The sequence below is a fragment of the Streptomyces kaniharaensis genome, assembly GCF_009569385.1.
Taxonomy (GTDB): domain Bacteria; phylum Actinomycetota; class Actinomycetes; order Streptomycetales; family Streptomycetaceae; genus Kitasatospora; species Kitasatospora kaniharaensis.
Genome location: NZ_WBOF01000002.1, coordinates 112,183 through 168,921, shown reverse-complemented (window position 1 = coordinate 168,921; position 56,739 = coordinate 112,183). Strand labels below are relative to the sequence as shown.

51 protein-coding genes and 5 pseudogenes (1 of these 56 only partly in view) are annotated in these 56,739 nt (G+C 70.9%); 25 read left to right on the top strand and 31 right to left on the bottom strand.

All coding sequences use genetic code 11. The features are described from left to right. Positions 1-348 precede the first annotated feature (348 nt). Both F7Q99_RS28295 and F7Q99_RS43875 read left to right on the top strand, forming a co-directional pair. Complete coding sequence (locus F7Q99_RS28295; RefSeq protein WP_153466799.1) at positions 349-1,293, top strand: ribosome-inactivating family protein; 945 nt, start codon at positions 349-351, stop codon at positions 1,291-1,293. Between the two features lie 25 nt (positions 1,294-1,318). Continuing rightward, positions 1,319-1,699: pseudogene (locus F7Q99_RS43875) on the top strand (helicase associated domain-containing protein); the annotation flags it as partial. 269 nt (positions 1,700-1,968) lie between these two features. Here F7Q99_RS43875 and F7Q99_RS28285 read toward each other — a convergent pair. The 5 genes and pseudogenes from F7Q99_RS28285 to F7Q99_RS28265 all read right to left on the bottom strand — a co-directional run bounded on the left by F7Q99_RS28285 (position 1,969) and on the right by F7Q99_RS28265 (position 6,924). Further along, a complete protein-coding gene (locus F7Q99_RS28285) occupies positions 1,969-3,699 on the bottom strand; it encodes an IS4 family transposase (RefSeq protein ID WP_407697889.1) in 1,731 nt (576 codons plus the stop codon). A gap of 72 nt (positions 3,700-3,771) precedes the next feature. Then, a pseudogene (locus F7Q99_RS28280) lies at positions 3,772-4,509 on the bottom strand (IS256 family transposase); the annotation flags it as partial. 470 nt (positions 4,510-4,979) lie between these two features. Continuing rightward, a complete protein-coding gene (locus F7Q99_RS28275) occupies positions 4,980-5,582 on the bottom strand; it encodes a TetR/AcrR family transcriptional regulator (RefSeq protein ID WP_153466796.1) in 603 nt (200 codons plus the stop codon). Positions 5,583-5,661: 79 nt separating this feature from the next. Further along, positions 5,662-6,624 (bottom strand): quinone oxidoreductase family protein, encoded by a 963-nt coding sequence (locus F7Q99_RS28270; protein ID WP_153466795.1) that lies wholly within the window; start codon positions 6,622-6,624, stop codon positions 5,662-5,664. Positions 6,625-6,663: 39 nt separating this feature from the next. Then, a complete protein-coding gene (locus F7Q99_RS28265; protein WP_153466794.1) occupies positions 6,664-6,924 on the bottom strand; it encodes a replication-relaxation family protein in 261 nt (86 codons plus the stop codon). A gap of 238 nt (positions 6,925-7,162) precedes the next feature. Between F7Q99_RS28265 and F7Q99_RS43755 the strand changes: the two are divergent. The 5 genes and pseudogenes from F7Q99_RS43755 to F7Q99_RS28240 form a co-directional block, all read left to right on the top strand. Further along, a pseudogene (locus F7Q99_RS43755) lies at positions 7,163-7,291 on the top strand (HNH endonuclease); the annotation flags it as partial. 56 nt (positions 7,292-7,347) lie between these two features. Beyond that, positions 7,348-7,692: pseudogene (locus F7Q99_RS28255) on the top strand (transposase); the annotation flags it as partial. A 451-nt stretch (positions 7,693-8,143) separates the two neighbouring features. Beyond that, complete coding sequence (locus F7Q99_RS28250; RefSeq protein WP_153466793.1) at positions 8,144-9,502, top strand: cytochrome P450; 1,359 nt, start codon at positions 8,144-8,146, stop codon at positions 9,500-9,502. A gap of 61 nt (positions 9,503-9,563) precedes the next feature. Continuing rightward, a complete protein-coding gene (locus F7Q99_RS28245) occupies positions 9,564-10,535 on the top strand; it encodes a terpene synthase family protein (RefSeq protein WP_195911283.1) in 972 nt (323 codons plus the stop codon). A 63-nt stretch (positions 10,536-10,598) separates the two neighbouring features. Next, on the top strand, positions 10,599-11,798 hold the full coding sequence (locus tag F7Q99_RS28240) for a cytochrome P450 (RefSeq protein WP_153466791.1): 1,200 nt from the start codon (positions 10,599-10,601) through the stop codon (positions 11,796-11,798). 25 nt (positions 11,799-11,823) lie between these two features. On the opposite strand, the gene F7Q99_RS28235 is transcribed toward F7Q99_RS28240, so the two are convergent. Beyond that, a complete protein-coding gene (locus tag F7Q99_RS28235; protein WP_153466790.1) occupies positions 11,824-12,465 on the bottom strand; it encodes a hypothetical protein in 642 nt (213 codons plus the stop codon). Between the two features lie 473 nt (positions 12,466-12,938). Between F7Q99_RS28235 and F7Q99_RS28230 the strand changes: the two genes are divergently transcribed. Then, entirely contained in the window at positions 12,939-15,686 is a 2,748-nt protein-coding gene (locus tag F7Q99_RS28230; RefSeq protein ID WP_153466789.1) for a helix-turn-helix transcriptional regulator, read from the top strand. Between the two features lie 341 nt (positions 15,687-16,027). Here F7Q99_RS28230 and F7Q99_RS28225 read toward each other — a convergent pair whose 3' ends face one another. From F7Q99_RS28225 to F7Q99_RS40535, 3 genes are all read right to left on the bottom strand, one after another. After that, positions 16,028-16,168, bottom strand: a complete 141-nt coding sequence (locus tag F7Q99_RS28225) for a hypothetical protein (protein ID WP_153466788.1) — start codon at positions 16,166-16,168, stop codon at positions 16,028-16,030. A gap of 222 nt (positions 16,169-16,390) precedes the next feature. Further along, positions 16,391-16,999 (bottom strand): hypothetical protein, encoded by a 609-nt coding sequence (locus F7Q99_RS28220; protein ID WP_153466787.1) that lies wholly within the window; start codon positions 16,997-16,999, stop codon positions 16,391-16,393. Between the two features lie 439 nt (positions 17,000-17,438). Continuing rightward, positions 17,439-17,585, bottom strand: a complete 147-nt coding sequence (locus F7Q99_RS40535; RefSeq protein ID WP_195911329.1) for a hypothetical protein — start codon at positions 17,583-17,585, stop codon at positions 17,439-17,441. A gap of 108 nt (positions 17,586-17,693) precedes the next feature. Here F7Q99_RS40535 and F7Q99_RS40530 point away from each other — a divergent pair, with 108 nt between their 5' ends. Both F7Q99_RS40530 and F7Q99_RS28210 read left to right on the top strand, forming a co-directional pair. After that, positions 17,694-18,017 (top strand): hypothetical protein, encoded by a 324-nt coding sequence (locus F7Q99_RS40530; protein ID WP_195911328.1) that lies wholly within the window; start codon positions 17,694-17,696, stop codon positions 18,015-18,017. Between the two features lie 910 nt (positions 18,018-18,927). Then, on the top strand, positions 18,928-19,941 hold the full coding sequence (locus F7Q99_RS28210; RefSeq protein ID WP_153466785.1) for a hypothetical protein: 1,014 nt from the start codon (positions 18,928-18,930) through the stop codon (positions 19,939-19,941). A gap of 292 nt (positions 19,942-20,233) precedes the next feature. Here F7Q99_RS28210 and F7Q99_RS28205 read toward each other — a convergent pair whose 3' ends face one another. Both F7Q99_RS28205 and F7Q99_RS42750 read right to left on the bottom strand, forming a co-directional pair. After that, entirely contained in the window at positions 20,234-20,770 is a 537-nt protein-coding gene (locus tag F7Q99_RS28205; RefSeq protein WP_153466784.1) for an AAA family ATPase, read from the bottom strand. Between the two features lie 136 nt (positions 20,771-20,906). Further along, a complete protein-coding gene (locus tag F7Q99_RS42750; RefSeq protein WP_195911282.1) occupies positions 20,907-21,926 on the bottom strand; it encodes a hypothetical protein in 1,020 nt (339 codons plus the stop codon). Positions 21,927-22,312: 386 nt separating this feature from the next. On the opposite strand from F7Q99_RS42750, the gene F7Q99_RS28195 reads away from it, so the two are divergent. Next, a complete protein-coding gene (locus tag F7Q99_RS28195) occupies positions 22,313-23,647 on the top strand; it encodes a cytochrome P450 (protein WP_326847282.1) in 1,335 nt (444 codons plus the stop codon). 489 nt (positions 23,648-24,136) lie between these two features. Further along, the gene (locus F7Q99_RS28190; protein ID WP_153466781.1) at positions 24,137-24,862 is read left to right on the top strand and encodes a hypothetical protein; all 726 of its coding nucleotides are present in this window, start codon (positions 24,137-24,139) and stop codon (positions 24,860-24,862) included. Between the two features lie 885 nt (positions 24,863-25,747). Here the strand turns inward: F7Q99_RS28190 and F7Q99_RS28185 are convergent. From F7Q99_RS28185 to F7Q99_RS28155, 8 genes are all read right to left on the bottom strand, one after another. Continuing rightward, entirely contained in the window at positions 25,748-26,356 is a 609-nt protein-coding gene (locus F7Q99_RS28185) for a response regulator transcription factor (RefSeq protein ID WP_153466780.1), read from the bottom strand. Continuing rightward, entirely contained in the window at positions 26,353-27,528 is a 1,176-nt protein-coding gene (locus tag F7Q99_RS28180) for a sensor histidine kinase (protein WP_153466779.1), read from the bottom strand. The genes F7Q99_RS28185 and F7Q99_RS28180 overlap by 4 nt, the downstream gene beginning before the upstream one ends. Positions 27,529-27,606: 78 nt before the next feature. After that, the gene (locus tag F7Q99_RS28175) at positions 27,607-28,422 is read right to left on the bottom strand and encodes an ABC transporter permease (RefSeq protein ID WP_153466778.1); all 816 of its coding nucleotides are present in this window, start codon (positions 28,420-28,422) and stop codon (positions 27,607-27,609) included. Further along, complete coding sequence (locus F7Q99_RS28170) at positions 28,419-29,339, bottom strand: ABC transporter ATP-binding protein (RefSeq protein WP_153466777.1); 921 nt, start codon at positions 29,337-29,339, stop codon at positions 28,419-28,421. Before F7Q99_RS28170 ends, F7Q99_RS28175 begins: the two co-directional genes overlap by 4 nt. Next, positions 29,308-29,727 carry an NUDIX domain-containing protein gene (locus tag F7Q99_RS40525; protein WP_195911281.1) on the bottom strand — a complete coding sequence of 140 codons (420 nt, stop codon included), beginning with the start codon at positions 29,725-29,727 and terminating at the stop codon, positions 29,308-29,310. The genes F7Q99_RS28170 and F7Q99_RS40525 overlap by 32 nt, the downstream gene beginning before the upstream one ends. A gap of 91 nt (positions 29,728-29,818) precedes the next feature. Beyond that, on the bottom strand, positions 29,819-30,421 hold the full coding sequence (locus F7Q99_RS40520; protein WP_195911280.1) for a hypothetical protein: 603 nt from the start codon (positions 30,419-30,421) through the stop codon (positions 29,819-29,821). Between the two features lie 765 nt (positions 30,422-31,186). After that, positions 31,187-31,540 carry a hypothetical protein gene (locus F7Q99_RS28160; RefSeq protein ID WP_153466775.1) on the bottom strand — a complete coding sequence of 118 codons (354 nt, stop codon included), beginning with the start codon at positions 31,538-31,540 and terminating at the stop codon, positions 31,187-31,189. A gap of 465 nt (positions 31,541-32,005) precedes the next feature. Further along, complete coding sequence (locus F7Q99_RS28155) at positions 32,006-32,746, bottom strand: hypothetical protein (RefSeq protein WP_153466774.1); 741 nt, start codon at positions 32,744-32,746, stop codon at positions 32,006-32,008. 714 nt (positions 32,747-33,460) lie between these two features. On the opposite strand from F7Q99_RS28155, the gene F7Q99_RS28150 reads away from it, so the two are divergent. From F7Q99_RS28150 to F7Q99_RS28125, 6 genes and pseudogenes are all read left to right on the top strand, one after another. Beyond that, positions 33,461-33,898, top strand: coding sequence for a replication-relaxation family protein (locus F7Q99_RS28150; RefSeq protein ID WP_153466773.1), 438 nt, complete (start codon positions 33,461-33,463; stop codon positions 33,896-33,898). 138 nt (positions 33,899-34,036) lie between these two features. Continuing rightward, the gene (locus tag F7Q99_RS28145; RefSeq protein ID WP_153466772.1) at positions 34,037-36,232 is read left to right on the top strand and encodes a protein kinase domain-containing protein; all 2,196 of its coding nucleotides are present in this window, start codon (positions 34,037-34,039) and stop codon (positions 36,230-36,232) included. Then, complete coding sequence (locus tag F7Q99_RS28140) at positions 36,229-38,355, top strand: protein kinase domain-containing protein (RefSeq protein ID WP_153466771.1); 2,127 nt, start codon at positions 36,229-36,231, stop codon at positions 38,353-38,355. The genes F7Q99_RS28145 and F7Q99_RS28140 overlap by 4 nt, the downstream gene beginning before the upstream one ends. A 25-nt stretch (positions 38,356-38,380) precedes the next feature. Next, positions 38,381-39,163 (top strand): hypothetical protein, encoded by a 783-nt coding sequence (locus F7Q99_RS28135; protein ID WP_153466770.1) that lies wholly within the window; start codon positions 38,381-38,383, stop codon positions 39,161-39,163. A gap of 168 nt (positions 39,164-39,331) precedes the next feature. Beyond that, positions 39,332-39,952 (top strand): annotated as a pseudogene (locus F7Q99_RS28130) (helix-turn-helix domain-containing protein); the annotation flags it as partial. Between the two features lie 69 nt (positions 39,953-40,021). Continuing rightward, positions 40,022-41,560, top strand: coding sequence for an ISL3 family transposase (locus tag F7Q99_RS28125; RefSeq protein WP_456114939.1), 1,539 nt, complete (start codon positions 40,022-40,024; stop codon positions 41,558-41,560). 74 nt (positions 41,561-41,634) lie between these two features. On the opposite strand, the gene F7Q99_RS28120 is transcribed toward F7Q99_RS28125, so the two are convergent. The 3 genes from F7Q99_RS28120 to F7Q99_RS28110 form a co-directional block, all read right to left on the bottom strand. Further along, a complete protein-coding gene (locus F7Q99_RS28120) occupies positions 41,635-41,973 on the bottom strand; it encodes a cyclic-phosphate processing receiver domain-containing protein (protein ID WP_326847281.1) in 339 nt (112 codons plus the stop codon). Positions 41,974-42,144: 171 nt separating this feature from the next. Further along, positions 42,145-42,543, bottom strand: coding sequence for a hypothetical protein (locus F7Q99_RS28115; protein WP_326847280.1), 399 nt, complete (start codon positions 42,541-42,543; stop codon positions 42,145-42,147). Continuing rightward, a complete protein-coding gene (locus F7Q99_RS28110) occupies positions 42,540-43,394 on the bottom strand; it encodes an IS5 family transposase (RefSeq protein ID WP_153466769.1) in 855 nt (284 codons plus the stop codon). Before F7Q99_RS28110 ends, F7Q99_RS28115 begins: the two co-directional genes overlap by 4 nt. Before the next feature lie 197 nt (positions 43,395-43,591). On the opposite strand from F7Q99_RS28110, the gene F7Q99_RS28105 reads away from it, so the two are divergent. Next, positions 43,592-44,338 carry a phosphotransferase family protein gene (locus F7Q99_RS28105; protein WP_153466768.1) on the top strand — a complete coding sequence of 249 codons (747 nt, stop codon included), beginning with the start codon at positions 43,592-43,594 and terminating at the stop codon, positions 44,336-44,338. Between the two features lie 601 nt (positions 44,339-44,939). Beyond that, positions 44,940-45,332 carry a hypothetical protein gene (locus F7Q99_RS28100; protein ID WP_153466767.1) on the top strand — a complete coding sequence of 131 codons (393 nt, stop codon included), beginning with the start codon at positions 44,940-44,942 and terminating at the stop codon, positions 45,330-45,332. Positions 45,333-45,460: 128 nt separating this feature from the next. On the opposite strand, the gene F7Q99_RS28095 is transcribed toward F7Q99_RS28100, so the two are convergent. Together F7Q99_RS28095 and F7Q99_RS28090 are read right to left on the bottom strand one after the other, a co-directional pair. Then, the gene (locus tag F7Q99_RS28095) at positions 45,461-45,616 is read right to left on the bottom strand and encodes a hypothetical protein (protein WP_153466766.1); all 156 of its coding nucleotides are present in this window, start codon (positions 45,614-45,616) and stop codon (positions 45,461-45,463) included. 52 nt (positions 45,617-45,668) lie between these two features. Then, positions 45,669-45,917 carry a hypothetical protein gene (locus tag F7Q99_RS28090; RefSeq protein WP_153466765.1) on the bottom strand — a complete coding sequence of 83 codons (249 nt, stop codon included), beginning with the start codon at positions 45,915-45,917 and terminating at the stop codon, positions 45,669-45,671. Positions 45,918-45,957: 40 nt separating this feature from the next. Here F7Q99_RS28090 and F7Q99_RS28085 point away from each other — a divergent pair, with 40 nt between their 5' ends. Together F7Q99_RS28085 and F7Q99_RS28080 are read left to right on the top strand one after the other, a co-directional pair. Next, the gene (locus F7Q99_RS28085) at positions 45,958-46,695 is read left to right on the top strand and encodes a dTMP kinase (protein ID WP_153466764.1); all 738 of its coding nucleotides are present in this window, start codon (positions 45,958-45,960) and stop codon (positions 46,693-46,695) included. Beyond that, complete coding sequence (locus tag F7Q99_RS28080) at positions 46,692-47,582, top strand: glycosyltransferase family 2 protein (RefSeq protein WP_153466763.1); 891 nt, start codon at positions 46,692-46,694, stop codon at positions 47,580-47,582. The genes F7Q99_RS28085 and F7Q99_RS28080 overlap by 4 nt, the downstream gene beginning before the upstream one ends. Positions 47,583-47,621: 39 nt before the next feature. On the opposite strand, the gene F7Q99_RS28075 is transcribed toward F7Q99_RS28080, so the two are convergent. The 5 genes from F7Q99_RS28075 to F7Q99_RS28055 form a co-directional block, all read right to left on the bottom strand. Then, positions 47,622-48,977 carry a hypothetical protein gene (locus F7Q99_RS28075; protein ID WP_153466762.1) on the bottom strand — a complete coding sequence of 452 codons (1,356 nt, stop codon included), beginning with the start codon at positions 48,975-48,977 and terminating at the stop codon, positions 47,622-47,624. 8 nt (positions 48,978-48,985) lie between these two features. Beyond that, entirely contained in the window at positions 48,986-49,327 is a 342-nt protein-coding gene (locus F7Q99_RS41650; protein ID WP_230210963.1) for a hypothetical protein, read from the bottom strand. Between the two features lie 452 nt (positions 49,328-49,779). After that, a complete protein-coding gene (locus tag F7Q99_RS28065) occupies positions 49,780-50,943 on the bottom strand; it encodes a DegT/DnrJ/EryC1/StrS family aminotransferase (RefSeq protein ID WP_230210962.1) in 1,164 nt (387 codons plus the stop codon). Next, positions 50,940-51,995: an NAD-dependent epimerase/dehydratase family protein gene (locus F7Q99_RS28060; RefSeq protein ID WP_153466761.1), complete on the bottom strand. Its 1,056-nt coding sequence runs from the start codon at positions 51,993-51,995 to the stop codon at positions 50,940-50,942. Before F7Q99_RS28060 ends, F7Q99_RS28065 begins: the two co-directional genes overlap by 4 nt. An 18-nt stretch (positions 51,996-52,013) precedes the next feature. Continuing rightward, positions 52,014-53,081 carry an NAD-dependent epimerase/dehydratase family protein gene (locus F7Q99_RS28055; protein WP_230210961.1) on the bottom strand — a complete coding sequence of 356 codons (1,068 nt, stop codon included), beginning with the start codon at positions 53,079-53,081 and terminating at the stop codon, positions 52,014-52,016. Between the two features lie 128 nt (positions 53,082-53,209). On the opposite strand from F7Q99_RS28055, the gene F7Q99_RS28050 reads away from it, so the two are divergent. After that, positions 53,210-54,568 (top strand): tetratricopeptide repeat protein, encoded by a 1,359-nt coding sequence (locus F7Q99_RS28050; protein ID WP_153466760.1) that lies wholly within the window; start codon positions 53,210-53,212, stop codon positions 54,566-54,568. A 29-nt stretch (positions 54,569-54,597) separates the two neighbouring features. Then, a complete protein-coding gene (locus tag F7Q99_RS28045) occupies positions 54,598-54,855 on the top strand; it encodes an NUDIX hydrolase (protein ID WP_153466759.1) in 258 nt (85 codons plus the stop codon). A 28-nt stretch (positions 54,856-54,883) separates the two neighbouring features. Here the strand turns inward: F7Q99_RS28045 and F7Q99_RS28040 are convergent, their stop codons facing one another. Both F7Q99_RS28040 and F7Q99_RS41645 read right to left on the bottom strand, forming a co-directional pair. After that, positions 54,884-55,135: a hypothetical protein gene (locus F7Q99_RS28040; protein WP_153466758.1), complete on the bottom strand. Its 252-nt coding sequence runs from the start codon at positions 55,133-55,135 to the stop codon at positions 54,884-54,886. Between the two features lie 528 nt (positions 55,136-55,663). Further along, positions 55,664-56,053 (bottom strand): hypothetical protein, encoded by a 390-nt coding sequence (locus F7Q99_RS41645; protein WP_230210960.1) that lies wholly within the window; start codon positions 56,051-56,053, stop codon positions 55,664-55,666. Positions 56,054-56,141: 88 nt separating this feature from the next. On the opposite strand from F7Q99_RS41645, the gene F7Q99_RS28035 reads away from it, so the two are divergent. Then, on the top strand, positions 56,142-56,739 hold the beginning of the coding sequence (locus F7Q99_RS28035; protein ID WP_326847279.1) for a protein kinase domain-containing protein. 782 nt of this gene lie beyond the right edge of the window; 598 of the gene's 1,380 nt are visible here — the first part of the coding sequence; it begins with the start codon at positions 56,142-56,144; its stop codon lies beyond the right edge, outside the window.

The following is a 56,739-nucleotide window of genomic DNA, read 5'->3' as shown; positions in this document are numbered from 1 at the left end:
GTGGGAGTGGTACAGGCGCTCGCGGCGCAGGACCGCGCCCCTTCTCGCCCTCGGGCGCGGCGTCGTACTCGGCGACGATCCGCAGTTTGTACTCGGGACTGAAAGTGCGGCGCTTCGGCTTGGGAGCCGGGTCGGCTGCGGACGGATTGGTGCTGGTCATCAGGGGTGGAACTCCTACTCGGGCCCTCTCAGGCTAACCCGACAAAGCGGGACGTCTCACCCAAGGCTGACAGAGAGGGGTCCGCGGCGGTTGAGTCAAATGACCGATGCGCGGTTCGGGGCCCGTGGGTCACTGTGGTGAACGCCCCGTCGGCAGGCGGGTCCCCGTAGTGGCGTTGGAGGTTTGTGATGGCTGTTTCAAGGGTGGGACGACTGGCGGGAGCCGCCGCGCTCGCACTGTCGATCTCCATGGGCGGCGTGGTCGCCGCAGGCGGCACGGCGGTGGCGGCGATCCCCGAGGGGACACAAGACGCCGGACGGTGGCCCATCCCGATCAACTCGCTGGGCCCGACGCTGGCCGACGACTACGACACGACCATCCGGGACCTGCGCAACGTGGTGGCGGTCCCGGCCAGCGACGGAGGCCAGCAGACCCAGAGCCAGCGCGCGCTGTACAAGCTCACGCTGAGGATCCCCGACCACCGCGGTGTGGATCAGCACGTCTCGCTGTTCTTCCAGGCGACCGACCTGTACCTGGTCGGGTTCAGCCCTGGTTTCTCCCGCAACGCCTACATGTTCAACGACTGGCAGGAGGACACCTACGGCTCCTTCCTGCCGTCCGGCTACACCGCCCGCAACCTGCGCTTCGGCGGCAACTACCAGTCCCTGACCAACGTCGCCGGCGCCGACACCCGCTACACCATGCGCATCGGCTACGACAACATCTGGGATCAGATCCTCCACCTGGCCACCACCCCCGAGGACTCCTTTGTCGGAACCAACGCCCAGATCAACGCCCGCACCGCCTCGGCGCTCCTGCAGATGATCAACATGTTCTCGGAGGCGGCCCGCTTCCCTGGTATCCAGCGCCACTACCACAACGCCTTCGCCGACCGGAACGCTGTCACCCAGGGCCTCACCCCCTTCGAACAGGAAGCCGAGAACAGCTGGGGCGGCCTGTCGAACGCCTTCTTCCGGATGAACCAGGACCCCACCGTCTCCTACACCGTGCACGTGGGACTCACCAACGTCGTCTACAACAACCGCGCGCAGATCCGCGCCCTGCTCGCCCTCCTCGCCGGCTCCACCAGGATCATCGGCACCGACTTCCGCTCCAACTGGAACCAGGTCTGACCCATCCCTGAACGGCACCACGGTGATGAGGGTCAGCGGGATTCCGAAGATCCTCATCACCGTCATCGCCTGGCGGCGCCGGCGCGGGCCTCCATCGGCGGCTACGCGATCGGGACGTGGCTCTCGGAGCTGCGCGCCACGGGCCAGCAGCCAGCTGCCGGGCGCGCTCGTACCGGAGCGGCGGCGGGCGCTGGAGGAGATCGACCTGTTCTGGTGCCCGGCCTGGCCGATCACCTGGCAGCGCGCATACACCACCGCCCGGCAGTGGTGGCTGGAGTCCGACGGCCTGGTCGACTGGACCACCCTGCCCCAGGACCCGGTGTACGAAGGCGAGCAACTCGGCCGCTGGGTCAAGGCACAGCGGGCCGCCTGGCCAGACCTGGCCGAGGACCAGCAGGACCTGCTCGCGGCGATCGGCATCGGGGCCGACGCCAAGCTGGTGGCTGCGAAGGCCGCGGCCGAGGCGAAGCCGGCGGTGTCCCGCGCGGACCGGTTTGCCCAGGGCCTGGCCGCGCTCGCCCAGTTCGTGGAGCGGGAGCGTCATCCCCGGGTGCCCCGCCCGCACAAGGAGCCGGTGGAGGCCGTCGAGGCCGGCGACGGCGGCGAGGGAGCCAAGTACTGGCTCCAAGTCCTGACCGAGATCAAGAACCGCGGCGTCGAGGCAAGGCCGCGGAGTTAAGCCCCGCCCGGGTCCGTCAACGTCGTCTTCTTCCATGCATCGGCGAGGGTGTAGGCCCCGTACGCGATCTTCTTGAGGAGGCCTTCGGTGGCCCACTGGGTCATCTGGGTCGCGAAACTCGCGTAGTTGTGGATGCCCAGGGCAATGGCGACTTCGCGGGGTCGCCAGGATCGTTCGGGCTCGGCGGCCATGAGGTGGAAGGCCCGGTTTCGGTTGCCGGCGCCCATGGGCCGAATCCCAGTGACAGTCTTGCGCCGGTCCCCGCTGCCGTCTGATGGTCGGGGTGGGGCCTCGGGAGCCGCGCGGAGCTTGACGACGAGGCCGGTGATCGCCCTGCTCTTGCGAGGACGGGGCTCTGCGGGGTTGGTGGGGTATCGCGTGCGTCCAGCTTTGACTGAGCGGGCACTGGTGCGAGGCCGTCTCGGTGGCAGAAGGCCGTCCAGCACGGCCAGGCCGATGGCACCGACCAGCTCATCGTGAACGCTTCGTCCGGCGGTTGCGTCAGCGAGGATGATCCGGTCGCGTGCGGTCTCCAAGGCGATGGTGAAGCTGGCGCGGTCCGGGTCGGTGCCCGGACATGATTCCACGGCGTCGACCATCGCCGTCCGCAGGAGCTGGTAGACGATCAGTTGTGCCCACAGTTCCTGCTCTAGGCCGGCGCGGTCCTGTGACCGGAGCACGAGACCCTCCTGCAGAGTGTGTCGCAGCGCGTAGTAGGCGGACTCGACCTCCCAGCGCTCGTGATAGAGCCGGACCAGCGCTTCGGCGGGGTCACTGCGATGGTCGAGCAGGGTGGTGGCGATGCGGTAGTGCTCGCAGAGCGTCTGGCCGCTGTCCGTGGTCATGGTGATCGTCGCGTCGATGACGCGGACTTTGAGCCTGCCCAGCCGGGTGAGATACGAGCCGTCGGGCAGCACAGCGAGAATCGCAGGACGGCGGCGAGCGGTGATGCCGATGACGAACTGAGCTCCGGTGGCCGCGGTGTCCGCCAGGAAGTCGTCCGCATCGAAGCCCCGGTCGGCGAGCACGAGCATGCTGGCGTTCACCAACCGCAGAAGGCGGCGCGCATAGGTGGTCTCGTAGTCGCTCGTCGGCCCGAACACCGCGCCGAGCAGGCCGCGGGATCCGGTCTCACAGAGCGTCATCAGCCGGAGGAGCGGGTAGCCTGCCCATCCCAACCGAGCTTGGATCTTGCCGAGCCAGGCCCGGTTCCGCTCGCAGTCGGGCACCTTCAGCGAACTGCACCCATCGAAAGCCACGGTCCGCCAACGTCGGTAGCGGACGCCGACCGTGGTGGGTTGCGCGAGTGGCCCGGCCAGTACCTCGAACAGCGCTTTGAGCGGAGCCGGGCCCACGCGCCGCCGAAGGTAGCGAAGGGCCTTCTCGCTCGGCCGCGCAATCCGTGACCGGGTGAGTCCGACTGTCAGCTTGTCCCAGACACGCAGGTAGCCCAGGGCGGGGAACAGCGCCAGGGCCAGGACGAAGTACACCCCGACGCGAGAAGGCAGGAGCCGTCGGCGACGCTCCACGGCGCGGTTCTCCTCGAGCACCGCGTCCACGAGTTCGACGGGAAGGTAACGGGTGAGATCGCCCAAGTGACCCGGAGCCAGAACGGAACCTCCGTCTCCTCCAAGGCAATCGGGCCGAGTGATGGCAGACTGGTCAGTCAACGGGACCTCTTCAGCAAGCAGATCTTGGTCGATCCCTTGCTCTACCGGAGGTCCCATCCCCATGCCTGCAGTCCAGGCCGAGATCACTCTCTTGACGGACCCGGGCGGGGCTTAACTCCGCGGCCTTGCCTCGACGCCGCGGTTCTTGATCTCGGTCAGGACCTGGAGCCAGTACTTGGCTCCCTCGCCGCCGTCGCCGGCCCACAGCCCGAGGATGTCGCGGGTGCCGTCCACGGTCACCGCGAGGGCGACGTAGATCGGCCGGTTGGCGACCTGCCCGTCGCGGACCTTCACGTGGATGCAGTCGATGAAGATCACCGGGTAGATCGCGTCGAGCGGGCGGTTCTGCCACTCAGCCATCCCGTCCATGACCTTGTCGGTAATGGTGGAGATGGTCGACTTGGACACGCTCGCCCCGTAGACCTCGGCCAGATGCGCGGAGATGTCACCGTGCGTCAGACCCCGGGCGGACAGTGACAGCACCATCTCATCGACGCCGGTCAGCCGCCGCTGGCGCTTCTTAACGATCTGCGGATCGAAGCTGCCCTCGCGGTCTCGGGGCACCTCGATCTCGATCGGCCCGACGTCGGTCAGCACCGTCTTCGCCCGGACACCGTTGCGACTGTTGCCGCTACCCGCACCGGCCCGGTCGTGCTTCTCATAGCCGAGGTGGTCGGTGATCTCGCCCTCCAGGGCGGACTCCAGCACCCGCTTGGTCAGCTGCTGCAGCAGCCCGCCCTCGCCGGTCAACTGGAGCCCGCTGGCCCGGGCCCGGTCGACCAACTGCCCGATCAACTGCTCGTCCAGCACGTCCGCCGACAGCTCAGTCGGCCGAACCTCTTCAACCGCCTCAACCGAGACGATCACGTCGCTTATCAGGTGCTCTTCCTTGATCGGGAGATACACCGGTCACCGTACAGACCCGAAGCCGGCGGGCATTGAGCGGAGCCGCCGGCTCAACTGTGCTTCGCTGCGGCATGCTGGCCCATCTGTCATGTGACCGTGGAGAAGGTGGTCCTGCTGGCGGATCCGCCGGACCACCAGATTCTGGCTTCCTGCCGCGCGGCCGGGATCCACACCGTCGTTCTGGAAGGACATCGCGGCGAGGGTGTCGGGCCGGCCTTGGTCGCGCATGCGCAGCAGTACATAGTGCACCCGGTGATTCCGGTCGCCGGGGTGTCCGGATGCGTGCCGGCCGTGCTGTGGACGCGCTGGGTCCATGGGGTCTTGCTGCTGCCTGCACCCACTTTGCCGGGAAGCAGTTTCGGCGGTCCGTCCGTGGCAGCCCGGCCGTCGGCCCTGGGAGGGTTGCGCGTTCTCGTCCTGTCGCAGAGTTCTCAGTGGTCACGACGGGCGGAGGCGCGGAGGTGGGCGATGCCCGCGTCGAGGGCGGCTTGCAGGTGGGTGGAGCCGCCCGTGGTCATGAGGATCAGCACGCCGCCCTGGATGCCGGCCAACAGGGATGCGGCCTCTCGCTCGGCGTCCAGGTCGGGGGCGATCTCGCCGCTGCCCTGCATGTGGCGGATTCCCGCGGCGAGTTGGTGCTGCCACCGGCCGAGCAGTTCGCCCGCCACGATCCTGGTGGCGTCGCTCGTCCCGCCCAGCTGGTTGAAGGCAGCATGGAGGGGGCAGTCGCTGCCCTGCGTGCGGTAGCGGGCGAGGACCTTGTCGCGCCACTGGTCCCAGGCGGCCCAGGAGGTGAGGGAGCCGAGCTCCGGCTGCTGGTCGTCGATCGCCCGGGCCGCCTCATGGCGGGCCACGGCCAGCAGCAGTTCGTCCTTCCCACCGGGAAAGTAGTGGAAGAGCTGGCTCTTGCTGGTCGCGGTGCGGGCCATGACGTCCTCCAGCCGCACCGCGAATACCCCCTGTTCGCGGATCTGGTCGGCGGCGCCCTCGACGATGCGCTGCCTGGTCGCAGTGCCCTTGCGGGTCAGCGGCATGGATCCTCCCGGTACGAGCTGTCGGGTCCCATTCAAGCGGATCGGGCGCGGCGGGCGGAGCCGACCGGGTGACGGCGGGTCAGGGCAGGAGCAGCAGTTTGCCGGTGGTGCGGCGCGACTCGAGGTCGGCGTGGGCGCGGGCCGCCTCGGCGAGCGGGTAGCGGCCGGTGACGTGCGAGGTGATTCGCCCGTCCAGGACCAGGTCGAACACCTCGCCGGTCCGCTGCAGCAGGGTCTCGCGGGTGGCGACGTGGTGGTGCACCACGGGATAGGTCAGCAGGATGCTGTTGGGCAGGTCGGTGGGCCGCAGCGCCGGTACGCCCATGAAGGGGCCGTAGTACGCGTGCACCCCGTGCGGGCGCAGGGCCAGCTGCGAGGAGCGGAACGTGCCCGTGCCTCCGCCGTCGTAGACGACGTCGGCGCCGCGGCCGCCGGTCAGCTCCCGGATCCGCTCCTCGAAGCCGCCGCCGGAGTGGACCAGCACGTGGTCGGCGCCGGCTTCCTTCGCTACGAGGGCCTTCTCCTCGCGGGAGACCAGGCCGATCACCCGGCCGCCGCGCGTCCTGATCATCTGCGTGAGCAGCCTGCCGACGCCGCCCGCCGCCGCGTGCACCACGGCGGTGTCGCCCGGCCCGATCGGGTAGGTCTCGGTGCTCAGGTGGCTGGCGGTCAGGCCCTGCATCATCACGGCGGCAGCCGTCTCGTCACCGATGCCGTCGGGAACCTTGACCAGCGAGTGGGCCGGGACGGCCAGCAGCTCCGCGTAGCTGCCTGGGTGGTAGAACCAGGCCACCCGGTCGCCGACCGCGAGGTCGTTGACTCCTTCGCCGAGGGCGGTGACGTACCCCATCCCCTCGGCGCCGAGGATCGCTGGAGCCGCCCAGCCCGGGCCGCCCTCAGCGCGGGCTCCGACGTCCATGTAGTTCACGCCGGCGGCGCCCAGCCGCACCAGCGCCTCGCCGGGGCGTGGGATCGGGTCCGGCAGCTCGGTCCAGCGCATGACCTCGGGACCACCGTGCTCCTCGATGCGGATCGCGTGCATGATGACACCTTCCTGTGCGGGTTCGTCACGGGGGAACGGTCAGCACGCTAGGCAGCTGAAAATGGACCAGCAAGTCCAAAACGATGCGCGGCCGACGTCGCTGTCGCAGACCTTGGTCCGGAACAGCTCGCGGTAGGAGGTGAACTTCGCGGCCACCCGGGCCCGGGCCATGCCGAAGCGGTCGACCTCCACCATCAACACCGGCACCCCGGTCTCCGGAGCCTGCCACACGCCGTCCGGGCGCACCTTGCGCTTCCCGCCGGCCAGCAGGAACTCAGTCTCCGTCGACCAGGAGCGCACCGCGCCCGCCCGCCCGCGGCCCCCGGGGCCTGTGGCAGCCGAGCGGTTGCCGGTCCTGAGGTCGCCTCTGGTTCCTGGTGAGCCGTCCCGGTTGTTGGCTCGGGGCGCCCGGAGGAATGGTAGGTGTGGCGACTGGCAGGACTGATGTGCCCATCTACGTTGCGGGGTAGGTGGGACCCAGGGTGACGCACGCGGAGAAGGAGCGCCGCAACCTCGCCGCCGCTCCTACCGCAGCAAGGGTGGCAGCGACCACCCGAGCAACCTGGAACTGATTCACACGACCTGTCATCGCCAGGTACACGCTGGCGACCGGAAGCATGACACCCACCGGCAGCCACAGGCCAGCTTGAGCCGGATGCGGGGATGACTCGCACGTCCGGTACTGAGGGGGCCGGGACGCAGCAATGCGTCCCGGCTACCCGACTGCTCAGCGTAGTCACCGACGACGGCTCCACCCAGTCCGGCTCCCTGATCGACGAGATCGTCCGCGAAGGCGCCCGCCGGATGATCGCCGCCGCACTGGAGGCGGAAGTCAACCAGTACATAGCCGAGTTGGCCGCGGAGACCGACGAGCACGGACGGCGCCTGGTGGTCCGCAACGGCCACCACCGACCCCGCGCCGTCGTCACCGCCGCCGGCCCGGTCGAGGTCAGCGCCCCACGAGTGAACGACCGACGCGTCGACGACGCCACCGGCGAGCACAAGCGGTTCCCCTCGAAGATCCTCGCGCCGTGGTGCCGCAAGTCGCCGAAGATCTCCGAGGTGCTGTTGCCTGGTGAGTCCGGACGGGCACGACCACGCTCATGCAGCAGTGGAGCACAGTGATGCCTGCGGCTCCGCTCCACGCGTCGGCCGACGTCGAGCTGCCGAAGACACGCGCGGGCGGGTTGCCGGCACGTGAAATTCCGGAAAGGAGGAGAGCAGGTCGCCCACAGGCGGTGGTCGCCAACTCGCCGACGCCGCAAGCGCCTTGGACTTGCAGGTCCAAATTTCATTGCCTACGGTGCTGCCTGCCGCCCATAGCAGCACGGCCGATAGTTTCGGGCTGAATTCAGAAGGAATTCACATCCTTCGGCTCCCAATCCTCCGGCCGCGCATTTTCAGCCGCACCCTTGACCTCTCCGGAGGCGACGGGCGATGATCACGGTGCGCCGCGGACGAGTGAACTTTCCAAAGACGAGCAACTTTTCGAGCTTACACTTCAGGGAGGTGCAGGGCCGTGCGTTCCATCACTGCTCCAGTGGCGGCGCCCATCGCGCCGGGCCGTTTTCCCTTACTCGGCCACCTGCCACAGCTGGCCGTCAAGCGAGTGGACTTCCTGCAATCGGTCAGGGTTCAGGGCGGCATCATCAGGATATTCCTCGGGAATCGGCCGGTGTTCGTCCTGAACTCGCCGGAGGCCGTCCACGACGTTCTCGTGACGCAGAGCAGGAAGTTCGAAAAAGGGCTGCTGTTCGACATCGCGCGGCCTTTCATCGGGAACGGCATCATCACGTCTGAGCGGGATTTCCACCGACGTCAGCGGCGTGCGCTCCAGCCCGCTTTCCGCCGTGACAGCATCGCCGCGTGCATCGGCACGATGACCGACATCGCCGAGGAGCAGGTGTCGGCCTGGCGCCCGGGCGAGGTGATCGCCATGGATTTGGTGATGCGTCGGATGATGACGGCCATGCTCGTCGCGACCCTTTTCAGCACTGAACGACCGGACGGCGCCGCAGCCGTGGCCGAGCTTGGGGAGCAGGTCGCCGAGCACCTGACCACGGTGATGCGTGGGGTCTTCGTGGGCACCGTCCTGCCCGCGCCGATCGCGTCCTCGCCCGCGCTGGGACATCGCAAATACCTGTCCGCAGCCGCGGCGCTGCGCGAACTCGCGGACAACGCCGTCCGGCAGGCTCGGCAGGATCCCACCGACCGCGGCGACCTGCTGTCGATCATGTTCGCCGGCACCCCCGGGAATCCGCAGGGGATGACCGACGTGGAGGCCCGCGACGAACTGCTGTCCCTGCTCATGGCCGGTGCCGAAACCACGTCGACCACCCTGTCCTGGGCGCTTTACGAACTTGGCCGGCGCCCGGAGATCACCGATCAGATCAGGGCCGAGTGCGATGCGCTGCCCGCAGGCGTCCTGCCCAGCGCAGCGACGCTTCCCTTCACCGACCGGTTCCTCCAAGAAGTGCTCCGCCTGCACCAGCCCAACTGGCTGCTCATGCGGCGTGTCCTGGAGCCGGTGCGGGTCTGCAGTGTCGAGCTCCCGCAGGGGGCCGAGCTGATCTACAGCGCGGTGACGATGCACCGGGACCCGGCGTACTTCCCGGACCCCCTGCGATTCGACCCGGACCGGTGGCTCAGCCGTACCGAGAGGGACCTTCCACCGGGCGCCTATGTCCCGTTCGCACTCGGCAACCGGAAGTGCATCGGGGACCACTTCGCGATGGCCGAGATGCTGGTCGTCCTCCGCTCGATCGTCTCGCGGTGGCGACCGCAGCCGGTCGAGGGGCGCCGGGTCCGGCCGGTGGTCCAAGCGCTGATCCGGCCCAATGCGCTGCCCATGCGCGTCTCACCCTGGCCTACCTGCTGAACCGGCCCCGCTTCTGGAGGTCCGCCACACCATGACATCGACGGCAGAGCCTTCCGTGCCCGTGCCCGGGTCCGTGACCGACAACAACCCTGGGCTCGCGGCCCCGGTTCCTGTCCCCTTTCCCCGCCGGATCAGTCCGGACTTCCGAGCCGCCCACGACCGCCACATCGCCTGGCCGAAGTCCTTCGGCTTCCTGTCCTCGGAAGCGGAGGAGGCCCACCATCTCAAGGGCCAGTTCCCGCTGATCGCGGCCATGTTCTATCCGAACGCGACCGGAGACGAACTGGACCTCGGAGTCGACCAGCAGAGCTGGTACTTCCTGTTCGACGACGCGCTCGACGAGGAGTGGGGCCGGTCGCCCGAGCGAGTCCGCTACCTCGTCGAACTCGTCAAGGAGGGCACCACCAGCGAGACGTCCCCGTTCCCCCTGGCCAGTGCCTTCGCCGACATGCGACGACGCAGCTGCCAGGACATGCCCGAGGACTGGATCCAGCGATCTGCAGTCCACTGGTCTTCCTACCTCGACCACCACGTCCACGAGGCGCGCAGCCGGCAGGCCGAGACCCCCATGTCCCTGGGCACGTACCTGCGCGTCCGGCGCCACACCATCGGCGTGGCACCGGTCATCGACCTTGCCGAGCGCCTGTCTTCGTGCGTCCTCCCTGACCACCTGTACGCGTTGCCGCACCTGTCGATCATGCGTGAGATGACGAAGACGTTCATCATCTGCGACAACGACATCGTCTCCCTGGACAAGGACGCGGCTCTGGGGGAGCCGAACAACCTCGTGCTCTGCCTGGAACGGGAACACGGGCTCTCCCGGCTGGAAGCGATCGAGAAGGTCCTCCGCCGCCAGAGCGAAGCCATGGAACTGTTCGCCAGCGCCCACCGCGCCCTTCTCGACGCAACGGCGACGAGCCACCTAGACCCGACCGAACGCAAACTGCTGCAGCGCTACTGCACGGAGGCACTGCAAACCACGATCCGTGGCGCCTACGACTGGCACCACACCTCCACCCGGTACCGCGTGTAGGCCGACGCTCGCCACCACAACAAGACGGCGTCCCCAGGATCGATCAGCTGAGGAGCATGCACCATGCCCGATCACCGCTCAGCGTCCTTCGTAGCCTCCGAACGGGACCGGACCTGCCCGTTCGACCCGTCACCGGACCTCCTCCGCATGCGCGAGGAGGACGGCCTGCCGCGCCTGCGCGTCCTCCATCCGGTGCGCGGCGAGATCGAAGCCGTTGTCATCACCAGGTACGGCGACGTCCGGGCCGCATTCGCGGACGAGCGCCTGGTGACGGGCAATGGCATCGACCCGACGCTGCCGCGCACCCTGTTCAACCACCCAGGCTTCCTGCCTGCCTACAGCGGTCCGGAGCACACCCGCCTCCGTCGCATGCTCACCGGCAGCTTCACCGTCCGCCAGGTCGAACAACTGCGGCCCGCGATTCAGACGATGGTCTCCGATCACCTCGACGCCATGATGGAACACGGACCCGTCGTCGACCTGGTCGAGGCGTTCGCCCTGCCCATCCCCTCACTGGCGATCTGCGAACTGCTCGACGTCCCGTACGGGACGCGGTCCATGTTCCAGCGCTGTTCCCAGGTGATCATGGACGGGACGGCCGACGCCGACCGCTTGGTGGCCGCCTCGGCCGAACTGAACGCGGCCATGGCGGACATCGTCACCCGCAACCGGGCCATCCCCGGGGAGGGAGTGCTGGGTACGGTGGTGCGGCAGCACGGCGCGGAGCTCACCGACGACGAACTCATCGGATTCGCAACCACCCTCCTCGTCGGGGGACACGAGACCACGGCGACCATGCTTGCCCTGAGCGTGCTGGCCCTGCTCCGCAATCCGGATCAACTCGCCGCCCTCCGCGACGACCCCACGGTCACCGGCACAGCCGTAGAGGAACTCCTGCGCCATCTCGCCATCCCCGCACCGCTCCTGCGCACGGCCGTGGCCGACGTCGACCTCAACGGCAACAGAATCGCCGAAGGCGAGCAGATACTGCTTTCTCCCCTGACCGCGAACCGCGACCCCGCCCTCGTCCCGGAGCGCCCCGACGACCTCGACCTCCGCCGCCGCCCGGTCGCCCAGTTGTCCTTCGGCTTCGGCACCCACCAGTGCCTCGGCCAGCAACTGGCCCGACTGGAACTGAAAATCGCCCTGCCGGCCCTGCTCCGCCGCTTCCCCACCCTCCGACTCGCCGTCCCCGAAGCCGCCCTCCGCTACCGCCAGGGCTCGACGGTCTACGGCGTCGAGGCGCTCCCTGTCACCTGGTAACCGGCTGGCCATTCACCTCCTGTCCCTAATCATCGGTGAGCAGCATCGCGGTGTCCCGTCCCCAGCTGGCCAGGGTGAGCAGCGCACCGACGCGCTCGCGGTGCTCTCCCCCGCCACGGGCCATGTGCTCCAGCCGGTCGGCCGCAGCGGGTATCCGATCGGCGAGGTCGTCGGCCGCGAGCAGATGCGTCACGGCGCCGAGTGCCGCCTCCCGGACCGTCTCGTCCTGGTCGTCCAGAAACGGCGTGATGGCGTCGAAGATCTGCGGCCGGACAGCCCGGCACGCACGCACGGCCTCCAGGGCGTCGGCGTCGTCCGCGTCCTGCGGACCAGCCGGAGCCTGCTCTTCCCAGGCCGCGGACTCGGCGAACTCTCCAAGCCATTCCAGCAGCGCTGCCCTGAGCAGCCGCCTGCGGTCGTCCCACGGGAAAAGCTCTCGTGAACGGCCAGCGTACGCGGATGCGGGAGAATCCCGGCAATGTACAGGGCCGCGGGCGCGGTCGCGGAGTAGGAGCGACCCCTGGTGGAGCACCGACATCTCCAACCGGCCCAGCGACGCGGCCTGGACCTCAGAATCCTCCTCCAGCAGCCCGCACAGATCGTCCGCAGTGGTCGCAGCCGGGCCATAGGCATGGGCGAGCGACGCCCAATCGGTGCTGTGAAGCACCCCCGCCGGGTCCAGGCACACGCCGTAGCGGAGATCTTGTGAGAGGACATGATCCGTATCCCGCACCCGGCCTCGGACAACCCCGCGCTGACCACTGCCGGACAGCCACGCCGGCAGCCGTGCCCCGTGGTCGACCGAGAGTAAGGTGCGGCCGGTCGCGCACTGTTCGCCGGCTTGGGCCGCACGGGCGCAGTGGTGGTCCGCCCGGCGCACTGCTTGTCAGGTGTCGGCTCGGCGCGACCGCGGAAGGGTGTGGGGCCGTAGGAAGGCGATGGCGCGTCGCAGATCGTCCGCTGTGCGAGCTCGGCCTGCCGCCCCGCCCTGGGGCCGGCCGATGTGACTGCTCCTGCGGAGTCGACCATGATGTCCCGGTGACCGGTGGCCCCGGGCACATGAGGAAGACCACCGGGTTCGAGGAGAACGCGTCGGCGGGTGGTCACGGAGAACGGATGCCGCATGGCAGGTGGGGGACCATGGACCCGTTGGACGCGCTTTTGATCGGTCGGGAGCGCGAGTTGGCCCTGCTGTCGTCGTTCGTGACCGCTCCTGGGGGACAGGCGCTGGTGCTGCGGGGCGAGGCGGGCGTGGGCAAGAGCGCCCTGGTCGGCCACGTGGCCGGTGTGGCTGTGCGGGAACGCCACGCGCTGATCCGGGTGACCGGGGTAGAGGCCGAGTCGGAACTGCCGTTCGCCGGGCTGCACCAGTGCCTCTACCCGCTGCTGGAGCGCACTGGCGAACTCGACACGCGGCAACGCTCCGTCCTCGAAGGGGTGTTCGGGCGCGGAAGCGGCGAGCCACCGTCCGTCATGTCCCTGGGCATCGCCGTGCTCGACCTGCTGGCCCTGGCCGGTGCCGATCGGCCGCTGACCTTGCTGATCGACGACGGCCAATGGCTGGACGACTCGAGCGCCGAGGTCTTCGGGTTCGTCGCCCGGCGGCTGTCGGCCGGTTCGGTGAAGATGTTGATCGCCCTGCGCGCCGACACGCGCTCGTCGTTCGACAACGCCCGCCTGCCCGAACTGCCCGTGGCAGCGCTGTCCGCCGATGCCGCCGGACGCCTCCTGGATCTGCACCACCCGCGGCTCGGCGAGCGCGTCCGCCGCACCGTCCTCGACCACGCCCAGGGCAACCCGCTGGCCCTGCACGAGCTCCCGCTCCACCTGGCCGCGCCACACCCCCTGGGCGGCCCGCTCGACGGCACCGCGCTCCCGTTGTCCCGACGCCTCCAACTCCTCTACGCCGCCCGGATCGAGCGTCTGGATCACGGTGCCCGCGCGGAACTCCTGCGCGGTGCCCTCGACGGCACCCTCGACCGGCTGCGGGGCGATGGCCACGGCCGCCGCTACCGGATGCGGAACGTCGAGCAGGCCGCCGCGTCCGGCCTGCTCGACGTTGACGCCGCCACCGGTAGCTTCGTATTCCGGCACCCGCTGGTCCGATCCGCAGTCGTCCAGCTGGCCACGCCCGACCAGCGCCGGGCCGCTCACGCCGAACTGGCCGGCGTGCACCGGGACGATGTCGAGCGGTACGCGGGCCACCTGGCCGCCGCGACCGTCGACCCGGACGAGTCCGTGGCCGAGGTGCTGCAGGCGGCGGCCGAGTCCACCGTTCGGCGCGGCGGGGCAGCCGCCGCGGTGACCTGGCTGACCCGCGCGGCGGAGCTGAGCGAGCGACCCGCTGACCGCTCGCGACGGCTCGCGGACGCGGCCTACATCGCCAGCCAGGCAGCCCTGCTGGACCAGGCCCAGCGGCTGCTCCACCGCTCGGTCGCGGAACCCGGCACAGCCGAGCCGCTGGCCGCCGTCCTCGCCTCCGCCCACGCCGACTTCGTCCAGGCCGGAGCGGTCCGGCCCGCGTTCCGGCGGCTCGCGGCGGCGATCGAGCGCCGGTTGGAGGGCGAGCCGAAGTCCGGTGACGAAACCCTGCCCCGCGCGGTGGACGCGCTGGTCACCATGGCCCACTACGCGGGGGACCCCGCCCTGTGGCAGCAGGCCGAGCGGATCCTCGAGGCCCTTGGGGAACGGGTCCACCCGCTGACCGCGATGTACCGGGACGCGAGCGCGGTTGCACGCAGCGGGGTGGGCCTGCGCGCCCGCCTGGAGCAGGCGTTCGCCGACCCGGCGCACCTCGCGCCCTGGGACCTGGCCCGACTGGCCGTCTGCGCGTCCCACGTCGACGTCCTGAGCCAGTACCGCACCCAGCTGCGGCGCGCAGTCGAGCGTGAGCAGGACGATGGCGCCGTCTCGAGTGCCATGATCCTGCTGCGGATGCTGATGCTCGACCAAATGTACTCCGGTGACTGGGACGAGGCGGAACGGACCGCGCAGCGCGCGCTGGAACTGGCCACCGAGCACGGCCACGTCCTGCTCGCTTACCACGGGCGGGCCTGTCTGGGGCAGCTCGCGGCCAGACAGGGGCGGCTCGACACGGCGCGGAAGTTGCAATCCGCCGTGGACGCCTGGGCCCGGCCGCGCGGCGTCGGCCTGCTCACCCAGATCACGGAGGCGATCGCCACCGGAACGGCGCTCACCGAAGGCGACTTCGAGGCGGCGTACCTGTATGCCATAGGCATGACGCCGCCGGGCAGCTTCGATCGGCACTCCCATCAGATCGCCCCCCGGGCCCTGCTCGAACTGCTGGAGGCCGCGCTCTACAGCGGCCGCCTGGAGGAGGCGCGCCGGCACGCCTTGGCAGCGTGCGAGGCGGGCCTGCCGCAGGCCTCTCCCCGGCTGGCCCTCTCCGCCTACGGCGGCCTCGCGATGACCGCGGACGATCCTGCGGAGGCGGCGCAGGCGTACGCCCGGGTCGAGGCGCACCCGGCAGCCCGGGACTTCCCCTTCGAACTGGCGCGCGTCCGGCTGGCGCACGCTGTCCGACTGCGGCAGCTGAGGGCACCGCGAGCGGCCCGGAAGGAACCGCTGCTGCTGGCCGCCACGGAGTTCAACCGCCTCGCCGCCACGGCGTGGGAGGCCCGGGCCCGCACCGAACTGCGGCACGCGGGCCTGCTCCCGGGCCCGTCGGCCCCGGACCTCGCGGTGCTGACCTGGCAGGAGCGCCGGATCGCCGAGCTCGCCGCCCGCGGCCTCACGAACAAGGACATCGGCAAGCGCACCGGGCTGTCACCACGCACCGTCAGCTCGCACCTCTACCGGGTCTTCCCCAAGCTGGGCATCACCTCGCGGGCCGCGCTGCGCGACGCGCTCGCCAGGCTGCCGGAGTAGCTCGCCGTGCAGGCGGCGGTAGCCCCAGGTCGGGTTCTCGTCGGCCAGGCGCAGCACCAGGGTGCGGACGGAGCCCACCGTCCGCGGTCGGCCTCCGCGCTTGGGCCGGGACCGGGCGGCATGACGACGGGCGGCCAGGTCGCGGTGCCAGCGCAGGACGGTGTCCGGCTGCACCGGCAAGCGCGTTCGACGCAGCGCCTGTGCCGGGAGTTGGTGCAGCAGGGCTGCGAGGAAGGCCCGGTCGCTCGCGTCGAACCGTACCCGCTGTCCGCTCAGCTGCCTTTCCAGCACCGTGATCTGATGGCGCAGGGCCAGGATCTCAACGTCTTTCTCGCGGTCACTCAGTCGAGGTACGGTCCGTCCGGCGCCGGCCACCCGGCCGCCCCCGGACGCGGATAGTCCTCTCCCGTCCGCGCCCACAGCAGCAGCTCGTCCGAGAGCGTGCCGACGTTGATGTCGCCCAGCTCAGAGTTGCGCATCATCGGCCGCAGCGCCTCGGCCTTCGGAGCGTCGGCGCTGTCGAGGATGAGGGCGGCCAGGAGGGCGGTGACCAGTGGGGCCTGGCGGCAACCCGTGCAGGACCTCGAGGACGTGCCTCACCTGGATCACCACCATCTGGGCGCGCACGCAAAGAAACGGCCGGTCGGTACTGTGAGCGACCGGCCGTTCCGGCTTGGCACGGCCCTCGTGTGCCCAGCTGCGGCTCAACTCATGAGGCAGGTGAGCTTTTCCACCGGGTTGCGGAGGTCCTCCTGGGCACGGCATTGGGCGCTGTAGACATCCTCGAACTTGGGGCTGATGAAGTGGACGTTCACGATCTCGGTGACGATGTTGACGTTCCCCTGAGCCACGATGGTGTTGTGGGCAAGCGCCACCTTTGACGTCTCATACGTCGCGCCATCCGTGACGCCGCCTTCACCGTAGATCAGATTGTTGGTGATCTTGGTGTAGATGGTGACCTCCTTCCCCTGGATGTTGTTGCCCACGATGGCAACCGTCCAGTCCTTGTGATTGCTCTGCCAGGCGTAATTGGTCCTCTGGTTCAAGGCGGACACGGTGGCGTACCCGAACCGGACGACCCAGTGGTGCCTGATCAGCGGGCGGCCGCCCGGGTGGTCCCGGGGGGGCGCCGGGTCACCCAGCTGCACGTCGCCGGACAAGTCCTGGGTCCCGATGCTCAGGCGATCCGCCACCGAACCTGACTGGGGCGCCGCGCCGGCCGGGGCGGCGATGCCGCCGGTGACGGCAATGGCCGCAGCCCCGGCGATCACGGCCATCTTCCACTTCCCGGCACGCCACTGACTGGTTGCCATCCCGGTACTCCTCGAGTTCGTGAGTCGACAAGCACGCGGGCACGTCCCCGCGCCCGCCACCGGGAACACCCGGCGCCCTCGACTCTTGCCGATCCGCACCCGGGCGCGCATCAGTCATTTGACTGCAAGACGCGGACGACCCGTAAGTGTGCGGCGCATGGGCTGGGCGACGGCCGGGGGCAGCTTGACGGCCGCCAAGTCGAAGTGCGCGCCTCCGGGAGGGGTGCCGCGCACCGCGGCCGTTCCGCCCGGTTGTGGCTGCCGGACGCGGCCAGCGGCGTCAGCACGGCCGAGACCGGCACCGAGGCCGGCACCATCCCGCAGCCGGGCGCCGTCGCTGCGCTGGCGCAGCCGGGGGTGCGTGGGCTCGGTGCACGCCCGCACGCTGAAGGAGCCGGCCCGTGCTCGAACCCCCGAGCGGGCTCGGGCCGGCCTTCCGCTACCGGAAGCGGACCATGATCTCGACCTGTCCCACCGTCAGGGTCAGGACCGGGGGCAGATGCGAGCCGAGCGCGGCCGCCAGGAGGCCGCTGATCCACGGAAGCCGCGCTGGCCTGGCCCTGAGCCTGCCGAGAATGTCATCCATGCAGCTCAAGGACTTGCTTGGTGGCTGCGGCAGGGAGGATCACTCGTGTTGCTCCGCCTGGCATACCTGACTGTTACCAACGCGTTCGCTGCCTTGAGGCTGCTGCCGATGAGCGACCGGGACAAGGATGTGGAGATCGCCACCGACCGCACCTTCCTCCCGGACATCCAGCGCCAACTCGCTGAGACGCAATCGTTGGTCGCCACCCGGCAGGCCCGGCACACCGAGCGCTACGGGGAGCCGATGAGCGAGGCCAACATCTGGCTGGAACAGCGCAACGCGGAGATCCGCAGCATGCAGCTGGAGATCGTTGCCCTCGAAGCCCAGCCCGCCGACAGCACCACCGTCGTCCGCGGCGCCGGCGTGCTCGGTCGAACCGGCTACCAGAACACCGCTACCACCCCAGACAGCAAAGGGACACAGCGAGCATGAGTACGCGGCTGACCGGCCCGAACCCTGAGTAGGGTCGGGGACTGGCGCGGTGGCTGATGCTCCGTTTCCAGTCCCCGCCTCTTCCTCGCAGCCGGCGGCTCCCCGCGAGGCGAGCCGGCATCGCCCGCGCCCTCGACAAACTGCTGCGCGACGCCGGCGGCGGACGACCACTTGAGGCACGAACGCCCGCCCCGCGGCCGCAGTCACTCCCCGACCACGCGCACACCGAGCGTGCGCGCAGCCGCGCCGCCCCTACGCGCAAGGCCTGCCGCCACTGGACCGCGACGCCATCGACCCCTTCCCCGACCTGGACCGCCCAGCCGCCGAGTTGTTCCTGCCCGACCCGGCCCCCGACCCGCAGCCCGGCCAGTCCCTCGACGAGTTCCTGGCCTGCGTCCTCAACACTCCCGACACCGGAAGTGTCCCCGACACACCCCCCGCACCCGGCCCGCAGCCCGAAGACGGGCCGAGCACCAGGCCCAAAGAGGACCGTTGAGCCCCCGCACGCGCACCGGCCCCGACCCGGTCTGCCCGCCGCCCGCCGCACCGCCCCTGGACACCGGGCCCGCGACCACGAGACGCGGCTGGCTGACCCGCCTGCGCCAGCCCACCATCGCGCCCAACCTGCAAGACTGCGCCCCCGCGGGCACCCCCGTCGACGAGGACGACCCCCGCGTTCGCTACCACGGCCGCCTCGGCAAGATCCCGACCACCGACATCAACAACGGCCTCAAGACCGCCCACCGCCTGCTCCTCCTCAACCGCGAGCCAGACCAGCGCGGCGCCGCCCACATCGCTATCGACAGCGACTGCCGCGGAACCGGAAAACGCTTCCTGGCCCACCACATCGGCCTCGGCCCACCAAGGCCGCCTGGAGAAGCTGCACGGCATCGACGAACACCGCATCCCCGTGGTCTGCATCAACACCCCGCTCTCCCCGGGCAGTTACGCCGAATGGTCCGCCGCCCTCGCCACGTTCCTGGGCTGGGACGTATACCGGCCGGGCACCGATCACCAGCCCCAGCCACGGATGAAGGACCTCACCGGCCCCGTCGTCCACGTTCTGCGAGGCGCCCGCACCAAACTCTGCCTCGTCGACGGCATCGACCGCCTCGGCCCCGCGGACCTCCAGCCCACCTTCGACTACTTCGACCACCTGGGCGACGAACTGGGCGGCCTGACCGTGTTCTGGAACGGCCTGGGCTCCAGCGACATCCTGCGAGAGGCCCGCACCCGCTCCAGCCCACTGCGCCGGGTCACCGAGAAGACCACCACGATCCGCCCCCGCACGGTGCCCACCCTGTGGGTCAACCGCATCCCGGGCCGGTCGAAGGAACACCCCGACGAGTGGGTCAAGGTCCTGGTATCCCTCAACGAACTACTCCGCCTGCACCGGCAACCGGCCAAAGGCCTCCTCGACCACGAGGAATTCCTCTACCTCGCCACCGACGGCCTCATGGAACACCTCGTCCCGCTCACAGGGACGGCCGCGCAACTCGCCATCCTCGGAGGCGACGAAGCCATCACCAGCAACCTCCTCAAAGAAGCCGCCGCCTACCTCGACATCCCCACCCCACCCACGCCCCAGGCACCCCCGAAAACGGCTGAGCCGCACCTTCACCGCCCGGACCCCGCCCAACCGGCCCCCGGGCAGGTTCGGGTCCCCCGCAACGCCCCGACCACCACACCCGAGGCGCTTCGCAACGCGGCCCAGCGCATCCGCGCGGTCCACGCCGCAGGCCATCTCCTCCAGACCACCGCCAGGACACGGAAACACACGGCCAGCCGCAACCCGTACCGGCACCACGTCGTACCGGCCCCCATCCTGCCGACCGATACCGGCACAACCCCGACCAGCGCCGAACACCACGAGCAGCCACCGGCCTCGGCATCCCGATCAACACCCCACATCACGAAGGCCTGAGACGGGCCCGTCCCAGGCCGCCAGCCGCTGGCCGCTCATGGAGTCTCAATCAATCTGCCAAATGTCTCAATTCAACTTGCAAACAACGATCAGACCTCGACGACCTGCACAAATGCCCCGCCACTCAGCGCCCTTGCCATGATCGACTCAGAATCAGCGTCTCAGCCAATCTGCAAACCTGCAGCTCACAGCATCAGCAAAGTTGCATGTTTTTTGAGACTGCACACCCGGCATGAGAGGCCATTCCACGCCCCACAACACCAACAGGTCACACTTGACCTCGGTCCGGGATTCACGGCACTTGCCAGGCGAAGGAGGGCCAGCGCCACGCGGCCCAGGCGTGCCAGTCGGCCCATGCCGGTGGGGGCGCGTCGAGGATCCGTCCACCCAGTTCGGCCGCGTCCGGCTCCTCGAAGTGGGCGTGCCCGTCGAGGATGTCGTCCTCGGTCATCGGCAGGGTCTCGTGCGGCATCGTCGCCCAGCGGTGGGCGATCCGGGCGCGCTGGGTGTCCGAGTCAACCGGGAGGTAGACCATCCGGCAGGCCCCGCCGGCGGACTGCGCCAGCCAGCGGATCGCGGTGCGCTCGTCCCGTCCCCAGCAGCCAAAGTCCACCACGACGTCGGCGCCCGCCCGCAGCGCCTCCAGACCGATCGTCAGCAGCCGCCCCTCAAGGACGTCCCGCTTGCCGTCGGCCTCGAGTCCGTCGAACAGCGGAATCATCCACTCATCGGGGCTCAGCCTGACCGCGCGGTGCCGCCCGGCGAGTCGACGGGCCTCCGTGGTCTTCCCGGCACCGGGCAGGCCCACCATCAGGAACAGCGTCGCCATGGCCCGATGATGGCAGCCCGCAAAAGCCCGGGGCGAGCAGTTTTCTCAGACCGTCGGGCCAGCGTCTCCGTATGGCCCGGCGACCCGCCATGTCGTGGTCCGCCAAGATCCACGAGCCCCCAGACACCAGCAGAGATCACACCCGCGCCTTCGGCGGGAAGAGCTTGGCGTGCAGCACCCGCTCCTCCCACCACGGATCGTCTGGAGTGGAGACCAGCGCGGCCACCAGCTCGCGCTTGGTCGGGGCGGGCAGCATCAGCGGGCCCAAGTCCTTTGCGGCGCGGGCCTGTACGCACTCGGGGCACTCCAGCTGGTCCGGCCGGGCCTTCTCCCGCAGCTCCAGCTTCGAGTCCTCCTTCCCCCCGATCGAGCCCCGGCACGTCCAGCACGGGCGCAGCGCGGCGTTCGCCGTGCGGGCGGCCTCCAGCTGTTCTTCGGCCTCCCGTTCCAGGCGCTCCGTGTGTTCCTGGTGGCAGGACCAGCAGCGGCCACCCGGCCGGCGGGTCCACTCGACCTGTCCCTGGCGGCCGTACTCCCAGGTGCTCTCCTCCTCGGGAACGTCGCCGCAGCCAGCGCAGACCAGGGAGTCCATCAGCTCCCGGTGGGCCTTGTGCTCCTCGTCCTCGCGGGCGGCCTGGCGCAGGTCGTAGGCGGCCCGGTTGTCCGGGTTCTCCAGCGCCTCGATCAGGGAGTGCCGGCCCGAGCGGCCGAAGCGCCACCACACCGGCCCGAGCGGCCCGTGCTCGGCCAGCAGCTCCAGGGTGGTCGCGACGATGGGCACCGCGTCGTCGTACTCGCGCCACCCGTCATCGTTGTCGTCGCGGACCTCCCTGCACCACCGGCCGAGCCAGCAGTCGACGGACAGCTCAGCGACGGCCTGCTGCCGGCCTGCCAGCGCGACCGGTCCGGCATCGGTGACGACCAGCGCGACCGGCGGATACCCGGCCCGGGAGTGCCGGGGCCAGGTACAGCGCCACCCGTGCACCATGCGGTCGGCCGGCTCCTGGCCGGAGCGGGCCGGATCGTTGTCGCGGACCCTGGTGCGGCACAGCTCGCGATACCGGGAGAACTTCGCCGCCACCCGCTCCACCGCCATGGTGGAGCGGTCGACCTCGACCATCAGCACCGGCACCCCGATCCCCGGGACCTGCCACACACCGTCCGGACGCACCTTCCGCTTCCCGCCCGGCAGCAGGCTGCCGGGGGGTTGACCTCGCCGGCACGCACGAGGGCGGCCGGCGCCACCGCGTCGTGCGCGCCGACGGCGTCATCGGTGAACGCGTGGGCCCGCTCGTCAGTCTCCCAACTCCCCTTTCCTACTGACCGGCAGTTTCGCAAGAGCTCCGCAGTCCAGGCGCGCGGCGGCGCCCGCGGATAGCCCGTCGGGCGCCCCCAGTGCGCCCGTTCAACACCAACCGCCGGACGGCGCACACAAGTTCGGCATGCGCTCTCATGTTCACCCAACCGCCGGGAGACGGCCGTTTCGCCGATCACGGCCAGGGAAGCTGCCGATCACCAACCCCCACACTCAAGGTGACGCCCGTGCCCACCCAGTACATTTTGACCACCGCCCCCGGCGCCCTGCCCCTGCTCGGCCACGCCCCCGCCTTCGTCCGACGCCCGTACGAGTTCGTGGCCGGCCTGCCCGCCCACGGCGACCTCGTCCGGCTCCGGCTCGGCCCGCTGGACGCCTACGTCGCCTGCCACCCCGACCTGGTCCGCCAGTTGCTCACCGAGCACCGCGTCTACGACAAGGGCGGGCTGATCTTCGACAGAGCCCGCGAGGTGTTCGGCGACGGCCTCATCACCTGCCCCGCCTCCGACCACCGGCGCCAACGCCGCCTGCTCCAGCCCGCATTCCACCGCGAACGGCTGCCCGGCTACGCCGCCATAATGGCCGAGGAGATAGCCGGCGCCATCGCGCCCTGGCGGAACGGCCAGGTGATCGACGTCCCCGCCGCGATGCACCGGCTCACCATCGCCGCCACTGCCCGCTGCCTCTTCGCCGCCCACGAACAGGCCGGCTCGCTGCCCGTCCACGACAGCATGAACATCGTCATCAAGGGCGTCGCCCGGCGGGTCATGATGCCGCTGCCCGGCCTCAACCGGATCCCCACCCCCGGCAACCACCGCTACCAGCGCGCCCGCGCCGACCTCGCCGAGATCACCAGACGCCTCATCGCCGCCTACCGCGCCGCCGGCACCGACCACCACGACCTGCTCTCCATACTGCTCGCCGCCCGCGACGACGACGGACGGGGCCTGTCCGACGAGGAGATCCACGACCAGATGGTCACCTTCCTGCTCGCCGGGATGGAGACCACCGCCGCCACCCTCTCCTGGGCCTGGACCCTGCTCGCCGCCCACCCGTCCGTCCGCGAACGGCTGCACACCGAGCTCGACACCGTCCTCGACGGCCGCCCCGCCCGACACGAGGACCTGCCCGCCCTCCCGCTGACCACCCGCATCGTCACCGAGACCCTGCGGCTCTACCCACCCGCCTGGATCCTCAGCCGGGTCGTCGCCGACGGTGACGCGGAGCTCGGCGGCCACCGCGTCCCGGCCGGCGCCACCATCCTGTACAGCCCGTACCTGCTGCACCGCCGGGCCGACCTGTTCCCCGCCCTCGACCGCTTCGACCCCGACCGCTGGCTCACCAACTCCCGCCCCACGCCAGGCACCTACACCCCCTTCGGGGCCGGCGCCCGCCGCTGCATCGGCGACGCCGTCGGCACCACCGAGGCCACCCTCGCCATCGCCACCATCGCCACCCACTGGTCGCTCACTCCGATCCCCGGCCGCCCGATCCGCCCAACCCGCGGCTCCTCGATGACCCCGCGACCGTTCACAGCCACCCTGACCCGCCGACCGCGGTGACCGGACATCAGCAACCGAAGTGCACGCCGGCCAACACCACATTGACCGCGGCGCCCCCAACGATGCCCAACAAGGCGTTACGGCGCACCACAGATGGAGCCCACGGCGACGGCGAAAGCCGCCACCGGCGCGAGCGCGCGGGAATCGGTGACCGGCAGGTCCCGCAGGCAGCACAGAAAGAGGATCACCACGACCCCGGCCGACATGCGCTCCCCGAGGTACCGGACGGTCCGGCTGCTGCGCAGCGGCGCCAGGACGGTGAAGGCAGCGCCGCCGCTGCGGGGAGCGGACCGGACGACGACCCGGTCGGCTGCACTGCGGATCCTGCGGCTTCGAATACCTTAACGCCGAACCCTGAACCTGGGCCGAGCCGCAGAGGGCGCCGCGTACGTGTCCCACGCTGCCGCGGACGTGCCGCCGCAGCGTGGGACGCGGGGACGTCACGCAGCGATGGCCAGGTCCGACAGCCGACCGGGAAGCCCTCCCCGTTTGCCGCAGCCCCGGCGCCCGCCGACCGCACCGGGCAGCACCAGCGGCCGCACCCTCGCCGCCGAACTCGCCGACACCCTGGGCAATTCCGCCCCGCGCACGGCCGGCGCGCTGGTCACCGACGTCCTGCGCGGGCTGGAGCACCTGCACGCCGGCGGACTCGCGCACGGTGGCGTCCGGCCGTCGAACATCCTCCTCACCGATGACCTCGATCGGCCCGTCGTCCTCCTGGACGCCGGGCTCCCCGGCCTGCCGGGACCCGCCGCGGATGACAGCTTCTTCGCAGCCCCGGAGCGGCCGGCCGACGCGCGTTCCGACCTCTACGGCGCCGGGCGGGTCCTGGTGGCCATGCTGCACCACGACGACGACGGACGCCTCGCACCTCTGCCGTACCTGGTCGTGATACAGCGGCTCACGGCCCGCGACCCGGCCGAGCGCCCCCAGGACGCCGCCGCGTGCATCGCGTTGCTCCGGGACGCCATGACCGACGGCAGCACGCTGCGCCCCGAGATGCCGCCCCGGACCCCCGAGCAACTGGAGGCGCTACGGCGCCGCGAGGAGGAGCAGCAGGCCGACAGAGCGCGGCAGGAGCATTTCACGCGGATGTTCCTCGAAGGGCACCGGCAGATCAGCGCGGCCCAGGCCCGCGCCCGGATGGCAGAGGAGAAGGCGCAGCAGGGCCCGCTGCGGGGTCTGTGGGGACGCCTCACGGGAAAGGGCCAGTGAGGCTTCAGAGGCCGGTGACCTGATTTACCCGGCCCGCGTCCGGAGCTGCCGGGACCAGGGCCACCAGCAGGTCCACCAGCTCATCGGTGAGACCAGGGTCCAGCACGCCACCACGTCTTCCGGCGACCACTCCTACCGCACGTCCCCGCCCTCTCGCCTCAGCCCACCGGACCACCCGACCGGCTCAACGAACCGGCGAGCGCCGGGCAACGGGCGACCTGACGAGCCGTGGTCAAGCCTCGCGGAGGAATCAGCCCGCGCACGGAGGGTGGTTGGTCAGCTCAAAAATGCCTTCAGGTGCTTCCGGAAGACGGCGTCAAGCTCGGCCGCCGTGTACTCGGTCAGGACCTCTCGTGAACTCGGTCACCCCCGCCAGAACGCCGGGGATGCTGAACGAGGTCCTGGCCGCGCTCCTGCGCGAACGGCTCGGCCGCACCCAGCCCGGCACCTCGGCCCTCTTCCGGCTCGACACAGAGGGAGGAGGAGGTACAGCAGCGGACACCGTTCGCGCCATCCTGACGGACGAGATCTCCCCACGACCCCGCCTTCGGGCAGGTTCTCCACGCCGCAGTGAGCGCCGCTCGGCCCGCGATGCCCACCGTACCCGCGGTCCCCGCCATGCCCTCGGGGTCGCCGCCTCTGGCCCCACCCCCGCAGTATTCCCCTGCCACGCCACAGCGCCCCCGCCCGGCCAGGGACAGAACCGTCACGGTCTGGCTTCTCGGTCTGCCCCAGTTCCTCGTCGCCGACATCGGCGCCAGCCTGATCTCCGGCTCCGATACCCAGGACGCCGTCTTCGTACTTCCTGACCCTCGCGGTCCCCCTCGCCCTCCTCGTCGAATCATCCTCGGCGCCACGGCCCTGCTCCGTTCGACCAGCCGCATGCTAGAGCCAGCCCGTTTCCTTCGCCCGCTGGTAGGCGGCGAGTTTGTTGTCGACGCCGAGTTTGGCGAGCACCGAGGACATGTAGTTGCGGACGGTGCCCTCGGCGAGGTGCGTGCGGGCCGCAATACGGGCGGTGGAGAGGCCGTCGCCGGCCAGGCCGAGGACCTCACGCTCGCGGGCGGAGAGCGGGTTGCCGCCGAGAGTCAGGGCGTCGGTGGCGATCTCAGGGTCGACGTACCGGCCGCCGCCGTGCACGGTGCGGACGATCTCGGCGAGCCGGGCGGCCGGGGTGTCCTTGGTGACGAAGCCCCGGACGCCGAGGCTCAGCGCGCGTTGGAGGTGGCCGGGGCGGCCGTGGCTGGTCAGGACGACGATGGCGCACGCGGCCGGGCTGTCCCGGATCGCCTCGGCGGCGGCGAGTCCGTTCATGACCGGCATGTCGAGGTCGAGGACGGCTACGTCGACTCCGCCGGCGAGGACGGCCGCGACGGCGCCGGTGCCGTCCGCTGCGGTGGCAACGACCTCGAGGTCCTCGTGCGCGGAGAGCAGTACGGACAGCGAGTCGCGGATGAAGGCCTCGTTGTCGGCGACGGCGATGTGGATCGTCATGCGGGTCCCCTCTGCGTGGTGCGTTCGTGCGTGGCCCGGTCGCGGACCGCCGGGCCGGGTACGGTGTGGTTCAGCGGGGCGTGGGCCAGTACCCGGAAACCCCCGGCGCCGTCGGGTCCGGCGGTCAGTTCACCGCCGAGGTCGGTGAGGCGCTCGCGCAGGCCGTGCAGGCCATTGCCGTCGGCCGCGCCGGTGGGACGGGCCCGGTCGTTGGCGACCTCGACGAGCAAGCGGCCGTCGTCGACCCGGAGTTTGATGCGGCACTCGGTGGCCGTGCTGTGCCGCAGCACGTTGGTGACGCCCTCCCGGACGACCCAGCCGGCGACGTCCTGCAGGGGCTGCGGCACGCCCGGGGGCACCTGGTCGGTCCGGCAGGCGATGCCGGCGGAGTGCAGGACCGAGCGGACGCCCTCCAGTTCGGACTCCAGGGACGGCTGACGGTAGCCGCGGACCAGGGAGCGCAGATCGGACACGGACTCGCGGGAGACGCCGAGGGCCTGCTCGATCTCGGTGCGGGCACGGTCGGGATCGTTGCGTAGGAGCAGCAGCGACACCTCCAGCTTCATGCCGACGACCGACAGGCCGTGGCCGAGCACGTCGTGCAGGTCGCGGGCGAAGCGCAGCCGTTCCTCAAGGACCGCCAGGCGGGCCAGTTCGGCGCGGTTGTCGTGGATCTCGCGGGTGAAGAGAGGCAGCAGGCCGAGGGCTCCGACGACCGCCACGGTGACCGCGCTACGGACGACGACGTCGATGAGGACGCCTGCGGGCAAGCCGAGGAGCAGGTCGGACAGCGCCGTGGCGAGAAGGATGCCGGTGGCGGCCCAGACCGCGCGGCGGGCGCTCAGCGAGACGACGGCGGCGCAGGCGGCCAGGGAGGGCAGCGCGCCCCAGGCCCCACCTAGCAGAAGCAGCAGGGCGAAGGCGACGCTGGTACAGATCGCCACGTCCAGCAGGTGCCGGTCGCGGGCGCCGCCGCGGGCCACGACGTCGTGGACGGTGCGGGCGAAGGTGACGGCGAAGGCCGGCACCCCGACGGCGGCGAGACAGACCAGGCCGAGCGAGGGACGGTGGCGCAGCCACAGCATCAGCCCCTCGGCGAGGAAGACAGCTGCGGTCAGCAGGATGAGCCAGGCGACGATGCGGGCCACCGCGGCCGGAGTGCGCGCTCGCACCGGCTGGTTCCCCCCTCTTTTCTTGCGATTCGGTGTGCTGCCGTTCGACCCTATCGACATGCTTCGGGGTCCGATGGTTCAGGTGGAGCGGCGCGGGTCCCAACGGAAGAACCGCTTGCCCATGGAAAAGGACAGGCCGGCCCAGGCGCACAGGATGCCGATCGGCTGGGCGCAGGCACGGAAGGAGCCGGCGAGGCCGACCGCGGCGGGGAGGCCGGTGGCCGTCGGGTCGCTCGCGAAATCTCGGCCGAGCCAGGCCGTACGGACGATCTCCACGACCGGGCTTGAGGGCAGGTAGGGCGCCAGGTGCTGGGCCCATCCGGGAAGTTCACCGATGGGCATCGCGATGCCGGAGGTCATCATCATCGCCACGATCACCGGGGTCACGATCCAGGTGGAGACCTCACCGGAGGGCAGCAGCCCGGACAGGCCGATGGCCAGCAGTGAGAAGGCGATGGCGCCGAGCAGGATGCCGAGGAGCAGGAGCAGGGGGTTGTGCGGTATGGGGGCGTCGATGGCGGGGGTGCCCACCACCAGGAGAATCACGACCTGCAGGAGGCTGGTGACGCTGCCGCTGGCCGCCTCTCCGGTGAGGATCGCGGTGTCGGGCAGCGCTGTGCCGCGCAGCCGCTTGTAGATGAGCTTGTCGCGGCGGGAGGCCGCGGAGTTGATGACGTTGTAGACGATCCACAGTAGGACAAACCCGGTGAACCCGGGCAGCAGGTAGACGCCGCTGTCGTAGCCGGCGATCTCGCCGTCGCCGTGCCGGCTGATCGAGTAGGCCAGGCTCAGCCCGAGCGGCAGCAGCGCTCCTGTGAGGGCAAATCCGAGGTCACGCCAGTACACGCGCTGGGAGAGCAGGAACTGGGAGGAAGTGAGGCGCAGCCAGTTCATGCTCGTGTCCTTCCGGTCGCGGCGACGTCGAGGAAGACGTCTTCCAGGGATGCGGTGCGTACTTCGAGGCCGCGCAGGCGCAGCGCGTTGTCGTCGGCCCAGTTCAGTAGCAGCCGCAGGACGGGCTGCGGGTCGGCGGTGGCGAGGGTGACGCGGCCGTCGGCGTCGCTCACCTCGGTGTCGGGGAGCGGCGGCAGGGTGCGGGCGTTGACGGCGGCGTCGGAGATCACGCGGATGCGGGTACTCGCATCCTGCGCGAGGACCTCGTCCACGCTGCCATGCCGCACGATGCGGCCGTGGTCCATGATGGCGACGCGGTCGGCGAGGAACTCGGCCTCTTCCATGTAGTGCGTCGTCAGAAGCATGGTCATGCCGTCGTCGACCATCTGCTTGAGGAACCGCCAGGTCTCCCGGCGGGACTCAGGGTCGAGGCCAGTGGTGGGTTCGTCGAGGAACAGCAGCCGAGGACGGCCGAGGACGGAGAGGGTCAGGTCGAGCCGGCGGCGCTCGCCGCCGGAGAGGCGGCCGACCTTGGTCCGGGCCCGGCCCTCGAGGTCCACCAGGTGCAGCGCATCCTGGACGGAGGCGGCGTTCGGGGTAAACCGGCGCCATGCGTGGACCGTTTCGGCGACGGTGAGTTCGCCGAAGAAGCCCGCCTCCTGCAGCATGATCCCGATCTGCGGGGCGATGCGGGCGCGCCCGGTGTACGGATCGTGGCCGAGAACCGTGACGCTGCCCGACGTGGGCCGCAGATAGCCCTCCAGCACGTCCATGGTGGTCGTCTTGCCCGCACCGTTGGTGCCGAGCAGCGCGACCACCTCACCTGGGCGCACATCGAAACCGATGCCGGCCACAGCGGTCTTCGCTCCGTAGTCGACACGCAGGTCAGCTACCCGGATCACGGATTCGGTGTTCATGCTTCGACCTTAGGAATCCGGGGACCTCGGCAGTAGAGCGGACCTCACGGGTTCCGGAAGCGTTCCGCACCACGACGACCATGACCTTCGTCATGCCCTGCCCGCAGGCCCTGCGATGCGGCACAGCCACGTGGTAGGAGCGGCCGTCGGGCAGGTGGGCGGTGAAGACCAGGTGCCGGCGGCGGAACGGTGTGATCTCGCCCGGCCGTTCGGTCTCCTGGTTGTGGACGAAGCGCAGCCGTGGCGGCGTGGGCAGCGCGGCCAGGTCGAGGCCGAGTTCCTCGAGCAGCTCGCGGCGCAGCGCGCCGAGCAAGTCCTCGCTGTCCTCGACCAGGCCGCCGGGCAGCGAGTGCTGCTGGACCGGCCCGGTCACGATGCTGGCGGTCACTGCCGGGCCCAGGCCACCTCGGGCACACCGGCCTACGCGCTCGGCATCGAGATCATCAGCGAACTCCTGCGAGCGGAGGAGAACGCGGCGCTCACCACATGAGGAAGTCCGGCAGCTCGGTGACGGGTGGGAGCGGTGCGTCCGCCGGTAGGCGGCGGATCTGGACGTAGGCGTGCTCGAACTGGTGGTACGAGAAGCCGTCCAGGCCGGGCGCGACGACGAGGACGTTGTCGCCCCGGCGCCAGATCCGGTAGCGCCAGCGGCGGCTTTCGTGCGTGACGTCGTGGTCGGGCTGACCGAGGAGAGCAGCGAACTGGCTGGCTACGGCGTCCAGTTGAGCGGTGAAGGTCCCGGCCGGCGGGTCAACGAGGCTCCGCCAGCCGTCCTGCTCTCCCCAGAAGTCCTCCGCCCACGCCCCGTCGGGGTGGATCCAGTACTCGTACGCGAACGGCATGGCGAAGCGGTCGTCGCCGTACACGAGGTGCCCCGCGGGCGTGTACGCCTTCTCGTTGAGGTCTCCCAGATAGTCGCCGGTCGAGCGCCAGCCGTCGGCGGCGAGCATCGCCTTCTCGGTGAGTTCCGGGTCCTCCCAGTCGAGTTCCACCATCCCGGCGATCTGGGCGGCCAGTTCGGGTGTGACCGGGCACACCGCCACGATCCAGGGCGACTCGTCCTCGTCGGACACATCGGACACCGGGGAACTCCGTTCTGCTGCTGCGCGACGTACAGGTGTTCACCCTAGGGTGTCGCGGCCCTCGATGTAGCCGCGGTCCACCACCGGCGGGCGGAAGGTCACCGGTGCGTCGAAGGCGGCCCGCCGGGTGGCGCGACGCGATGTCCCTCTACGTCGGCGCCTACGCACTGGAGCAGTCGCTGGTCCGGCAACGGCGTCGGCACCCGGATCAGGGTCAGGAATGGGTGCTCGGCAACGAAGAGTTGCTGGACCGCTTCACCGCGCTGCGCGCCGAGGAGTTCCCGCAGACCCGACGCCATGCCGCCGAGCTGATCCGGCACCGCAGACGATCGCTTCGAGTTCGCCCTCGGCCAGCTCATGGACAATCTGCGGCCCGCGTTCGGTTGACCCGCGGCGCGGATCCACCACATGCCCCGCCACCGGCCGGCCGTCGACCCGGGGCCCGGCCTATCGCGACGAAGGCCCCACCCGCCGAACAGATACGGGCCGCCATCCGCTGGCGCTGTACTCGACCGTCGCCCTGGCCAACGGCCCGCACCATGATGTGGTCCTCCTTCACCCCCGCCGGAACGCGGCAACCCGCGCACACCACTGCGCTCGCCAAGCTGGACCCGAACCACACGAGCCTCTGCACGCACTGGTGTTCTTCCCCCTCGTACCGTGGAGCCCTGACCCGATAAGGAGTGAGGGTGGGAAGCGACGCAGCTACGACTCGGAGTTCCGTGAGAGGGCCGTACGGATCGTGCTGGAGACGGGCGCCGCCGGTCAGGGCCGGTCGTCGTGGTGGCCGCACAGCCAGGCCAGCGCCGTGTAGAGGCCCAGCACCCGCTCCGCGTCCGCCACTCCCGCCGTTTCCGTCCCGTCCCCTCCTGTGCGGATCGCCACCGCCGCGGCCTGGCACTCGGCGAGCATTTGCGCCCGGCAGGGCCCCCACGGGCCCGCCGTGGGGGCGGCTGTCACCGGCGCGGCGGTCCGCGCGCCGACCGCCCACCGATATGCCTCCAGCAGCCCCCGCTCGTACTCGGTGAACGGCCGGTCCCGCGCATCAAGCCCCTCCAGGGCGGCGAACACCTCCTCCGCCGACCGCACCCCCACCACCGCCGCGTTCTCCGTCGCCATAACCCCGACGCTAGGAGCAACCGCACTCCCGTGCTCCCGCGCAGCCGCCGTCCGGACGAAGTCACCCCCGCAGCCGCACGGCGAGTAGCCCGGGGGCCGCCGATGCCCTGGCTGGTGTCGATGCCCAGGCGGGTGGCCAGGTCGACGGGGGCGGCGGCGGTGAGCGCCAGGCGCAGGCGCTGATCGATCGCGGTCCCGACCGTGCCGGCCTCGGTTTCCACCCCGTCGGGCGTCTGGAGGACGGGCCCGGCGGCGTAGCGGGCGCGGAAGTTCTCCCGCAGCGGTTTGGGACCGGCGGACATCTCCCGGTCCAGGAAGCGCCGCAGCGGGGTGCGGGGGCAGCCGAGGCCGGAGGTCAGGCTCATGCCGTCCACCACCCCTCGGTGGCTCTGCTGCGGTCCGGGCCGGCGGGCAGCACGAGGGTGCCGGGCACGGGCGTGGTCGGGGTGGTGCGCAGGTGGGTCGTCATACCGAGGACGCTAGGAACGTCCTCTGACAGGTTGTAGGACGAACGGAGCAGCCGCGCCGCCCGACCGGGGACCCGCCTTGCGCGTCAGGCCGGATCCTTCGCGGGAAGTGCCGCTGAAGGATCTCGGCCCACGTCGGCAGGGTGACAAAGCGGCCGGTGTCGTCAGCCTGGGCCTGGGCGGCCTCGCGGGCGCATTCGGCGACGTCCTGGCGGTGGCGCTCACGGCGCAGCGCGTGCTGGTGGGCGGTGTCGTGGTTGGGGTCGTAGCGCTCGGCCCGGGTCTCGGCGGTGTGGTCGCGCACGCGCTGCCACTCGGCGCAGGCGGTGGCCGCGGTGGCGTGGGCGGTCTCGTCTCCGGGGTCGGCGTACCGGTCGGCGGCGCGCTCGTCCTCCCGGGCCCGGTGCAGGGCCTCCTGGAGGTTCTCCCGGGTCATCCCAGCCGCCCGGCGGCGGACCCGGTTGCGGACGCCGCCGAGCAACCCGTGCTCCTGGTCGTCGTCCTCCTCCGGGGCCTGCTCGGGGCGGCCCGGGTGCTGGGCGAGGGCGGCGTGCAGCGTCGCGCCGACCTGCCACGCCTCGGCGTGCACGACGGTCTCCGGCACGCCACCACCGGGGCGGGCGCCGAGGACGACCCGGCCCTCCACCAGGGCCACCCAGCCGTCCAGGCCGTCGACGTCCTTCTCGGTCCAGCCGCGGGCGAGGCCGGCGCCGTGGTGGAGGGGTGCGGATGCCGTCATGCCGAGTCCAGCGCAGCCACATCGCGCCGCGCACCAGCGGGGAGTCGAGGACCGGGCGGCCCAGGTCCCGGTCCACGGGCGCGGGCCGGCTGCTGCACAGGGCCAGCTCCAACCGATCGGGCAGGGCGGCGGGGCTCGACAGGGGTGGCCTGGTGGCCTTCTGGCGCCGCCCGCGCCCCAGCCCACCCCGCCCCACCGCGAACGGCTGGCACCAGCCGGACGCGAGAGAAGAAAAGGCCCGCCGCAGGCGCAGCGAACCCTCAACGCCACCGTCCCACCCAACCAGCCAACCACCACCCACAAAGCCAAGGACAGGAAGGGGAAGGAGAGGGTTGTCGGGATGGTGAGTTTCACCTTGACGGCCACTCACCACGGCCGCTGACCTGCGCTTTCGTCCGGAAAGCGGGGGCTGTGGCCGGGATGGGCGGCCACGGGTTGGTGCATCGGTTCTCACCACCGGTTGTCGCACCGGTTAGTAAACCTGTTGTCGGATCGTGACCGTACGGGCTGATCTTGGTAAGAAATCCGGTGAGAACCGCGGGCTTGTCTACGGGTGCTCGCCGCCACCGGGGCGGCGGGCGCCGACGTTGAGGAGCCCGTGATGGCGAGGCCGCCCGAGATCGACCACGCCGTGGTCGCCGCGCTGTACCGGTTCCGGATGGCCACGGCCGAACAGCTGCGCGCACTCCACACCCCGACAGCCAGCTGGAGCTGATGCGCCGACGGCTGCGGCGGCTACGCAAGGAGGGCCTGGTCGAGGACGTCGTCCTCCCCCAGGCCGGGAAGCTGCGGGCCTGGTACCTGACCGAGCGGGGCGCGCGGATCGCCGCCCGCTTCCCGGAACTGGAGGGCGTGACCTCCCCGCCGCTGCCCGAGGACAAGACCGAGGCGAGGCTGCGGGTCGGACACATCCCGGCCGTCACCCGCACCCAGACCGCCTTCGTCGCCGGCGCCCGCAAGGCCGGGGACGAGTGCCAGCCACTGGACTTCCTGCCCGAGGTCTACCACCGCTACGGCGAAGGCCCAGGCGGCGCCGTCATCCCCGACGGACTGCTGCACTACACGACCGACGCCGGCGGCCGGGCGCTGCACCGGGCGTTCGTCGAGGTGGACCGCGGCACCATGGCAGCAAGAAGCTGGCCGCCAAGCTGATCGGCTACGCCCGGGGGCGCCTCCAGTCTGCCCGGTCGGCTGATGGGAGCTTCCAATAATGGGGAAGGGAATCGCCGGATGAGTTGTACGTGCCACTCTGTCTGTCTGTGATGGCGGCGACACACTGGGGGAGGCTTGGTGGCTGCCAGCGGTGACACCAAGGGCATGAAGGCGCAGCCGGCCGTGTTCGTGGGCCCCCATCAGTTGCTGCGGCCGTTGGGTGAGGGCGGGATGGGGGTGGTGTACCTTGCCCGCTCGCCTGGGCTGAGACTGCTCGCGGTGAAGGTCATCCGGCCCGAGTACGCCGAGGAGCCTCAGTTTCAGGACCGGTTCCGGCAGGAGGTGGAGGCCGCCAGGCGGGTGACGGGGTTCCACACGCCGCCTGTGGTGGACGCGCAGCCGCGCGGTCCCCGGCCGTGGATGGCTACGTCGTACCTGCCGGCGCCGTCGCTCGGTGAGGTGGTCAGGCGGTTCGGCCCGCTCGGCGAGGCGGGTGTACGGGCGTTGGGGGCCGCCCTCGCGGAGGCGCTGGCCGCGATCCACGCGGTGGGAGTGGTGCACCGTGATCTCAAGCCGGGCAATGTGCTGATCGCGCGAGACGGTCCGCGCGTCATCGACTTCGGCATCAGCCGTGCCTTCGATGCCGTTCATCTGACCCGGACCGGCATGGTGTGCGGCACGCCCGGATACATCGCTCCGGAGCGCATCGTCTCCGCGTCCGTCACCTACGCCTCATCGGACATCTTCTCGCTCGGCTGCCTGCTGGTGTACGCGCTCAACGGCCGTACCCCGTTCGGTACCGGTGAGCCCGCGCAGGTCAACCGGCGGGTGGTGTACGAGTGGCCGGACCTCTCCGGAGTGCCCGCCGTGCTGGGCCCGCTGGTGGCCGCGTGCCTGGACAAGGACCCGGCCCGACGGCCCACGGCGGCAGCCGTGCTGGCCGCGCTGGCTCCGGCCGATCCGGCGGCGCTGCTGAGTCCGGGACTGCTGGCCGACATCGAGGCCCGGGAGCGGCAGGCGGGGATCGACCTGGCCGCGCCGCCCGCTGATCCGCCCGCGCTGCCGGTGCGGATGTGGCAGTCGCTCAGCCGCCGCGCTCTGTTCGGCCTCGGTACCGGGCTCGGCGCGGGTGTAGCCGCGGCCGTCGGCGTGCCGCTGCTGCTCACCCGTCGGGCACGGGCGACCGCCGGGACGGCGACGGTCGGCAAACCCGTGGACGCGTGGGGAGCTGACGCGGCAGGCGCGAGCCCCTTGCCCGACGCGCCGGCCCCGCTGTGGAGCCAGCCGTTCAGCGGTGTGACGGTCGGCCATCAGCTGTCCGTCCTCGGCTCTACCCCGGTGTTGTGGACCGAGGGGCTGGGCGCGACAGGCCTGGATGGGTTGACGGGGCGTCGGGCGTGGTCCCAGCAGCAGGTCCAGTTCTTCCAGGCGCAGAACGGGCTCCTCTACGGGACGTCCCTGGACTTCAAGAGCCTGGTGTGGCTGAACGCGGCGGCCGAGGACCACCGGATCCCGCTCACCGTGCCCGCGGAGCAGCAGATGTACGCCGCGATGAGCATGCGGGTCTTCGGCGCGGACGACCGGACCGTGGTGATGGCCCGGCAGACGTCCGCCACCGGCGGCGGAGTCGTCGTCGGGGCCGATCTGGGCAGCGGGGAGGTGCTGTGGCAGCACGAGGTCGCCCAGGACATGGCGGTGAGCATGGCCCGTCACATGGAGTCCGAGTTCAGCGGTTCCGGCAGCTCGATGGGCCTGGTCGCCGACGGCAGGTGCTACTACCGGGACGGTGACGTCCTGCACGCGGTGGACCTGCGAACCGGCGCGGCCCAGTGGCAGGCCGCCGGCCTCGGGAACGCCTCAACGCCCTCGCGGCTGATGCGTACCGGCGAACTGCTGGTGGTCGTCAGCGGCCAGACGGCCGTGGCCTTGGAACCGGCCACCGGGCGGCAGCGCTGGACGGCTCCCCCGGCGCCCCAGGTGGTTTTCGGCTGTGCGCTCGGCAGCGGCAGGCTGGTGCTGTCCGGGGCCCTGGGCACGGCGTACTGCCTGGACGTCACGACCGGAAAAGGACTCTGGCACTCCACTGTCGCGGCGGTGACCGAGCCGGGCGCGGCCGGTGACTTCCGGGCGCCGTCCGCGGGTGACGGCTTCTTCGCTGTCCCGCTGTCGCCAGGTCCGTTCGGAGCGGCCGTCCTCGACGCCGCCAATGGTGCGGTCCGCTGGGTGGCGCGGCCAGCCTCTGACGAGGGCCGCTGGACCACCGCGGCAGACGGCAAGACGCTCTACTGCGCCTCCGCCACTACGCTGCGCGCCTTCCGGGCCGGTGGCGCATGAGCGCGCAGACCGTCGGTCCGTACCGCATTCTGCGAAACCTCGGTGCGGGGGGCATGGGTGCCGTCTACCTGGCCGCCACCGGCAGCGGGCGCCCCGTCGCGGTCAAGACCGTGCAGCAGCAGTACGCGGCCGACGTCGAGTTCCGGCGCAGGTTCACCCAGGAGGTCGCGGCAGCCAGGTCGGTCAACGGCGCCTACACCGTCGCCGTGGTGGACGCCGACACCGAGGCGGAGGTTCCCTGGCTGGCCACCGAGTTCGTCGCCGGGCCGTCGCTGCACCAGGCCGTGGCGCGGCACGGTGCGCTCGCCGGGCCCTCGCTGCAGACCCTGGGAGCGGGACTGGTGGAGGCGCTCGCCGCGATCCATCGCGCTCGGATCATCCACCGGGACCTGAAGCCCTCGAATATCCTGGTCGCCCGGGACGGACCGAGGGTCATCGACTTCGGTATCAGCAAGCCGGCGGCCGACGCGCTGCCCACCGCGTCCGGCGAGATCATCGGCACCCCCGGGTTCATGTCTCCCGAACACGCGGCAGGGCTGAACCTCACCCCCGCCAGCGACCTGTTCTCATTCGGCGCCGTACTGGCCTTCGCCGCGACCGGCCGCGCGCCCTTCGGCGAGGGACCGCCGGCGGTGCTGATCTACCGGGCCTCGGAGGAGCCCCCGGATCTGGACGGGGTGCCACCGGAGCTGACGGGACTGCTGGTGCGCTGTCTGGACCGGGATCCGGCCCGGCGGCCCGCACCGGCCGAGCTCGCCGAGGCCTTCCGGTACGGCCCGGCGGTCGGCACCGACTGGCTGGGCGGGGCGGAGCGGACCGTACGCCGACGTGAGCGCGAACTGAACCGGGTGCTGAGCGATCCCAACGGCACCCGGCGTCGCCTGCTCCTCCTCGGCGGAGCGCTGCTCGCCACAGCCGCCGCGGGCGGTGTCACCCGGGCGCTGTGGCCGGGCACCTCGGGGGCGCCCCCGACAGCCTGGTCGGTGACACTTCCCAGGGCCGGAATGACACCGGTGAGCTGCGGCCCGGCGGCGGTGGTGTGCGCGGACCGCACCGGGACCATCGGCTACGACCGTTCCGACGGGCGGGTGCTGTGGAACAGCACCACGGAGACCGGAACGCTCCCGGTCGGCGACAGCGGGCGGGTGTGGTCCGTGGACCCGGACGGCTCGGTGCAGGCACGCGACGCGCGCAGCGGTGCCACGCTCTGGCGTTCGTCCGAGAAGGTTCCCGGAGCGCAGGCCCTCGCCCTGCCGCTGCCAGATCTGCTGCTGGTCACCGGAGCGGACGGAGCCCTGCACGGCTACGACGCAGCCGGAGGACGCCGGCTATGGAGCAGTACGGCACTGGGCACCTCCTACCGCATCCAGGGCATGCCCTCGGCGGGGCTGCTGATCGTCCTGCTCCTCGGAGACCCGGCCCGGGCCATCAAGGGCGCCTTCCGCTTCGTGGCGCTCGACATCGCGACCGGACGCCAACGCTGGACGCTCGACGCCCAGGACCTGTACGCGCCGCCGAGCGGGAACCGACTGTACGCCCTGGCCCCGGATCTCGCCCTCGTCGCCGTGGACGGCCAGGGCGGAACCACCCTCTGGAACCGGCCCACCGGTCTTCCGCCGGCCTCCGCGACCATGTACGCCGGCGCCTACCAAGGTTCGCTCTCGCTCCGCCAAGGAGTGGTCACCTGCCTGCCCGTCGCCGCGGCGACGGCCGACGACGCCCAGACCGTGACAGCGGCGTTCGACACCGCGGGCGCCCGGCTCTGGATCGGCTCGCACACCGGCGCCATCACTGGGTGTGCGGACGACGGAGCCGTAGTCGTGACCGGCGGCCCGCAGGGCGCGTCCGGCGTCGACCTGCACACCGGGCACACCGCGTGGACCTGGCCGTCCGCACAGGGTGCCGCCACCGTCCAAGGCGCCTCTGGAGGGGCGGTCCTCGTCACCACGCCGACCGCCGCCGGCGGGATCACCCTGCAGTCACTCACCAGCGCCATCGGCACCCCGCAGTGGCACCAGACGTTCGCCCGGCAGCCAGGGGTCCCGCAAACCCTCCTCCAGGATTCGGCCCTCCTGCTCCGCTACGGAACCACCCTGACCGCCTATCACCTGTCAGCCCGCTGACAGCCTCCGAAAGGTTCATCACGAGATGGCCGAGATCGAGGACACCCCACCCACGACACAGCCGCTGCCGACCCTCCCGAGCACGCGCCCCCTGCCGGCACAGGCCACTCCCGCCACCCTTCCCGACCCGGCGGACCTGCGCCCGGCCGGACCCACCCGGCGGTGGACCTGGCTGCTCGCAGGCATCACCGCCGGTGCGGGCACCGCAGCGCTCGTCCTGGGCCTGGTGGCCAACCTCGTCACCCCGGCGACGACCGCTGCGCCCGCGCCGACCGCCACGGCCACGCCCGCGTCCTCCGACCCGGCGAGCCCCACTACCGCGCCCTACACCACCTTGGTGGCGGGCTGCGCGCTCCTGCGCCCCGAGACGGTCGACCGCTATGCCAAGGGAGCCGCCTGCACCGAGCACAAGCCGGTCGGGGGCACAACGTTGGCGAACGGGAGCTGGTCAAGCAGGGAGCCCGGCCTGACCGAGATGCTGGTCATGGTCATGCTGTCCCCGTTCGCCGACCGCATCTACCAGCAAACACTGTCCAGCGACCGGACGATGGCGGCCACCGCCGGCATGAAGACGACGGACGACCGGGCCGTTCCCGACCTCGGGGAGAAGGCGACTCTCCTCTACACGACCGCGAGCGGGTTCGGCCATGTCGACCTCGTGGTGCTCCAGCGCAACGCGCTCCTCACCATCCGCTACGAAGCACACACCCTCTCCGGGTACACACTCAAGGACATCCCACCCGCTGACGCCGAAGCCGCCGCCACCGCTTGCGCCCAGGACGCACTGGCCACGCTCACCACCTCGTGAAACCACAACGCCACAAACACACGGTGCGGCCCGCGACTCACCTCGGCCCAGAACCCTGCCCTTGCCGAATACCTCATCCGGGCTGGTGAGGACGGTTTCGATGTAGGGCGCGGTTGCTCGAGTCAGCGCTCTCGCGTGATGGCGGTGGGCGCGGCATGATGATCGGCCGTGCTGCTGAGACTGGCATATCTGGGCGTCGCGAACGCGTTCGCGATGCTCCGGCTGCTGCCGATGAGTGACCGCGAGAAAGACGTTGAGATCCTGGCCCTGCGCCATCAGATCACGGTGCTGGAAAGGCAGCTGAGCGGACAGCGGGTACGGTTCGACGCGAGCGACCGGGCCTTCCTCGCAGCCCTGCTGCACCAACTCCCGGCACAGGCGCTGCGTCGAACGCGCTTGTTGGTGCAGCCAGACACCGTCCTGCGCTGGCACCGCGACCTGGCCGCCCGTCGTCATGCCGCCCGGTCCCGGCCCAAGCGCGGAGGCCGACCGCGGACGGTGCGCTCCGTCCGCACCCTGGTGCTGCGCCTGGCCGACGAGAACCCGACCTGGGGCTACCGTCGCCTGCACGGCGAGCTACTCGTCCTCGGGGTGAAGGTGGCCGCCTCCACGGTCTGGGAAATCCTGAAAGAAGCCGGCATCCAGCCGTCACCCGAGCGCACTTCTACCACCTGGGCCGACTTCGTGCGCTCCCAGGCCGACGCGCTCCTGGCGTGTGACTTCTTCGAGACGGTCACCCTGTCCGGGGCTCGCCCGTACGTGTTCGCGGTGATCGAGCATGCCAACCGGGTGTGTCCAGCCAACGGCTCTGTCCCGTAATCGGTGGTAACCAAGGGTGACCGGCATCGTTGGCGTGGTGTGCGAGATGTCAACGAGCTTGTGAGCGTGGTGTTTTCGGGGCTCTCGGCGCTGGTCATCGAGGGTGTGGCGGACGAGGGCGACCTGATCCGGGTGACGGCGCGGACCCGGGATGAGCCGGTGCCGTGCCCCGTGTGCGGGACGCCAACAGGGCAGGTACACGGTTTCCACGGGCGAAGGGTCGCGGACGTGCCGGTGGACGGACGGCGGGTCGTTGTCTCGGTGAGGTTGCGGCGCCTGGTGTGCCCGGTGCTCGACTGCCGGCGGCAGACGTTCCGCGAGCAGGTTCCCGGCGTCGTGGAGCGGTATCAGCGCCGCACCAACCGTCTGGCCGACCAGCTCGGCTCTGTGGTCAAGGAGTTAGCGGGCCGGGCGGGCGCCCGCCTGTCACGCGTGCTGGCCTGCTGGATCTCCCGCTCGACCGCCCTGCGCGTGCTCATGCGCAGGGCACTGCCGCCGCCGCGCGTCCCGCGCGTGCTCGGCGTCGACGACTTCGCCCTCAAGCGCCGACACCGCTACGCGACCGTGATCATCGACGCCGAGACCGGCGAACGGATCGACGTCCTGCCCGATCGCAGCGGCGAGACCCTGGCGGCGTGGCTGCGCGAGCATCCCGGGGCCGAGTACGTCTGCAGGGACGGCTCCGGCTCCTACGGCGAGGCGATCCGCCAGGCCCTGCCCGAAGCGGTCCAGGTCAGTGACAGGTGGCATCTGTGGAGCAACCTGTGCGGCAAGGTCCTGGCCGAGGTCCGCTCCCACGCCGCCTGCTGGGCCACCGCCGTGAACCCCGTCCGGCCCGGGGGCGTGCGCGAGCAGACCACCCGCGAGCGCTGGCAGCGGGTCCACGATCTGCTCGACAAGGGCGTCGGCCTGCTCGAATGCGCCCGCCGCCTCGATGTCGCCCTGAACACCGTCAAGCGGTACGCCCGCATGATGGAGCCCACCGGCGACCGCCGTGCACCCCGCTACAAGCCCACGCTCGTCGACCCCTACCGCGACCACCTGCGTACTCGCCGCGTGGAAGACCCGGCCGTCCCAGTCCTCCAGCTCTTCAGGGAGATCAAGGAGCTGGGCTACACCGGGAGCCTCAACCTGCTCTACCGCTACATCACCCAGGGCCGGGCCGAGGGCGACAAGCCCGTCACCACCCCACAGCGCTTCGCCCGCCTCCTTCTCACCCGCCCCGAGAACCTGCGCGACAAGGACGCCGCACTGCTGCGGGAACTCACCAAGGCCTGCCCCGAGATGACCGAACTCTCCTGTCTGGCAGGTGAGTTCGCAAAGCTTCTGACCCCGGCAAAGGGCAACGACGCCAAGCTCACCGACTGGATCACGGCAGTTCACACCGTCGACCTGCCCCACCTGCATTCCTTCGCGAACGGCCTCGAACTCGACCGTGCCGCCGTCGATGCCGGACTCACCACCCCGTACCACAACGGCCGCACCGAGGGCGTCAACACGCGAACCAAGCGGATCATGAGGCAGATGCACGGCCGAGCCGGGTTCACCCTCCTCCGTCACCGCATCCTCCTCCAGTGATCACTACACAGCGCTACCACCGATTACGGGACAGAGCCGATTACGGGACAGAGCCGTTGGCTGGACACACCCTACTAGGCCGTTGCCCGCTGGACACGGTAGCTCCAGCGTGCGAGTGACCGGACGACGGTTTCGGCACCGATGGGGTTGGCGCTGTGAACGAAGACCGCCCCGATCCGAAAGGGCCGTCCGTTGAAGGCGGCTTCTTCCATGAGGGTCACCACCGGCATGATGGTGTCGTCGCCGCCGAGATCATGGTCGAGCCATAGCTCGTCAATGAAGCTGTCGCGGTGCTCTTCCAGGAGCTGGATGCCTTCGCCGCTGGTGCGGGCGATCCGCGTGGCCCTGGGGAGCGGTCGGAGGTCGTCTATGCCAAGGACGACGGGCATCGGCGCAGTGGGGGCTTCCTTCACCGGATTATTGTCACAGTAGGCGGGCGGGATAACCACGGGGTATTGAGGTTCTGCTGCGCGGGCCGCCAGTGCCCGCAACAAGGTGGGCCGCAGACTCTTGTTGATCCATGATGAGCGGAGCGGCGCCCATCCAAAGCCGTTTGGGGATGCCGACTTGGGCCTGAGTGGACGTTAAGTCCGTTTCTGGTAGCGGCCTCGTCCGGGTTGGGTGAGGAAGCCTTGGCGGGTGAGGCGTCCGAGGCGGCTGCGGGTGATGTTGACGGACGCCTCGTCGGTGGGTATGCCGAGGAGTTCGTGCAGCTCGCGTGCCCGGAATGCCTGGTCGGGGTGCTGGTTGAAGGTATTCACGATTGCCTGGTAGGTGGTGTTCGTCTCGGGTGGTTCGGATTCGGCTCCTGCCGGCGTGACCTCCGCGATGATCTTTCGGGTGGTGGCCAGGTCCGTGAGCCGCGCTTCGGTCTCGGTCAGGTCGGCGGCGAGCTCTTCGATCCGGACTCGTAGTTCTGCGGCCCGGGCGGCGGCCTCGTCCTGCCGGGTCTGGAGGTCTGCCAGGAGTTCGGCGACGTTCACGCGGCCAGTCCAAGGGTGTCGCGCCAGGCCGGGGCTGGTGTGGTGAGGCGGCGGGTCATGTTCGCGGTGGAGGCCCAGTAGACGCGTGAGGCGGAGGTGTCGGGCCGGTGGTCGTACTCGTGGGCGAGGCGCCGATGCAGCATCAAGGTGCCGTTCGTCTGCTCCACCACCCACCGTTTCGGCTGCGGGACGAAGCCCTTGCCCTGGTCGGCCGGGTTGCGGCGGACGACTTCGACGTCGATGTCCAGCAGTGCACCGTGGATGACGACCTCGTCCTTGAAGCCCTGGTCCACCAGGGCCTTCTCCAGACGCATCCCGCACCGTTCGGCGGCCTGGTCGAGCAGGGCGGTGCCGGCGGCGTTGTCGTGGGCGGAGGCGGCCAGGACGACGACACCGATGATCAGCCCCATGACGTCGACGGCCAGTCCCCGCTTGCGGCCCGACACCTTCTTGTTCGCGTCCAGTCCCGTGGTGCTCTTCGGAACACCGGCGGCCGCGCGGACGGACTGGGTGTCGATGATCACGAGGGACGGGTCCTCTAATCGGCGGGCCCTCTCCCGGATTTGGCAACGCAGGAGTTCCTGGATCCGCTGGTCGAGCCCATCCTGGCGCCACAGGCCGAAGTAGTAGAACACCGCCGACCAGGACGGCAGGTCATGGGGCAGGTAGCGCCACTGACAGCCCGTCCGGTTCTGGTAGAAGACCGCGTTCACGATCTCCCGCAGATCACAGGACCCCGGATCCCCGGTCGCCGATCGCGCCACCCGGTCCTGCTTCCAGGCCGTGATCATCGGCTCGATCAACGCCCATTGCTCGTCCGATAAGTCGCTCGGATACGCCCGTCTGTCCATGCGCCGCAGAACATCACCCGAACCACGACTGGCACGCCAGTACGGCCAACGTTCACACGAACGAGCGATCACGAGCCGAGAGAAAAGGGACTTAACGTCCACTGAGAATGACCAGATGATCGCCACCTTGCTCGAAGAACCCGTCGAGCCGCCACGTATCGTCGCCGAGCTCGCAGCCGGGCGGGGTGCTGGTCGCCATGAATGAGATCGAGGTCGTCGTCGCCCATTCCGAGCGCGCGACCCTGCGCGTCGGCGACGTGTTCCTAAAGGTGGACACCGATCAGGCCCGAATCGACGTCGAGGTCGAGGCGATGGCCCTCGCGCCGGTCCCCACCCCGAGGGTCCTGTGGCGCAATCCGCCCGTGCTCGCGATCACTGCTGTCCCGGGAACGGCGCTCGGGCGCCTCGGCGAGCCGTCGACCGCATCGTCGGCGGCTTGGGCCGCGGCGGGTGCCGCAATTCGGAAGTTGCACGAGGCGCCGTTGCCGCCCTGGTCCGGCCGACGCCGCCGGGGTCCCGACGAGTTGGCGGCGGAACTCGACGGCGAGTGCGAGTTGCTCGTGACGAACGGCATCCTGCCCGCCGACCTGGTCACCCGTAACCGCCAGATTGCCAAGGCCGCGATCCGGCCGTGGACTCCGGTATTCACCCACGGCGACCTGCAGATCGAGCACGTCTTTGTCGACGGCGACGAGGTCACCGGCATCATCGACTGGTCCGAGGCCGGCCGGGGTGATGCCCTGTTCGACCTCGCCACCTTGACGCTCGGACACGAGGGGCACGTCGAAGACGTCATCGCCGGCTATGGCACCGACGTCGACCTCGACGTGATCCGCGCGTGGTGGTCGTTGCGAAGCCTGCTGGGGGTTCGTTGGCTGGTCGAGCACGGCTTCGACGCGTTCGCGCCGGGCTGTGAGGTCGACGTTCTCAAGTCCCGGATGTGAGCCGAGGAGGAGGAACTGGCCAACTTTCGGGGCCCGGGTGGGCCGCCCGACTGCCGGTGGGGGATTCCAACCGAAAGCATCCCAAAAGGGTTGGCCAATCGTCGGCTGCTCAACGACCTCGAAGCCGCAGGGCAACGGCTGGCCTGACGAGCCATGGACAACGGCGTGGGCTACTTTGCGGCTTGGGTCAGAGATAGGACTCCGGGGCCGTCTTACCTCAGTTCGGCGGACGCGACGGTGCGTTGCGGTACAGCGGGGGAATCTGGAGGGAGCCCCGACGCTGGAGCCCGGCGGGGGAGTACCAGTGCGCGTGCGGCCATGGCCGGCTCAGCTCCGGTCCGCACGCGCCATCCGGCCGGACACCGTCGGCGACCGCCCCGAACTCGGGAACACCAGCCCCGGCGATGATGGGCACTGGATAGAGCCTGCCGTCAGGGTCGGCGACGTACGGTTGTCCGCACCCCGTGCACCACAGCCCCAGGCTCGCCCAAGCGCCCGGAATCTGCTGACCGTCCAGCGAGCCGGCCGCGAACCGCCGAGCGCCGGCCCCACACGGGCACTGCCCCCGGGCGACATAGAGACCTGAGTCCGGCACGAGATCGTGCTGCACACCGAGCCAGCCGGACGAAAGGCCGAGAGCCCGAGCGAGCGCCCGACGCTGCTTGGCATCCGGGCTGCCTTGCCCGCTTCCCCATCGCGCCAGCAAGTGCCCTTCCAGATGCGCCGCGCGGCAGACGTCGACGGCGGTGCGGCCAGTGGCCGCGTGCACGAGCCGGATCCGGCGGGCCAACGGGTCGAGCAGGTGCAGGCTCCAGGCACGGTGGGAGAGCAACGCCTCGACCGCCTGCTGGGGGTCGGCCTCCTCGGCGAGTGCACGGTCTCCGGCACGCTGCCGGTGAGCAGGCACCTCTTCACATCGATGACGGGGACGGACTGGACGCCGCCGCCATTCGCGGAAGTCATTCCCGCCGTGGAGAACCTGGCGCCCTGGTAGTCGTCGACCGCCTCCAGACCGAACCCAGCCTCCGCTTGCCCCTCTCTGGCCCGGCGGTCCCTCAGGCCGTGCAGGATCTTGCCCACCTCGCCCACCAGCACCAGGTCCCGATCCTGGCCGCTCTGGACTCAGCAGACCACCACTCCGCTCGCCGGCTGGGTGCCGACATCGTTGTCACGCTGAACCGCACGGGCGACCTGGTCGAACTGGCCGTCACCGAGCTCGACCTCGACCTGCCCGTCGCCGTCTCCCTCACCCTGGACGCAGCTCGAGGCCGCTCTCAAGAAGCGCGCCATCCCCAACGTCATGGAGCTCTGCCGGCGAGGCTCTTGCTGGTTACCCGGCCGACTCCCCGCAGCCCGAGCCCAGCGCGCGGGCGTGGCTGGCGGAAGCAGCGTCGGCGCAGCGGGCAAGACCGTCTTGCAGCGCCTGCTCGCCGTGATCTTCGAGTGCGGGGCCGGCGGGAGTGACGTCGCTATCGAGCTGGAACGTCGCGCAGGTGGCGAGGGCGTCCAGGACGGCGGCGAACAGGAGGTCCAGGCTCTCGGAGGTGGACGGGTGGTCGGTGCAGGTGCCGGTGGCCACTAGGGTGGGGCCTCGCGAGGACGTGAAGGAGGAGCACAGCGTGGCTGACCAGGCCGGCCTGTTCACGGTCCTCGAGGGCGCTGACGGAAGCGGCAAGAGCGCCATCACCGAGCAGCTGGTGGCCGCGCTGCACGCCGTCGGGCACACCGTGCGCCGCCTCGACCGCGCCCGGCCGACCGGAGACGCGCCGCACGCCGCCCTGGTGCGCGCCGTCAACGAGCTGTTCCGCTCGCCGACCGCCACCGCATCCGGCTGGGAGCACCTGAGCCTGGCCGCTGCCGCGCAGTACCACTCCGTCCTGCACGCCCAGGTCGTACCCGCCGTGGCGGGGGGCGAGATCGTCATCGCCGACAGCTGGTGGGACAAGACCTGGGTGCGGCTGGGCCTGGAGGCCGAAATCGTCCACAACCTCGACGAGCACCGGCGCCGGGCGCTCCAGGAGCGGCAGCAGGCGCTGCTGCCGCCCAGCCCCCTGCCCGCCCGGCTGCGCCTGACCGTCCTGATCGACACCCCACTGCGGGACCGGATCGCCTGGTACCAGGCCGCGGGCTGCCCGGACGCGGTGCTCGGCCGCGCGGGGGTCCTGACCCGGGACACCGAGGAGTTCGGCGAGTTCACCGAGCGCATCGCCACCGGCCTGCGGCAGCTCGCCTCGCTGCACGGCTGGCCTGTCGTCGCCAACGGTGTCCACCGCACCGCCGCGCAGGCGGCCACCGACCTGTGCGCCCTGATCGAGCAGCGCACCCGATCCGCCGTCCATGCACCGGAGCCCGTATGACCAGCAGCCCGAAGCCCACCGTCGACGCGGTGGTCCTCACCATGAACGACCGCCCCGCCGAGTTCCCGCGGGCGATGGCCTCGCTCCTCGCCCAGGAAGGCGTCGACCTGCGCGTGGTCATCGTTGGCAACGGCTGCGAGCCCGACTACGTGCCCGACGGCGTCACCGTCGTGGCCCTGCCGGAGAACCTCGGCATCCCCGAGGGCCGCAACGTCGGAGCCGACGCCCTCGCCGGGGTCGACGCAGGCGAGTTCATCTTCTTCTTCGACAACGACGCCATCCTGCCCGGGACCGATGTCCTGGCCCGGCTCGTCGAACAGGCCCGCCGCCACCCCGAGGCCGCCTACATCCAGCCCCGGATCGCGGACCCCGACACCGGCGTCACCGTGCGGCGCTGGGTGCCGCGCCTGCGGGCCGGCGACCCGAGCCGGCCCGGTACCGTCACCGCGATGGCCGAAGGTGTCGTGCTGATCCGCCGGGCGGATTTCGAGCGCGCCGGGCGCTGGCCCGGCGCGTTCTTCCTGTACCACGAGGGCTTTGACCTGGCCCTACGGATCTGGGACCTGGGCCGCACCGGCTACTACGCTCCGGACATCATCGTCCAACACCCGGCCAGCGACCCGGCCCGACACGCCCTCTACCTGCGGCTGGTTGCCCGCAACAGGGTGTGGGTCGCCTTCCGGCGCCTGCCCGCGCCGCTCGTCCCGATCTACATCACCTCGTGGATCGTCATCACGTCGCTGCGCATGCGGCGCGACCGTGCCGCCCTGGGCACCTGGTTCAAGGGACTGCGGGAGGGCCTGCGCGGTGGGCACGGGGAACGCCGTCCGATCTCGTGGACCACGGTGTGGCGCCTGGCCCGGGCCGGACGCCCCCCGATCCTGTAACCCCGCCGGCCCGTGCGGGCGGCGCCCACCCGGCGCCGCTCACGCCGGCACCGGCGCGCGGTTGTTCCACCGCTCTTCCTGCGTCCGGTCGCGCAGCGGGGCTACCAGCCACGGCACCAGCCGCGGTACCGGCACCGCAGTGAGCTGCTCGACGGGGTGCAGCAGACCCCTCTCGTCCAGGTCGGCGGTCCAGACCGCGAACCGGGCGTTCGGCGCGGCCGGGTTGACGCCGACCTCGCCCTTCGGGCCGCAGGCGCCGTTGAAGGGCAGGCAGATGCCCTCGGTGTTCCAGTAGGTCCAGGCTTCCAGCGCCTTGGCCTGCTCGAAGACGTGGTAGAGCTGCGGGTAGCGGTCCAGCAGGCGGACCTCGCGGAAGAGCAGCTGGCCCAGCAGGTGCGGGGCCAGCTCCTCCAGTTGGTCGGGGCTGATCCGCTGGAAGGAAACGTCGCGCACGTCCTGGCCGGGCGCCAGGCCGGTGGCGGCGAACTGGTGGGCGACGCGCCGCCGGACGTAGGCGGCGACCCCGTCGGCGAGGCCGGGCTCGATACGGCCGATGAGATCGAGCAGGCGCGCATGCCCGGGCTGGAACTGGCCGAGGTCGAAGAGGGTGCCCATGCTGGCCACGGCGTCGAACGCCAGCTGCTTGTAGAGGTGGTTGTTCAACTCCCCGTGTTCCGCGCACTCCTGGGTGGCGCGGCTGCGGGAGTGGAGCATCAGGTACTCGGCGACGGCCTCGAAGTAGAGGTAGCCGAGGTAGGGGAGGTCGGGGACGGCGTCGGCGAGGGCGTCGACGAAGGGCTGATTCTCGCTCTCCTGGCCGGCGGCGCCGTACAGCAGCAGGTCGAGCAGCGGCGCGGTGGCGTGCACCCGGTCGGTGACCGAGCGCGTGACCCGCTCGTCCTCCGCGGTGGTGAGGGTGTGGCGAAGCGCCCGGTAGGTGCGCAGGTGGACGGCGCCCAGGCGCAGGTAGTCCAGCCCCTTCACCGGGCCGGGCCGCTCGGGCACCACCTCGATGACCAGCGGGGTGCTGCCGCGGCGGCTGTCCAGGTCACCGCGGCTGCCCAGCATGTGGGCGCCGAGGTTGTGCGGCCGCAGGGCGCCACCGGCAAGCTCGGTGAGCGGGGCGCCGTAGACGGCGCCGACCAGGCAGCCTGTGGAGGCGAGGAGCTGGCCGCTGGCGCGCACCTGATCCACGGAGCGGGTCAGGTGCATCAGGCGGACCGGGGCGCCGGCGGTGAGGGCGTCCAGCAGGGCGTTGGCGCCGAGCAGGTGCCCATTGGGGGTCTGCTCGAGGTGCTGGCGCCAGTCGGCTTCGGTGGCGGCCAGGCCGGTAGGCGCCGCCCGGCGGGGCGCGGCGCCGAAGTCGGTGTGGGCGTGGTCCCACTCGGTGTGCACGGCCTCTCCTACTTCTGCGCGGGCAGCACGGCGTCGAGCGCCTGCCGCAGGGCTTGGTGGTCGGTGGCGCCGTCGAGGCGGGTCTGTTCGCTGTGGACCACGAGGTCGTGGGCGAGCGGCGGCGCCCAGCCGGGGACCGGGCGGCGCAGCCGGGCCGGGTCGGGCCACCAGCGCTGAATCGGCAGCCGGTAGCGGTCGAGGGCATCGGCGGCCTTGAGCAGGTCGACGGCCTGGTGGTGGTGCCGGTAGGCGGTGGCCTGCTGGTCGGTGAAGGCGGTGTGGGGGACGTCGTGGAGGGCGACGGCGGTGACCGCCTCGGCTGTCGGCCCGGCACCGAGCGCTTCGGTCACGGCGGCAGTCGTGGCACGCGGCGGCGATCGCGAGCGCGCGGGCCCGTTCGGGCCCCACGCCGTGCGCCGGGGCGAGGAGCTGGACGAGGACGGCGACGCGGGCGCCGTGCCGCACCCCGTGGATCGACCCGGCGGCCTGGGCGCGGGCGAACCAGGCCACGTCGGGGACGAACAGCGTCGGGCGCTGCGAGGGACGGGGCCGTGGAGCGCTGTCGGGGGGCCGGTTGCACGCGATCCAGGACAGCGTCTCCCGGTCCAGAACCTGATGGTCGGGAAGGCGGCCGGCCGCCGCCAGCGCGCGCAGCGTCTGGTCCGCCGGCAGGGGATCGGAAGGGGTCATGCGGGGCTCCAGAAGTGGTTCGGTCAGGGGCGGCCGGGTGCTTCGGGGCGCGGTCGCGCCGCCTCCGGGTTCGGGGCGCGGGGAGGCGGCGCGACGGCCGGGGCCGGTGTGCTCAGCGCCAGAGGGTGTGCACCGCGTCGATAACCCGCTGCACGTCGGCGGCGGTCATGGCCGGGTAGCACGGCAGGGACAGCTCGCGGGCGGCGACCTGCTCGGTGACGGGCAGGTAGGTCTCGGGGTTGCGGTAGGCGGCGAGCCGGTGCACCGGCTTGAAGTGCACGCTGGTGCCGATTCCGTGCACGTCGCGCAGCGCGTCGGCCACCGTGTCCCGGGTGCGGCCCCGAACCGGGTCGATCAGCACCGGGTACAGGAACCAGCCGTGCCGGACCTCCTCCAGGACGGTCGGCAGGCGCAGCCCGGGCAGGCCGGCGAGCGAGCGGTCGTAGGCGTCGGCGATCCGGGCCCGGGCCGCGGTGAAGTCCGCCAGCTTCGCCCACTGTCGCAGGCCGACCGCCGCCGTGATGTCCGGCATCGTGTACTTCAGGCCCGGGACGGCGACGTCGTACTCGGCGGTGCGTCGCTCGCCGTGCCGGCGCCAGGCGGAGGAGTCGATGCCGTGACGGCCCAGCAGCCGGGCCTGCTCGACGAGGTCGCCGCGGCCGGCGAGCAGGCCGCCCTCGCCGCAGGTGATGACCTTGTTGGCGTAGAAGGAGAAGACGGTCAGGTCGCCGACGGAGCCAGCCCGGGCGCCGTCGCGCCAGGCGTGCAGGGCGTGGGCGGCGTCCTCGATCAGCAGTAGCTGGTGGTCGTCGGCCAGCTTGCGGAAGGCGGCCAGGTCGCAGGGCTGGCCGGCGTAGTGCATGACGGCGATCGCCTTCGTCCGGGGGGTGATCGCCGCCTCGGCCGCCGCCGGGTCGAGGTTGAAGGTCACCTGGTCGATGTCGGCGAACACCGGGGCGGCGCCGCACTGGACCACGGCGTTGGGCACCGCGCAGAACGTCAGGCTCGGCGTGATCACCTCGTCGCCGGGTCCGATCCGGGCGGCGAGCAGGGCGAGGTGCACGGCGGCGGTGCAGGAGGAGACCGCGAACGCGTCCTGGGCGCCGAGCGCCTCCCGCACGGCCTCCTCGAACCGGGTGGCCTTGGGCCCGTGCGTCAGCCAGCCGGAGCGCAGCGTGTCCAGAACCTCCGCTTCCTCCTCCGGGCCGATCGAGGGGCGGTTCCACGGCAGGAACGGCACGGCGGCTACCGGCCGGGCCGGCATGTCGATGCTCATGCCTGCCCCCACGCCCTCGCGTACTCGGTGCCGTAGCGCCGGCAGTCGGCGGTGTCGAGGCGCCTGGTCTTCCCGGCGGCGAAGGCGGTGATCAGGCCGCGGTGGTTGTCGTACTGGGCCTGCGCGGGGTCGGTGACTTGGCCGGTCAGCACCAGGTCGGCCACCTCGCGCGCCCCGTCCTTGAGCGTCGTGGAGCACGCGCCGGGCAGCGCCCGCTGGAGCCGGGCGAAGGAGACCTGGTAGTCGCGGGCGTCCGTCTCGTCCCGCTCCGGGCCGCGGTCGATCACCGCGCCGGGCACGACCTCGGCGACCGCGGCGGCGATGTCGCCGATGGTGCAGTTCTCCGGGTCGCTGCCTACGTTCCAGGCGCCGGTCAGGCGCTGGCCCAGCACCCCGGCCAGGACCTGTGCCACATCGCCGACGTGCACCAGCGGCCGGCGCTGGGAGCCGCCGTTGAGGGGGATGCGGCCGGTGGAGGCGGCGGTGGCGGCCATCTTGTTGACCACCGAGTCCAGCCGCTGGCGGGGCGAGGAGCCGTGCACCGTGGCCAGGCGAAGGCTGGTTAGCGCACAGTCCGCCCCGAGCACGTCGGGCAGGCGCCGCTCGGCCAACACCTTGGTGCGGGCGTAGATGCCCAGTGGGTTGGGCTCGGTGTCCTCGTCGACGGTGCCCTCGTGCAGCCCATAGACGCTGCACGAGGAGAAGAACACGTAGTGCCCCACGCCGGCCGCGGTGGCCGCCTCGGCGGCGATCAGCGGGGAAGCATAGTTGAGCTCGACCGCGAGCTGCTCGTCCACCTGGCTGGCCGGCTCGCCGACGATCCCGCCCAGGTGCACCACGGCGTCCGCGCCGGTGCTCACCTCGGCCAGCAGGGCGGCGTCGCGCAGGTCCCCGCGCACGAAACGGGCGGTGGGCGGCAGCAGCACGGCGGGGTCGTCCTCGCGGTGGTAGATCAGCCCGTCCACCACGGTGACCTCGTGTCCGAGCGCGGCCAGGCGGTGGGAGGCGACGGTGCCCAGGTATCCGGCACCGCCGAGCAGTACGACTCGCATCGTTGGGAATCCCTTCGGTCAGGCGGCCAGCACGGCGGAGCCGGCGGCAGCGGGGACGGTGAACCAGTCCGGGATCGCTCCCGGGGTGTCCTTCAGCCACGCCACGTACCGGTCGATGCCGTCGACGAGGCGGATGCCGGGCTGCCAGCCGAGCAGGTCGGCGGCGCGGCGCGTGTCGGCGCAGCCGCCGAGCGGGTCGCCCTCGGGCCTGGGAGTCTCGACGAAGGCGGCGCCCGGGTAGTGGGCGGCGATGAGTTCGCCGATCTCGCGCACCGTCGTGGGCACCCCGGTTCCGACGTTGACGGTCTGACCCGCCATCTCGTCGGCGACCAGGGCCAGGATCGTGGCGTGGGCGATGTCGTCGACGTGCACCATGTCCCGCACCTGCCGGCCGCCGCCGTTCAGCCGGATCGGGCTACCGGTGTGGGCGGACATCGCCATCCACGGCACCATCCACGAATGCGAGTCGGGCTTGGGCACCTGCGGGTCGCCGTAGACGGAGAAGTACCGCACCGTGGCGTGCTCGGTGCCGGTTCCCTCGAGCATCAGCCGCACCTGGTGCTCCGCCCAGACCTTGGTGTTGGCGTAGACCGAGATCGGGGTGAGCGGCTGGTCCTCCGCGAACCGCGCCAGCCCGCCGCCCACCGGAGTGCCGTCGCCGTACACGGAGGCGGAGGACACGAACACCAGCCGCTTCACCGCTGCCCCGGCCCCGGTGACGGCGTCCAGCACGGTCTGGGTGCCGTGCACGTTGCTGGCGAAGGCGACGTCCGGGTTGCGCGTGCACGCCGCGACGTCCGCGTACGCGGCGGCGTGGATCACGAAGTCCGCTCGGCCGGCCAGCCAGGCAACGGTGGCCCGCTCCCGGACATCCCCAAGGACGACCTCGGCCGCGTGCCGGTCCACCTCGAACCGGTCGCGCACCGCGTGCGGGTAGGCGCCGAAGCTGTCCAGGACGAGCGGGTGGGCCCCGTGCGCGGCGAGCTGGGCGACGATGCGGCTGCCGACCAGGCCGCCGCCACCGGTGACCAGCACGGTGGCTCCGGCGAGCTGCCGGAACCGCATGTCTGACGGTACGTCAACCATGACGGAAGTTCCTCCCGTTGGAGTGCGTGAATTCGTTCCGTCAGTGAACTCCCGGCATCGACACGGAGGTACCGTGTTCCCCCGCTCATCACGTTCATCCTGTTCATGATCATCGTTAGAGGTGCGAATTGACGGCACCAAAGGGACCCAACAGGCAGCTGTCCGCTGTCATCGAAGAGGCCGGGTACACGTACGAAGCCTTGGCCAGAGCGGTCAGGGCGGTCGCCATTGAGGCGGGAGTGAAGCTGGGAACCTCCCGATCGGCGGTGCACTCCTGGGTGGTCGCCAGCGCCATCCCGTCCGGCCGAACGCCCACCTACGTTGCCGAGGCACTCAGCAGGAAGCTCCGGCGGCGCGTGACAGTCGCCGAGATCGGTCTAGGCTCAGACGTCATCGGGGACACGAACGCCCCGGACCCCCTGGCCGCCGCTTCCGATCTCGGGAGGCTTATCGTGCACAATCGCCGGGACTTCCTCTCCCTCGCGTTCTCCGCCGGCGCCGTTCTCTTCCCACTCGACTACGACCCCCAGGCCGCTGCCGCCGCCCTACGCGCCACAGCCGCAGGCCATCGCGTCGGCATCGACGAAGTCGCCACCGTCCGCCAGTTCACCGAGATGTTCCGCACCGCTGACGAGCGCCTCGGCGGCGGCCACGGACTCGTCGCCATCGCGTCGTTCCTTAACGACGTCGTCACCCCAATGCTCAACGGCACCTTCCCGAACGACCAGGTCCGCCGAAGCGCCTTCGGGGCCGGAGCCGAGCTGGCCACTCTGGTCGGATGGAAGTGCCACGACCTCGGCCGCGAGGGCGCAGCCCAACGCTTCTACCAACTCGCCTACCAATTCGCCTGCGAGTCCGACCCTGCCGGTCACAGCGCATGGGCCATGCGCGCACTTGCCCACCAAGCCCTCGACCTCGGCCACCCCGCAGGCACCATCGACGTCGCCGAAGCCGCGCTGGCGCGCGCACGCGGCCGAGTCGGCCGGCAAACCGAGGCCCTGCTGCTCATCACTGCCGCCCGAGCGCACGGTGCCAGCGGGAACGGCCCAACCGCCGCCGCCCTCATCCTCGCCGCGGAGGACGCCATGCTCGCGAGCAACGATGACATCCCCGCTTACGCTGCGGCGGCCGGCCCGGCCGCCGCCGTGGTCGCCTCCCACACCGGGCGAACGCTGACCGAGATGAAGGATCACGCAGCAGCAGAACGGCACTACCGCACGGCGCTGAACAAGCGGGTCCCGGGCACCTACCACCGGGTCCGCGGCATCACGTTTGCCAACATCGCCAAGTCCGTTGCCGCTCAGCACCGATACGAGGAAGCCGTCGGGCTGTGGAGCCAGAGCCTGGACCTCATGGACGGCGTCATCTCCCGCCGCAACGGCAAGGAACTGGAGACGATGCGCTCGAACCTCGCCCTCTACATACAGAGGGGGATCCCCGGCGCAGCCGAGCTCTCCCAGCGAGCCGCCTCCATCATCGCCGTGTAAGCGCCCCCGCCACCAACCCCGTCTGAGATGTGGTGGTCGGTTCCCGGCTACACGGTGAAGTAGGCGAGCCCGCGGGCTCCTGCTGGGACGATGCCGGATCGACGGCCAAGCGTCACGCCTTCGTCGCCCGCAACTGCGTCCGCATCGCCGAACAGGAGCTCGACGAGATGGAGTTCATTGCCGTCGAGCTGGTCGAACTCGACGAGTTCAAGAAGGTTATGCGGGCTGGCCTGATGACCGACGTTGAGCTCGCCTACCTCGGGCTCGACCGCCTTGGCCTGCTGTAGCCGAGCCGCGGTCCGGCCAGCTTCCCGTCTACACGGTGAAGTAGGCGAGGAAGTACCGGCGGAAGGCGACCGCAAGGCCCATCGTCACGCAGAAGGCCCCGGCCGGACCGACGCCCCGAGCGACGGTCTGGGCGGTGCCGTGCAGCAGGTGATCGGCCGCGTACATGGATCCCATGCACCGGCCCAACCCAACGAGCAGGAGCAGAGGGAGCCGCAGCCCCGGCGTGATCAGCGAGCGGCGACGCTGGCGTCGAAGATGCTCACCGGAGATCGTGGCCATGGCTCCTCCTGTGCATTCGTCGGCTCAGGGTACCGGCGCGCTATGGCCGTGCGGAGCCGAACGGCACACGCCGACGTGTGGAGCAGACCGGCGGCCCCGCCCTCGATCGGCACCTCAGTCCGCGACCGCCTCCAGGAAGTCGGCGTACCGCGCCAGCGCCAGGCCGATCGCGCACCGCCAGATCTCATGCTCCTCGTAGATCGACGGCCCGGACTGGATGGTTGGGGGGTGGGAAGGAGGTCGCAGGATGCCTCGCGCGGCAGCGGATGCACGACGACGACCGCCGCCACCCCGCCCACACTGCGCGCGGCCAGCTCCTCTCGCACACCGTTGACGAACGCCTCGTGCCGCACCTGGAGTTCGTCCTCCGGGATCAGTGCGACGACCTCCGCCTCACGTGCGACCTCCAGGAGGACCCCGTTCTCCCATGGCTCGAAGTCCACCGTTACGTCCGCGAAGTCCGACGGACACCCCGCCTGCCGCACGTACCGAGCGCGCACACCCCGCACCGGGAACGGCAGGAACGTCTCACCCCTGGGCTCCTCCACGCGCTGACCGCAGCTCACCGCCGGGCCCGGGCAGCGCCGCCAGGTCGGTAGCATCGTCCTTGATCATCGGCGGTGATCCGACGATGCCGGGGGAGCGGGAGCAGCGGTGACCAGTCAGGACCACACGGGCATGCCGCCGTTGCGGCCGGGCGACCCGTGCGACGTCGCGGGGTACCCGCTGCTGCGCCGGATCGGCGAGGGCGGCATGGGGGCCGTCTACCTGTCCCGGACGCGCGGCGGCCAGCCGGTCGCGATCAAGGTGATCCGCGAGGAGTTCGCCCGCGACGAGGAGTTCCGCCGCCGGTTCGAGCAGGAGGTCCGCGCGGCCCGGACGGTGCAGGGCTACCACGTGGTGCCCGTCGTCGACCACGACACCGGCGGCACCACGCCCTGGCTGGCCTGCCGGTACTGCGCTGGACCAGGCCCTCGACCGGTTCGGGCCACTGCCCCTTGCCACCGTGTTCCAGGTGGCCGGCTGCGTCGCGGAGGCGCTGCGCGCGGTGCACGCGGCCGGGATCGTCCACCGCGACCTCAAGCCCAGCAACGTCCTGCTCGCCACCGACGGCCCGTGGGTCATCGACTTCGGCATCGCCCGGGCCGAGGACGGCACCCGGCTGACCGTCAGCGGCGCGATGATCGGCACCCCCCACTTCATGTCCCCGGAGCAGGCGCTCGGGGAGCCGGTGACCCTGGCCGCCGACGTCTTCGCCCTCGGCCTGATCGCCGCCGTCGCCGCCACCGGGCGGCACCCGTACGGGGAAGGCAGCGCGATCACCCTCGCCACGCGCATCGCCAACACTGAGCACCGGCCCCCGGACCTTTCGGGCTACCCGGCCGAGCTGCGCGCGCTGCTCGCCCGCTGCCTCCACGCCGATCCGGCGGCCAGGGCCACCCCCGAGGAGCTGGCGGACCTCTGCAACCGCGTCCTTCCCCGGCCCCTTCGGGCCTTCGAACACTGGCTGCCGGAGCCTCTGGCCGGGGAGATCCGGCGCCGCGAGACGGCCGTCCGCCGGCTCCTGGACGGGGACGCGCCGGTCGACGGGCCGCCGGCGGAGG

Excerpts from the sequence above, each read along its gene's own strand:
- F7Q99_RS28185 (WP_153466780.1), bottom strand. The coding sequence starts at position 26,356 with ATGACGATCCACATCGCCGTCGCCGACAACGAGGCCTTCATCCGCGAC.
- F7Q99_RS28040 (WP_153466758.1), bottom strand. The coding sequence starts at position 55,135 with ATGGCCACGATCTCCGGTGAGCATCTTCGACGCCAGCGTCGCCGCTCG.
- F7Q99_RS28150 (WP_153466773.1), top strand. The coding sequence starts at position 33,461 with ATGCGCCGACGGCTGCGGCGGCTACGCAAGGAGGGCCTGGTCGAGGAC.
- F7Q99_RS28205 (WP_153466784.1), bottom strand. The coding sequence starts at position 20,770 with ATGGCGACGCTGTTCCTGATGGTGGGCCTGCCCGGTGCCGGGAAGACC.
- F7Q99_RS28240 (WP_153466791.1), top strand. The coding sequence starts at position 10,599 with ATGCCCGATCACCGCTCAGCGTCCTTCGTAGCCTCCGAACGGGACCGG.
- F7Q99_RS28055 (WP_230210961.1), bottom strand. The coding sequence starts at position 53,081 with ATGGTTGACGTACCGTCAGACATGCGGTTCCGGCAGCTCGCCGGAGCC.
- F7Q99_RS28270 (WP_153466795.1), bottom strand. The coding sequence starts at position 6,624 with ATGCACGCGATCCGCATCGAGGAGCACGGTGGTCCCGAGGTCATGCGC.
- F7Q99_RS28295 (WP_153466799.1), top strand. The coding sequence starts at position 349 with ATGGCTGTTTCAAGGGTGGGACGACTGGCGGGAGCCGCCGCGCTCGCA.
- F7Q99_RS28060 (WP_153466761.1), bottom strand. The coding sequence starts at position 51,995 with ATGCGAGTCGTACTGCTCGGCGGTGCCGGATACCTGGGCACCGTCGCC.
- F7Q99_RS28275 (WP_153466796.1), bottom strand. The coding sequence starts at position 5,582 with ATGCCGCTGACCCGCAAGGGCACTGCGACCAGGCAGCGCATCGTCGAG.
- F7Q99_RS28080 (WP_153466763.1), top strand. The coding sequence starts at position 46,692 with ATGACCAGCAGCCCGAAGCCCACCGTCGACGCGGTGGTCCTCACCATG.
- F7Q99_RS28170 (WP_153466777.1), bottom strand. The coding sequence starts at position 29,339 with ATGAACACCGAATCCGTGATCCGGGTAGCTGACCTGCGTGTCGACTAC.
- F7Q99_RS28105 (WP_153466768.1), top strand. The coding sequence starts at position 43,592 with ATGAATGAGATCGAGGTCGTCGTCGCCCATTCCGAGCGCGCGACCCTG.
- F7Q99_RS40535 (WP_195911329.1), bottom strand. The coding sequence starts at position 17,585 with ATGGATGACATTCTCGGCAGGCTCAGGGCCAGGCCAGCGCGGCTTCCG.
- F7Q99_RS28135 (WP_153466770.1), top strand. The coding sequence starts at position 38,381 with ATGGCCGAGATCGAGGACACCCCACCCACGACACAGCCGCTGCCGACC.
- F7Q99_RS28230 (WP_153466789.1), top strand. The coding sequence starts at position 12,939 with ATGGACCCGTTGGACGCGCTTTTGATCGGTCGGGAGCGCGAGTTGGCC.
- F7Q99_RS28155 (WP_153466774.1), bottom strand. The coding sequence starts at position 32,746 with ATGACGGCATCCGCACCCCTCCACCACGGCGCCGGCCTCGCCCGCGGC.
- F7Q99_RS28160 (WP_153466775.1), bottom strand. The coding sequence starts at position 31,540 with ATGGCGACGGAGAACGCGGCGGTGGTGGGGGTGCGGTCGGCGGAGGAG.
- F7Q99_RS28065 (WP_230210962.1), bottom strand. The coding sequence starts at position 50,943 with ATGAGCATCGACATGCCGGCCCGGCCGGTAGCCGCCGTGCCGTTCCTG.
- F7Q99_RS28110 (WP_153466769.1), bottom strand. The coding sequence starts at position 43,394 with ATGGACAGACGGGCGTATCCGAGCGACTTATCGGACGAGCAATGGGCG.
- F7Q99_RS40530 (WP_195911328.1), top strand. The coding sequence starts at position 17,694 with ATGAGCGACCGGGACAAGGATGTGGAGATCGCCACCGACCGCACCTTC.
- F7Q99_RS28140 (WP_153466771.1), top strand. The coding sequence starts at position 36,229 with ATGAGCGCGCAGACCGTCGGTCCGTACCGCATTCTGCGAAACCTCGGT.
- F7Q99_RS28225 (WP_153466788.1), bottom strand. The coding sequence starts at position 16,168 with ATGATGCGCAACTCTGAGCTGGGCGACATCAACGTCGGCACGCTCTCG.
- F7Q99_RS28175 (WP_153466778.1), bottom strand. The coding sequence starts at position 28,422 with ATGAACTGGCTGCGCCTCACTTCCTCCCAGTTCCTGCTCTCCCAGCGC.
- F7Q99_RS28220 (WP_153466787.1), bottom strand. The coding sequence starts at position 16,999 with ATGGCAACCAGTCAGTGGCGTGCCGGGAAGTGGAAGATGGCCGTGATC.
- F7Q99_RS28285 (WP_407697889.1), bottom strand. The coding sequence starts at position 3,699 with ATGGGACCTCCGGTAGAGCAAGGGATCGACCAAGATCTGCTTGCTGAA.